Below are 57,145 nucleotides of genomic sequence, written 5' to 3'. Positions count from 1 at the left end.
GCGAACTCCGGGCCCGTCCTGATGTGCATCGCCAGACCGTAGGAGAGGGCGGAGAGCGCCGCGGCGACCACGGCGACGAAGAGCAGGCCGAGCAGGACGCCCGGCAGCGGGGCGCGCAGACCGAGGGCCAGGCCGAGGAGGACGAGCAGGACGGCCTGGGCCACCAGTTGGACGACGTCGCGGAGGGTCCGGCCGAGCAGCAGGGCGAGCGGGGTCACGGGGGTGACGCGCATCCGGTCGACCACCCCGAGGTTGCGGTCCATCAGCAGACCGAGTCCCACGTACGAGCCGCCCAGCAGGGTGAGCTGGATGAGGACGCCGGGGACCAGGGCCTGCCAGGAGGAGCCGCTGACGCCGATGTCCAGCTCGGTCAGCAGCGGACCGAAGAGCGCGAGGAAGAGCAGGGGCTGGAGCATGCCGAAGAAGAGATTGGTCTTGGAGCGGAGGGTCGCGCGCAGAGCGCGGCCGAAGACGATGCCGGTGTGGGCGAGAAGTGTCATGGGTCTCATGGGGTTGAGGTGGATGGGGTGGGGCCAGATGGTGGCGGGACTCAGATGGCCACCGGTTCAGCGGTCGCGCCGCGTCCGGTGATGGCGAGGAACGCGTCCTGGAGGCTGGCCGCCGGATCACCGGTGTAGCGGGTCTTGAGGTCGGCCGGGGTTCCCTCGGCAACGATCCGTCCGGAGTCCACGACCACCACGCGGTCGGCGAGCGCGTCGGCCTCGTCCAGGTAGTGGGTGGTCAGGAAGACGGTCGTGCCGTGTTCGGCGCGGACGCGGGCGACCAGCTCCCACAACTCGGCCCGGCTGCCGGGGTCGAGCCCCGTCGTCGGCTCGTCGAGGAAGAGCACCTCGGGCCGGTTGACCAGGCCCATCGCGATCTCCAGCCGACGGCGCTGACCACCGGAGAGCGCACCGGCCGGACGGTCCATCAGGTCCGACAGGCCGAGCTCGCGGGCGAGTTCACCCGCGCGTTCACGTGCGGCGCCGCGGGACATCAGATGCAGTCGGCACTGGGTGACCAGCTCCTCGCGGACCCCGCAGGCGGGGTCCAGCCCGCCCGACTGGGCCACGTAGCCGATGCGGCGGCGGACGCCCGCCGGGTCGCGCAGCAGGTCATGACCCGCGATCTCGGCATCACCGCCGCTGGGCGGCAGCAGGGTGGTGAGCATGCGCAGGGTGGTGGTCTTGCCCGCGCCGTTGGGGCCGAGGAAGCCGAGGATCTCACCCCGGCCGACGGTGAGGTCGATACCGCGGACGGCGTGCACCGGTCCGCTCTTGAGCGGGAAGGTCCGGGTGAGGCCCCGGATCCGGATCACGGATGAGGAGAGTGAGGACATGGCGAGGATGGAAGCACAACGGACTGCAAAACTGCAATCGACTTAATCTTTGGAGGTCGATGAGACTTTGCAGTGCGGTTAGACTTCCGCCATGGCTGAAGGACTACGGGAACGGCACAAGCGGCGTACGCGCCTGCGCATCACGGAGACGGCCGTGACCCTGTTCGTGGAGCGCGGCTTCGACCAGGTCACGGTCGCCGAGGTCGCGGAGGCGGCGGAGGTCTCGGTGAACACGCTGTACAAGTACTTCCCGGCGAAGGAGGACCTGGTCCTGCCGCCCGACCAGGCGTCCCCCGAGCGGCTCGCCGATATCGTCCGGCAGCGCGGCCCCGGCCGGACCGCCGCGCGGGCGGTCCTCGGGCGGCTGCGCGAGGAGGTGCGCCGCCGCGACCGCGCGGTGGGCCTGTCCGAGGGGTACGGCCGGTTCTTCGCGATGATGCGTGCCGCCCCGACCCTCCTCGCCCGGCTGGAGGACCTCGGCTCCCGGATGACCGACGCGCTCGCCGCGGTCCTCGCCGAGGAGACCGGCGCGGCGCCGGACGATCCGCTGCCACGGGTGATGGCCACACAGATCAGCTGCAACCACGCGCTGGTCTACGCCGAGATCGGCAAGCGCACCACGGCGGGTGAGTCGCCGGACACCATCGCCGCCGCCGTCCTCGAACTCCTCGACCTCATCGAGGAGTCCTTGGGCGAGCGGGTGCTCGGCTACGCCCCGAAGACCTCCAAGTCCCCGCAGTCCCCGCAGTCCCCGCAGTCCCCGCAGGAGGAGGACCGGCCGTGTTCAGGGTGACGATCCGGGGTGTGTTCGACGGACTGGACGACGCCCAGCGCACCGCCCTCACCGCGAGCTCCGGCCCCTTCCAGGCCGCGTTCACCGAGGCGGGCGGCTTCACCTGCGACACCGGTCTGTCGGCGTTCACCTTCCGCTGCCAGGTGGAGGTGGTGGAGCCGGACGACGGTGAACAGGGCGCCACGCGGCGGGCGCTGGCGGTCCTGGACGCGTACGGCTATCCGTACCGGGTGCTGCGGACCGGGGTCACCGATATGCGCACCATCAAGGTCCGCCGCAAGGGCCGCCGTTCCTGACGGCCCGGCGCCGGCGAACTGCGCCGCGGGGCGTGTCCCTCAGCCCTGCGCACGCTGGTGACGGGTGCGCCACAGCCACCCGATGTCACGGGTGAAGGACCAGCTCAGCAGGGCCAGGGCGAGCAGTACTTCGGCGAAGGCCGCGGTCCTGGGGAGGATCGCGGCCCCGGCCACCAGCAGGGCGATGCCCTGGAGCGCGGCCACCGTCTTGCGGGCCGTGCTCGGCGGCAGTTCACCGTGCAGCCACGGCAGGAACCGGGCCGCCAGGACGAAGGCGTAGCGCATGGCACCGATCAGCAGCACCCAGGGGCCGAGCGAGGTGGCCACGTAGACGCTGAGCACCAGGATGAGGAACGCGTCCACCTCCATGTCGAAGCGGGCGCCCAGCGGCGAGGAGGTACCGGTGCGGCGGGCCACCTTGCCGTCCACCGCGTCCAGGATCAGCGCCACCGCGGTGAGCGCGACCAGCACCGTGACCTGCGGCGGACTCTGGAAGGAGTCGGCGACCAGCGCGGTCACCCCGCCGACCAGGGTGGCCCGCGCCAGGGTGACGCGGTTGGCCGCCCCGAACGAGCGCAGCCACGAACGGGACACGGCGCGGTTGAGCACCGCCCAGGTGGCGAGGGCGAAGACCAGTCCGGTCAGCCATCCCGCCGGACCGAGGCCGAGTGCCGTGCCGAGCAGGGCGATCAGGGCGAGCTGGGCACCCGCCCCCGCCGCGGTCTCCTGTCGCAGCGGTTTGGCGTTGTATGTGTCATTCAGGGTTGCCACCGTGCACCCTCCGGCTGTGTGGCGGAGTTGATGAGCGCCGCGTACCGTGATCGCGGCTGCCCTTCCGTACGTGTGCCGCCGCCCGATTGTTCAGCTGTTCAGCGCGATCCCTCTGGAGGACACCGATGGAGCGCGTCGCCCGCGCCTTCTGGCTCCGCTCCCCCGGCCACGGCGAGATACGGGAGGTGGAGCTGCCCGAACCCGCCGATGACGAGGTGGTGGTGCGCGCCCTGTGCTCGGGTGTCAGCCGGGGTACGGAGACCCTGGTGTTCCGGGGCGGGGTGCCGGAGAGCCAGCACACCGCGATGCGGGCGCCGTTCCAGGAGGGCGCGTTCCCGGCGCCGGTGAAGTACGGCTATCTCAGTGTCGGCGAGGTGGAGCAGGGGCCCCGGGAACTGCTGGGGCGCACGGTGTTCTGTCTGTATCCGCACCAGACCCGCTATGTGGTCCCGGCGAGCGCGGTGACGGTGGTGCCCGAGGACGTGCCCGCGCGGCGGGCGGTGCTGGCCGGGACGGTGGAGACCGCGGTGAACGCGGCGTGGGACGCCGCGCCGCTGCTCGGGGACCGGATCGCGGTGGTGGGCGCCGGGATGATCGGGGCGAGTGTGGCCGCCGTACTGGCCCGCTATCCGGCCGTGCGGGTGCAGTTGGTGGACGCCGATCCGGCGCGGGCCGGTGTCGCGGCGGCGCTCGGCGTGGAGTTCGCGCTGCCGGAGGAGGCCGCGGACGGCTGTGACCTGGTGGTGCACGCCAGCGCCAGCGAGGCCGGGCTCGCCCGTTCGCTGGAACTGCTCGCCCCGGAGGGCACGGTGGTGGAGCTGAGCTGGTACGGCGACCGGCGGATCAGTCTGCCGCTGGGCGAGGCGTTCCACTCGCGCCGGCTGACCGTGCGCAGCAGCCAGGTGGGGACGGTGTCGCCGAACCGGGGCCCGCGCCGCGGCTACGGCGACCGGCTCGCGCTGGCCCTGGAGCTGCTGGCCGATCCCTCCTTCGACGCGCTGGTGACCGGGGAGTGCTCCTTCGAGGAGCTGCCGGGGGTGTTGCCGCGGCTGGCCTCGGGTGAACTCCCGGGGCTGTGCCACCGTGTGCTGTACGGCCCCTGAGGCCGCCGCGAAATCGGTCTGAACACGGAGAACGCATCGGCCGTACTAAACGGCGTGCCCCGGCAGACGGGCCCGACGCGCGCACCTGGAGGGTCATCCGTTGTTCAGCATCACCGTCCGCGACCACATCATGATCGCCCACAGCTTCCACGGCGAGGTCTTCGGACCCGCGCAGCGGTTGCACGGGGCGACGTTCCTCGTGGACGCCACGTTCCGCCGCACCGAGCTGGACGATGACAACATCGTCGTCGACATCGGACTGGCCACCCGTGAACTCGGTCAGGTGACCGGGGCGCTGAGCTATCGCAATCTCGACGACGAACCGGACTTCGCGGGGATCAACACCTCCACGGAGTTCCTGGCCAAGGTGATCGCCGACCGGCTGGTGGAGCGGGTGCACGCCGGGGCGCTGGGCGAAGGGGCCCGGGGTCTGTCGGGGGTGACGGTCACCCTGCACGAATCCCATATCGCCTGGGCGAGCTACGAGCGTGCCCTGTGAGCGGCGGTGAACCGCGGGCGGTGCACATCGTGATGCCCGGCGATGTGCACGATCCCACCGCGCCGAGCGGGGGCAACGTCTATGACCTGCGGGTGTGCCGGGATCTGCCCGGCACCGGCTGGGAGGTGCACGAGCACGCGGTGACCGGGGCGTGGCCCCAGCCGACCGCCGGTTCCCGTGCCGAACTGGCCCGGATCCTTGGGGAGCTGCCCGACGGCAGTGTGGTGCTCCTCGACGGGCTGGTGGCCTGCGCCGTGCCGTACCTCGTCGTGCCCGAGGCGGCGCGGCTGCGGCTGGCGGTGCTGGTGCATCTGCCGCTCGGTGACGAGACCGGGCTCGCCCCGGGCCGGTCGGCGGACCTCCAGTCGCTGGAGGGCCGGACGCTGCGGGCGGTGGACGCGGTGGTGGCCACCAGCGACTGGGCTGCCCGGCGGCTGGTGGAGCTGCACGGACTCGCCCCGGGGCAGGTGCATGTGGCCGCGCCCGGGGCGGATGTGGGGCCCGCCGCGGAGGGCGGCGAGGCCGGGACGCGGCTGCTGTGCGTGGCGTCGGTGACCCCGCGCAAGGGGCAGCGGGGACTGATCGAGGCACTGGCCGGGATCGGCGATCTGCCGTGGGAGTGCACGTTCGTGGGCGGTCTCGACCGGCATCCGGGCTATGTGGAGCGGGTGCGGGAGCTGATCGGCCGGTCGCGTCTGGAGGACCGGCTGCGGCTGGTCGGACCGCGCTCGGGCGCGGAGCTGGAGGCCAGTTACGCCGCCGCCGATCTGCTGGTGCTGCCCTCGCATGCGGAGACCTACGGCATGGCGGTCACCGAGGCGCTGGCCCGTGGCATTCCGGTGCTCGCCACCGAGGTGGGCGGGGTCCCGGAGGCGGTGGGCAAGGCGCCGGACGGCAGTGTGCCGGGCATGCTCATCGCCCCGGAGGACCCGGAGGCGCTCACCACCGCGCTGCGCCGCTGGCTGGGCGAGCCCGCCACGCGGCGGCGGTTGCGGGAGGCCGCGCGCGGCCGACGCACCGCCCTGGACGGGTGGGACACGACATCGCGGAGTCTGGCCACGGTGCTGGACCGGCTCCGCCGGGACACCGGGAGGGCCGCGTGACGGCGACCGACACACCGCGCTACACCCCCGACTGGCTTCAGCTGCGCGAGGGTGCCGACGCGGCGGCCCGCGCTCCCGAACTGCTGGATTCGCTGCGGGCTCATCTGGCCGCGCGGCCGGGGCCGGCCGGTCCGCTGGTGGTGCACGACCTGGGCTGTGGCACCGGGTCGATGGGCCGCTGGCTGGCGCCCCGGCTGCACGCGCCGCAGCGCTGGGTGCTGCACGACCGGGATCCCCGGCTGCTCCAGCGGGCCGCCGAACAGCCGCCGTGCGACGCCGGGGGCACACCGGTGCAGGTGGAGACCCGGCGGGGCGATCTGGGACAGCTGACCGCGGCGGATCTGGCGGGTGCCTCCCTGGTGACCGCCTCGGCGCTGCTGGACGTCCTGACGCGGGAGGAGATCGACCGGCTGGCCGCGCTGTGCGCGGAGGCCGGGTGTCCGGTGCTGCTGGCGCTGTCGGTGATGGGCCGGGTCGAGCTGACCCCGGCCGATCCGCTGGACGACGAGATCCTGGACGCCTTCAACGCCCATCAGCGGCGTGGGGTGCTGCTGGGTCCGGACGCGGTGGCGGTGGCCACCGAATCGTTCCAACGGCGGGGCGTGGTGGTGCGGACCCACAGCAGCCCGTGGCGGCTGGGCCCGGAGGAGTCCGCGCTGACGGCGGAGTGGCTGCGGGGCTGGGTCGGTGCGGCCAAGGAGCAGCGGCCGGACCTCGGGGCACGCGCGGACGCGTATCTGCGGCGCCGGCTGGCGGTGTGCGCGTCCGGTGGTCTGGGAGCGGTGGTGCACCACCGCGATCTGCTGGCGCTGCCCGTACCGGTGGGGGCGGCGGCATGAGCGGGGCGGTCCGGGCACGGCTCGGCGCGGTGGCCGGTGCGGTCATCCTCGCGGTGCTGCTGTGGCGGCTGGGCACGGGCGCGTTCGTGGACGGACTGCGCAGGATCGACGGGCCGACGCTGCTGGCGGCGCTCGGACTGGGTCTGCTCACCACGGTGTTCAGCGCATGGCGCTGGTGTCTGGTGGCGCGGGGGCTGCGGATCCGGCTGCCGCTGGGCCGGGCCGTGGCGGACTACTACCGCTCGCTGTTCCTCAACGCCGCGCTGCCCGGCGGGGTGCTGGGCGATGTGCACCGCGCGGTGCGCCATGGGCGCACCTCCGGTGATGTCGGGCGGGGTGTGCGTGCGGTGGTGCTGGAGCGGGTCGCCGGTCAGGTGGTGCTGATCGCGGTGGGGCTGGTGCTGGTGCTGGCCCATCCGGCGGTGGCACTTGAGCAGACCGGCCGGGTGGCCGGCCGTATCGCCGGGTCCCCGACCGCCGTGGCGGCGGTGGCCGTGGTGGCCGCCGGGGTGGTGGCGCTGCTGGTGCGGCGGCGCCGCGGAGCGGCCGGCCCCTCGCGGGGTCGGCGGGCGCTCCGCGGCGCGCTGGCCGAGGCGCGCCGCGGGCTGCTGGCCCGCGGCAGCTGGCCGGGGGTGGCGGTGGCCTCGGTGGTCGTCCTGGCCGGACATGTGGCCACGTTCCTGCTGGCCGCGCGGGCCGCGGGGTCAACCGCTCCGGTCGCCGTGCTGGTGCCGCTGCTGGTGCTGGCCCTGATCGCCATGGCGCTGCCGCTGAACGTCGGCGGCTGGGGTCCCCGGGAGGGGGTCACCGCCTGGGCGTTCGGCGCCGCGGGGCTCGGCGCCGGCCAGGGTCTTTCGGTGGCCGTGGTCTACGGGGTGCTCACCTTCGCGGCGAGCCTGCCCGGTGTCGCGGTGCTCATCGGCCAGTGGGCCACCGGGCTGCGGCGTCCCCAGGTCGAGTTCGAAGAGGGTGTCCTCACCGAGGACACCGCGGCGCACGGAGGGGCGCAGCGCGTCCCGCAGCACCGGGGTACCGGCGAACCGCAGTCCGGGGACGCCGTCGCCGATCAGGACCGGCGCCACGGTGACGTAGAGCCGGTGCAGTGCCCGCTCGTGCAGAAAGCGGGACACGGTCACACCGCCGCCCTCGACCAGCATCCGGCCCAGGCCGCGCCGCGCGAGCGCGTCCACCAGGCGGTGGGGGGCGAACGCGTCGCGGTCCGGCAGCGCCAGCACCTCCACGCCCTCCGGGGCGGCCGGGTGCTCGCCGCCGGCGGCCACCACCCACAGCGTGGGCGCTGAACCGTCCGTGAAGACCCGGCGAGTGAGGGGAACCCGGCCATGCGGATCGACGACAACACGCACCGGATGGTCACCGGCGCAGGCGCGGACGGTGAGTTGCGGATCGTCGGCGGCGGCGGTTCCGGCGCCGACGAGCACCGCGTCGGTGAGGGCCCGCAGCCGGTGCAGATGGAGGCGGTCCTCCTCACCGGTGACGTAGTCGGAGTCACCGGTGCGGGTGGCGATGAACCCGTCCAGGCTCTGGCCGAGCTGGGCCACCACCAGCCGGGGCCCGGCCAGGCACAGGGGGGCGTAGCGCGCGGCGAGTTCCCCGGCTTCGGGTGTGGCGGGCTGCCGCCACCGGTGCGTACCGTCCGCGTCCCGGACCAGACCGGCCGCCTCGGCCTCCGTTCCGGTCCGGACCGCGCGCAGCAGGTCCCACGCGCGCGCCGCGTCGAGTTCGGCGGTGCGGTCCGTCATCGCGTCTCCTCCCGGGCGCCGAGCATGGAGAGATACTCATGGAAGGAATCGACGAGACCGGCCAGGAGTTCCTTTCCCTTTTCGGCGGATGCCAGGGAGGGCCTCCCTATGACCCCGGACTCCGTATAGGCGGACATACCGAGGGTGAGCAGATGCTTCCGGTCATCCGCTATCCAGTCGGCCTTTTCCTGTCCGGGCCGGACGAGTTCCGGGCGGACCCGCAGGAGGATGGAAGTCTCCAGTTCTCCGGCATGCATATCGCTGTTGGACGGCGTCTGCACTCCTGCCCGCTCACGCGCGGCCGCCCAGTCGGCCGAGCCGGGGAAAAGTGCCATACGCATACCGGTGCCCGCGGATTCCTGTACCACGTTCCGCAGCACGTAATTCCCGCCGTGTCCGTTGATCACGACGAGGGCGTGGACGCCCGAGGCCCGCAGCGATACGGCGATGTCCCGGACGACGGCGTGCAGGGTGGCCGCGGAAATGCTCACCGTACCGGGCCAGTCCGCGTGCTCGTGCGAGCAGGAGACGGTGATCGGGGGCAGGGCGAGCACCGGGTGGACCGCGGCGATCTCACTGGCGATCGCGCAGGCCACGACCGTGTCCGTGATCAGCGGGAGTCCGGCGCCGTGCTGTTCGAAACTCCCCACGGGCAGGACGGCGACCCGGGCTCCCCGGGCCCGGACGTCCTCCGTCGTATCCGTCGGCAGAAGATCCGGGACCTGTGGTCGCGTTCCCGAACTGGTCATGTTTTCCGGGCCTTTCGTTCGTACACCGGGGCATCGTGTCGACACATGCCCGCCATTTTCACCTACACCGCAGGCAGTTTGCCAGATAGGATCGGGACATGACAGTAAGTGATAGCGTGTTCGACTCCAGCGCTCGCACCGCGGGTGCCAAGCGCGTGGCGAATCTCCAACTGTCCACCGTGTACGGTGAATTCCGCGCGGTCGGCTACCTCGACCTCAATCGCGGGGATGAACAAATAGCCCTGGTATACGGTGACGTCGAGGGTGAGGACGTCCTTACCCGGCTGCATTCGGAGTGCCTGACCGGAGATGCCTTCGGATCCAAGCACTGCGAGTGCGGGGATCAGCTCTCCGCCGCGCTGAACACCATCACCCGCGAGGGCCGCGGCATTCTGATCTACCTTCGCGGCCATGAGGGCCGGGGCATCGGTCTGCTCTCCAAACTGCAGGCGATGCAGCTCCAGGCCGAGGGGATGGACACCGTCGAGGCCAATCTGGCCCTCGGACTGCCCGCGGACGCGCGTGACTACCAGGTGGCGGCCGAGATGCTGCACGACCTCCAGGTGCGGTCGGTGCGGCTGCTGTCCAACAACCCGCTCAAGCGGGACGCGCTGCTGCGCCACGGCATCGGCGTCAGCGAGCAGGTGCCGCTGCTGACCCCGCCGCGCGAGGAGAACATCACGTATCTGCGCACCAAGCGGGACCGGATGGACCACTACCTGCCGCATCTGGAGGTCGCGGCCGACCGTTCGTGAGGGCGGTCCGTGACCGCCGCGGCGCGCGGCCCGCGGACCCCGCCGCGGGCGCCCCGCCGGGGCGGCGATGAGTTTCCCGGCGCCCCCCGGTCTCACCTTCCACAGGCGCGACAGCGGTACGCGGATGAGGAGCGGTGATGGACGGCTTGGCGGAGCGGGTCCGGCGGAGCATCGACCGGATGGTGGAGTCCGGGGCGGAGCGCGGTGTCCAGGTGGCGGTCTACCGGCACGGGGAGCTGGTGGTGGACACGGTGGCGGGGATCGCCGATCCGGCCACCGGACGGCCGGTGACCCCGGCGACGGTGTTCTACAACTACTCCATCGGCAAGTCGGCCGCCTCCGCGCTGGTGCACCTGCTGGCCGAGCGGGGCGCGTTCGGCTACGACACCCCGGTGGCCGCGCTGTGGCCGGAGTTCGGGGCACGCGGCAAGGAGCGGGTGACCGTACGGCAGGTGCTCACGCACTCCGCCGGGGTGCCGGGGCTGCCCCTGGACACCACCCCGGAGGAGCTGTGCGACTGGGAGCGGATGTGCGCGGTGATCGCCGACGCCGAGCCGTGGTGGGAGCCGGGCACGGCGGTCGGCTATCACGCGTACACCTTCGGCTACATCGTCGGTGAGATCGTGCGCCGGGTGACCGGCCGCCCCCTCGCCCGGGTGCTGCACGAGGAGCTGACCGGACCGCTGGGCGTGGCGGACGAGCTGTACTTCGGAATGCCGGTGTCCGAGCACGGACGGCTGGCGCGTCTGGAGGACGCGCCGGGCGCCGGGGATCTGTGGGCGGAGCTGCCCGAGGACCTGCCGATGTTCCGGGCCGGGCCGAAGGCAGCGTTCCCCACGGCCGCGCTGGGCAACCGCACGGACATCCTGGCCGCCGACATCCCGGCGGGCGGCAAGACCTCCGCCCGCGCCATGGCCCGGCTCCACGCCGCCCTGATGGGTGACGTCCCCGGTGTCCGGCTGGTCTCCCCGGAGCGGCTGCGGGAGATGACCTCGGTGGCGGCGAGCGGCACCGACCGGATCTACGGCAACGAGTCCACCTGGGGGCTCGGTTTCGCACTCGGACTGCCCGACGGCTCACCGCGGAAGGCCGGAGTGTTCGGCATGGGCGGCGCCGGTGGCAGTTTCACCTTCGGGGACGTGGCGAACGGAGTGGCCTTCGCCCTCACCAAGAACCGGCTCACCCCGGACTTCTCCGCCGCCACCGAGGTCATCGGCATCGTGACCGCCGGGGTCTAGTGCCGCGTCAGCCAAGGGCACTAGGCCGTGTCGGACGCGCCGGTCAGCCGATGCCGCCCGGGACCGCCACGGCCGTCTCCGCCCCCTCCAGATGGGCCTCGCACACCGTGAGGGCGGCGGCCATGATGGACAGCTGCGGATTGACCTCGGGGCAGCTGGGCAGCACCGAGGCGTCGGCCACCAGCACTCCGCGCACCCCGCGCAGCCGTCCCGCCGGGTCGGCCGGGGCCCGCTGCGGATCGGCGCCCGCCGCGGCCGTACCGGTGGGGTGGAACGCGGACAGATGCAGCTGCCGGCCGTTCACCTTCTCCAGGGCGGCGTCGAGTTCGCCGAGGGTGCGCACCCGGGGGGTGGCGGGGATCCCGGTGAGCACCTCCTCGGCGCCCGCCGCGAGCAGCAGTTCACCCATGGCGCGCACGGCCCGCACCAGACGGCCCGCGTCCCGGCGGTCCAGTCCGTAGCGGAGCAGGGTGCGGTCCCGGCCCAGTACCCGGCCGGACGGCCGGTCCGCGATCATGGCGCCGAAGGTGGCGAGCCGGTCGGAGGTCTCCAGTTCGCGGCGGAGCTCGCCGCCGAGGCCCGGGAGGACGAAGGAGCCCATTCCCGGCGGAGTGGCGGTGGCCTCGATGAGGACGCCGTCGGAGTGGTGTTCCTCCACCCCGACGCTCTGGAGCACCCCTTCCCACGCGGTGACGGGTTCGGCGAACCGCCCGGCCACGCTGGTCGCCGGATGCACGCTCAGGTTGCGGCCGAGCATCGGATGGCCGCCGAGTCCGGAGCGGCGCAGCAGCGGCGGTGTCTCCAGGGCGCCCGCGGCCACGACCACCAGCGGGGCGAGGATCTCCAGTTCGGCCCCGTCCTCCCGCCGCACCCGCACGCCCGCGGCGCGCGGGCCGCCGGGCCGGTCGCGTTCGACGAGGATCCGCCGCACCCGGGCGCCGGTGACGATCCGGGCTCCGGCGGCGCAGGCGTCGGGCAGGACGGACAGCTGCACGCTCTGCTTGGCGCCGGTGGGGCAGCCCACGACGCACTGGCAGGAGCCCTTGCAGCCGGGGGCGTTGCGGCGCAGCGGCGCGGCCTGCCAGCCCAGCCGTTCGGCGCCGCTGAGGGCGAGCAGCCCGTTGTTGCCGAGCACGTCCACCGGCTGGGTGGCCACCTGGAGGGTCTTCTCGGCGTCGTCCAGCGCGGCGTCGAAGCGGTCGGCCAGTTCGAACCCGAAGGCGCCGCGCCACCGGCCGAGGACATGGTCCGGAGTGCGGTAGCAGGTACCGGAGTTGACCACGGTGGTGCCGCCGACGGCCCGGCCGACCGGCAGCAGCAGCGGGGGGTTGCCGACGGCCACGGTGGCGCCGCCGTCCCGGTACAGCTCGGTGAACCGGTCCAGCGGGGTGCGCCGTCCGAAGGAGGCGGTGGAGTGGTGGTGGCCCTCCTCCAGTACGACCACGCTCAGTCCGGCGCGGGCGAGGGTGCGGGCGGCCATGGCCCCGCCCGCACCGGAGCCGATGACCACCGCGTCGGCGGTGGAGCGGGCGGGCCAGGCGTCGGCGGGAGTGCAGTCCAGCGGCGGGTCCTGGCGCGGGAGCGCCGTACCGGGCCGGCTGCCGCCGTGGTCGAGCATGCGCTCGGTTCCGGCGGCGAGCAGGACGGGGACCTTGAGCACGTCGAACAGCGGGAGCAGTGCGGAGCGGGCGCCGAGCGAGCCGAGCAGCCGTTCCCGTTCGTCCGGGCGGAGGGCGCCCAGCCTGCGGCCGGTGGTGGCGAGCGCGAATCCGTCGAGCGCGGCGGCGGCGGCGCGCACTCCGGCGCGGGCGGGCAGCGGCATCGCGGAGAGCACGGTCTCCAGCCGCCGGGGCACCCGGCCGGGCCACGGAGTGGCGCCGTCGTCCGCGAGGAGGGCGGCGACCAGGCCGTCCAGGCTGCCGCCACCGTGCGGGGCGCGCAGCCGGGTCGCGGACGCGCAGACGGCGGCGCGGGAGGTGTCGCCGTGGGGGGTGTCGGGGTTCATCGGTCGCCCACCTCCGCGTGTGCCGTGCCGTCGAGGGTCCAGACGCGTTCCGTACGCCACCTGCCCCACCAGCGTTCGAGCAGGACGTGGGCGTCGGCGCTCTCGCTGTTGCGGCAGACCGCGGGGGAACCGTCGGGATCGGCGTAGTCCAGGGCCAGCGTCCGGTCCTCGGGCTGGGTGACCTCGACGCGGATCCGGCGCAGTCCGGCGCGTCCGGTCACCGTCCAGGTGGGCAGGGCGACATCGGCGCGGAACCGGCCGAGTCCGGCCCAGCCCAGCGCGGCGCGCTCGGCCCGCCGGGGCCAGGTGCGGCCGCGGTGGCGCAGCCGCAGGAAGACCAGCGGGGGCAGCCGCCGCAGTCCGGGACGGGTGGAGACGGCGGCCACGATCTCCAGCACCCCGCCGTCGCCCAGGTCGGCGTGGAGCCAGGCCCAGCGATGGGCGTTGCCGTGACCGTAGATCCGGGCGGAGGCGCCCGGCGCGCCGTCGAGGGTGAGGGTGGTGCCGTCGTAGGTGAGGGTGCCGCTGTAGCGGGCGCGGGCGGCCGGGAGGATCTGGGCCGCGGGCAGCAGGGGGCGCCGCCAGGACCAGCGGGGGAAGGTGTACAGCGGGGTGTCGGTGGGCTGTTCGGCCAGCTTCCAGCTGAACTCCCCCGCCGTACCGCTGAGCCGGCCGGGGGCGGCCTGGACGCCGTCGCCGCTGAAACCCTCGGCGGGGCGGGTCCAGGGGGCGGGACCGAAGCGGGCGTGGCGCACCGGGCCGTCCTGGGGGAAGGCCGCGGCCCAGCCGTGGGCGAAGGCCGGGGATCCGTCGGCGGGGGCCACGAGTTCATGGTGCAGCCAGATTCCGGTGCCGGTGGCCGGGTCGGTGGCGGTGGTGTACCAGACCTCGGTGCGGCCGGGGGTGCCGTCCCACCGGGGCACGTGCAGCGCGGCCGCCTCCTCGCGGCGGGGGAAGCGGAAGCTGGCCAGGAACGGCAGGAGCTGGGTGGTCAGCGGGAACCGTACGGTGCCGGTCCCGATGGCCCTGCCGTCCTCGTACAGCGTGTACGGCAGCACGGTCATCGAGGCGAGCGGACGGCGGGGGCTGATGGACTTCCAGCCGTCGAGGCTGAGGTGGCGGCCGTCCGCGGTGAAGTCGATCCGGTAACGGATGCGGCGCCGGGCGAACGGGGAGATCTCCAGGGTGCCGGTGGCGTCGGGGTCGTCGGCCCACCCGGCGACGCGTATCCGGCCCTCCAGCCGGGCCGGTGTGGTGCCGAGCGGACGCAGCACCCGCTCGGCCGCGACCCGCAGATCGAGGCGGACCGGGCGGTCGTGGTCCTCGCCGTCGAGGCGGATCCGGCCGAGCATGGACTCCCGGAAGGTGGTGCCGCGCCGGGGCGGCCGGTGGCGTTCGGATGTGCCGGTGTCGCTCCCGGGGACGCGGTTGCCGTCCGGGGCGCTGGTGCGCGTGCTCATGCGAGGCCCTCCAGCATGATGCGTTCGGTGGCGGTCAGATACGCCTCGGCGGCCCGGTGCGCGGCGCGCGGATCGCCCCGGACCACGGCCTCGACCACCGGTTCCAGCCGGGCGTGGGCGGCGGCGGGATCGGTGAAGGGCCCGGACAGGGCGGTGCGCACGGGCAGATAGGCGTTGAAGAGGGTGTTGGTGAGCAGGGCGTAGACGCGGTTGCCGGTGGCGCGGGCGAGCGCCCGGTGCACCTCGACGTCGGCCAGCTGCACCGCGTCGGTGTCCCCGGCCTCGCCCACCTCGGCGAGCAGGGTGCGCAGTTCGTCCTTCTGCCCGTCGGTGGCGCGGGTGGCGGCCCGTTCCGCGATCAGCGCGCCCACGGAGCGCCGCACCTCGAACACCTCACCGATCCAGTCGGGGCTGTGCCGCACCAGCATGGGCAGCAGATCGGCGCCGCCGAGGCGGGCGTAGTCGCGCACCCGGGTGCCCACACCGTGCCGGGTCTCCAGCAGTCCGGCCTGGATCAGCCGTCCGAAGGCGTGTTTGAGGGTGGTGCGGGTGACCCCGTATCCCTCGGCGAGTTCGCGCTCCGGTGGCAGCAGGGTGCCCGCCGGATGACGGCCGGTGAAGATGTCCTCCCGCAGGCGGTTCTCCAGGACGTCGACGATGGTTTCGCGGGGCAGTGCCTCCACGCTCATCCTCCCCCAGTGGCTCAGTGGATGAGCCACATGGAATCACCGTGCACAGATCACGTCAAGGTGCGAGGTTACCGCCACCGGACGGGCGATCAGTGCACATTTGTCCGACACTGGGAGAGCTGCGTGACATCCCGGCGGGACGACGAGCAAGGACAGGACCATGGACGTGGAGATCACGCTGCGGGTGGACGGTACCGAGCACCGGCTGACCGTGGACACCCGTACGACGCTGCTGGACGCCCTGCGCGAACGACTGGGGAACACCAGCCCCAAGAAGGGCTGCGACCACGGACAGTGCGGCGCCTGCACCCTCCTGATCGACGGCCGGCGGGCCCTTGGCTGCCTCGCGCTGGCCGTGGCCCACCAGGGCGCGGACGTCGTCACCGCGGCCGGACTCGCCGACGGTGACGGCGGCGGGCTGCATCCGCTCCAGCGGTCGTTCATCGCCCATGACGCCTTCCAGTGCGGCTACTGCACCCCGGGCCAGATCGTCTCGGCCTGCGGGATGCTGGCGGAGGCGGAGGCGGGCTGGCCCAGCGCGGTGAGCAAGGACCCCGGCGCCACCGATGTGGTGCTGGACGACGAGGAGATCGCCGAGCGGATGAGCGGCAACCTGTGCCGCTGCGCCGCGTACGCCAGTATCGTCCCGGCCATCGCGGAGGTGGCGCACCGATGAAGCCCTTCCGCTACGAACGCGCCGATGACGTGTCCTCCGCGGTCACCGCGCTGGCCGAGGAGCCGGAGGCGGTGTTCCTGGCCGGGGGCACCAATCTGGTGGACCTGATGCGGCTGGAGGTGGCCACCCCCGAGGTGCTGGTCGACGTACGGCGGCTGACCTCGGACCGGATCGAGGAACTGCCCGACGGGGGCTTGCGGATCGGCGCGGCCGTCCCCAACAGCGACCTGGCCGCCGACGACCGGGTCCGGCGGCGCTATCCGATGCTCTCCCAGGCCCTGCTGTCCGGCGCCTCGGGTCAGTTGCGCAACGTCGCCACCACCGGCGGCAACCTGCTCCAGCGCACCCGCTGCCCGTATTTCCAGAACGTCACCACACCGTGCAACAAACGCGCACCGGGATCGGGCTGTTCGGCGCTGGAGGGACATCAGCGCGATATGGCGATCCTGGGCTCCTCCCCCGCCTGCGTGGCCACCCATCCGTCGGACATGGCGGTGGCGCTGGCCGCCCTGGACGCGGCGGTCACGGTGCGCGGTACGGACGGGGAGCGGCGGATCCCGGTGACCGGACTGCACCGGCTGCCGGGGGACACCCCCGAGCGGGACACCGTGCTGACCCGCGGTGAGCTGATCACCGGGGTCGAACTGCCCCCGCCCGCCCATCTGATCCCCTCCCGCTACCGCAAGGTGCGCGACCGGGCGTCGTTCGCCTTCGCGCTGGTCTCGGTGGCCGCCGCGCTGGACGTGGCGGACGGCACCGTACGGGAGGTGCGGATCGCGCTCGGCGGTGTGGCGCACAAGCCGTGGCGGGCCACCACCGCCGAGTCCGCGCTGCGCGGCGCGCCCGCCACCCGGGAGAGCTTCCGGGACGCGGCGGCGGCCGAACTGGCCCGGGCGACCCCGCTGCCGGGCAACGCGTTCAAGGTGCCGCTCGCCCGGAACACCATGGTGAGCGTGCTGCTCGAACTGCTGGAGGAGGGGCGATGAGCGACGTCCGCGCACGGCCCCACGCCATCGGCAGCCCGATGGACCGCATCGACGGTGCGCAGAAGGTCACCGGCACCGCCACCTACGCCTACGAGTGGCCGGTGGAACACGCCGTCCACCTGTACCCCCTCCAGTCGGCCATCGCCGCCGGACGGATCACCTCGGTGGACACCGCCGAGGCGGAGGCCGAGCCCGGGGTGCTCACCGTGCTCACCCATCTCAACGCACCCTCGCTGACCCGCCCCGACGACCCCGAGCTCGCCGTGCTCCAGACCGATGAGGTGGCCTGGCGCGGGCAGTTCACCGGTGCCGTGGTGGCCGAGACGCCGGAGGCCGCGCGCGCCGCCGCCGGGCTGGTCCGCTTCGGCTACGCGCCGCGGGAGCACGACGTGGTGCTCCGCGCGGACCGCGACGACCTCCGCACACCCGAACACGCCGCCCAGTTCGGCTCGGCCCCCGGCGACCTCCAGGACGGCTCACCCGCCGACAGCCTGCTCGGGGACGCGGACGCGGCGCTGGACTCGGCCCCGGTCCGGCTGGACGCCACCTACACCACGCCGATGTACCACAACAACCCGATGGAGCCGCACACCGCCGTGGTCAGCTGGGACGACGGCGCGCTGACGGTGTACTGCTCCACCCAGGGCTCGTCCTTCAGCCAGATGCTGATAGCCGGGGTGCTGGGGCTGCCGCCGGACCGGGTCCGGGTGATCTCGCCGCACGTCGGGGGCGGTTTCGGTTCGAAGGTCTACCCCCACTCGTACGCGGTACTGGCCGCGATGGCCGCCCGTACGGTGCGCCGCCCGGTGAAGTTCGCGCTCACCCGTCAGCAGATGTTCGCCCTGGTCGGCTACCGCCCCGCCTCGATCCAGCGGATCCGGCTGGCCGCCGACGGCGACGGCAGGCTCACCGCCGTCGCCCACGAGGTGGCCGAACAGACCGCCAAGGCCAAGGGGTACGCGGACCAGGTGGCGGTGTGCACCCGGCTGATGTACACCGCCCCGCACCGCCGCACCACCCACCGGCTGGCGCCCCTGGACATCCCGGTGCCCACCATCATGCGGGCGCCGGGCGAGGGGCAGGGGATGTTCGCGCTGGAGTCGGCCATGGACGAGATGGCCCTCGCCTGCGGGATGGATCCGGTGGAGTTCCGGATCCGCAACGAGCCGGAGGTCCACCCCGAGTCCGGACTGCCGTTCTCCAGCCGCCATCTGGTGGCCTGTCTGCGCGAGGGCGCCCGCCGGGCGGGCTGGGAGCGGCGCGACCCCGCCCCCCGGGCGCGCCGGGACGGGCGCTGGCTGCTGGGCAGCGGGGTGGCGGCCTCGACGTACCCCTCACCCCGGCTGCCGGGGAGCAGCGCCACCATCCGGGTCACCCCCGACGGCCACCACCGGGTGCTGATCGCCGCCGCCGACCTGGGCACCGGCACCTGGACCACGCTCACCCAGATCGCGGCGGACGCGCTGGGCATCCCGGTCGAGCAGGTGGAGGTGCGGATCGGGGACACCGCGCTGCCGCCGGCGTCGGTGGCCGGGTTCTCCTCCGGGATCAGCAGCTGGGGCAGCTCGATCTGCGCGGCGGCGGAACGGCTGCGCCAGGTCCTGGAGTCCGACCACGGCGGTACCGTCCCGGCACAGGGCCTGGAGGTCACCGCGGACATGCCCGCCAACCCCGACGAGGACCGCTACGCGATGCACAGCTTCGGCGCCCAGTTCGCCGAGGTGCGGGTGGACCGGGACACCGGCGAGGTGCGGGTGGACCGGCTGCTGGGGATGTTCGACGTGGGCCGGGTCATCAACCCCAAGACCGTCCGCTCCCAGCTGACCGGCGGGATGACGCAGGGGATGTCGATGGCGCTGTACGAACACAGCGTGCTGGACCCGAGGTTCGGACATGTGGTCAACCACGACTTCGGCCAGTACCACATCGCCGCCAACGCCGATGTGCACGCGGTGGAGGCGCACTGGGTGCATGAACGGGATCCGCACACCAATGCGATGGGGTCCAAGGGCGCGGGCGAGGTGGGCATCGTCGGCACGGCCGCGGCCATCGCCAACGCGGTGTACCACGCCACCGGGGTCCGGGTCCGCGACCTGCCCATCACCCTGGACAAGCTGCTGCCGTAACCGCTTGCCGTCAACTCCGCGCGTCGCACCGCCAGTTCCACCTCCGGTCGCGGCGATTGCGCTAGGGTCTGATGCGCCGCACAGACTCGGCCGCACAGACTTCGGGGGGCGCGCGTGCCGGAGACGGAACCCAGTACGACGACCGAAGATCCGGTCACGGCCGAAGATCGGTTCACGGCCGGAGAACCGGCCGTGGCGGAAGAACCGGCCGCGACCGGCGGCGGGCTGGAGCACGCCGTCGCCGGGTTCACCGCCGCGCTGGCGCGGCAGCAGGATCTCGCCGACCGGCGCGAGGAGATCATCACCCGGCTGCACACCGAACTCCAGGAGCTGCGCCGCGGCGAGCTGGACACCGCCCTGGACCTGGTGCGGCACGGCCTGATCCGGCTGTACGACCGGATCCTGCGGCAGGCCGAGCAGATCGACGCCCCGCTGGACACCGGTGAACTGCGCACGCTGCTGCGGGCGCTGGCCGATGAGGCGGCGGACACCCTCGCGGGCACCGGCACCGAGCGCTACGCCCCGCGGGAGGGCGAGCCGTTCGACGCGGCGCGCCACCGCCCGGTGGGGCGCGCCGAGGCCGCCTCACCGGAGGCGGACCGCACCGTGGCGCGGGTGGCGGCGGCCGGATTCGCCCGCGGTGAGCGGGTGGTGCGCAAGGCCGAGGTCGTGGTGGCGCGCTGGGTGCCGCCGGGCGGTGCGCCGCCGGCCGCGGGGCAGTGATCGGGGCAGGGAAGGACAGCGGAGGGGGCACGTATGGCCGTCTACGGCATCGACCTGGGAACCACGTATTCGTGCATCGCCTGCGTGGACGACGTGGGCAGACCCACTGTGCTGCGCAATCTCGAGGGTTCGGACACCACCCCCTCGGTCGTGTACTTCGAGAGCGCGGACGGCACCGTGGTGGGCCAGTCCGCCAAGGACGCCGCCGTGGTGGACCCGGAGGCGGTGGTGCAGCTGATCAAGCGGGACATGGGCGAGGCGGTGACCCGCGAGTTCCACGGCCGGTCGTTCACCCCGGAGGAGATCTCCGCCCGGGTGCTGCGCAAACTCGCCGACGACGCGCGGATCAGCGGCGGCCACGAGGTGCGGGACGTGGTGATCACCGTTCCCGCCTACTTCGGGATCGCCGAGCGCGACGCCACCCGCAAAGCGGGCGAGATCGCGGGTCTGCGGGTGCTGGACGTGGTGGCCGAACCCATCGCGGCCGCCCTCGACTACGGCACGCTGGGCGCGGGCGCGGACGGCGGTGACCGCGCGATCCTGGTGTACGACCTGGGCGGCGGCACCTTCGACACCACGGTGCTGACGCTGCGCGGCACCGAGCTGAAGGTGGTGTGCACCGACGGCGCCAAGGAGCTGGGCGGCTCCGACTGGGACGACCGGCTGGTGCTGCACCTGGTGGACGCCTTCCGGACCCGGTTCCCCGACGCGGGCGATCCGCTGGCCGATCCGCAGACCGAGACCCAGCTGCGCAAGGACGCCGAGGAGGCCAAGAAGGCACTGTCGTTCCGGGGCGCGTACACGGTCCGGGTGATGCACCAGGGGCTGGTGGAGCCGGTCGAACTGACCCAGGAGCTGGTCGAGGAGCTCACCCGGGACCTGCTGGACCGCACCGTCGACCTCACCCGGCGCACCGTGGAACTGGCCCGGGAGCGCGGGGTGGCGCACTTCGACGACGTCCTGCTGGTGGGCGGGGCCACCAAGATGCCCGCGGTGGCCCGGCGGCTGCGCGAGGAGTTCGGCTTCGAACCCCGGCTGCACAACCCGGATCTCGCGGTGGCCCGCGGCGCCTCCCTGTACGCCCTGGACCGCGCGCTGTACGTGATCAACAGCGGTGAGGTGCCCGCCGAGGAGGCGCCGCAGGTGCCCGACACCGGGCGGATCACCCACCAGCCGTACACGATCTCCACCGTCGCCTCGCGCGGCTACGGCATCCAGGTGTGGGACACCCAGCTGGAGCGGGAGTACGTGACCCATCTGGTGCACGCCAACGACGCGTTGCCGGTCGCGGTGGTCCAGGACTTCTACACCATCCGCGCGGGTCAGCGGAAGGTGGACATCAAGGTGATGGAACAGGCCGGTGCGGTCGAGTCCGACGAGCTGGGCCACAACACGGTCGTTGCCGACGGCACGTTGGACATCCCGCCGGACAAGCCCGAGCGCTGGCCCATCCAGTGCGAGTTCACCCTGGACACCTCGGGGCTGCTGACGGTCGTGGCCACCGAACGCGAGACCGGCGAACGGCTGACCCTCACGGTGCGGATCGGCGGGATGACCGAGGAGGCGGTGGAGGAGGCCAGGCTCTCCCTCACCAAGGAGCGGATCGCCTGAACCGGGACCGCCTGGACCGGCCGCTGCCGGACCGCCGTTGGGGGAGGTGAGCGATGGCATTCGACGAGGCGCGCTACCGCCGTGAGGTGCTGGACCACGGGCTGCCGCTCACGGACGACCTGCGCCGGCGCTACCAGCTGGAGGAGCCGCTGACCGCTGCCTCGGTCACCGAGGCGGTGCGGGAGACCCGGGCCTGCTGGCGGCGGAGCCGGTCGCGGCTGAAGTACCGGCCGGTGATCGAGGCGCTGGAGTCCGGACACCCCGTCCACCAGCGGGTGTTCGACGCCGCGGCGGCGGGCGACCTGGCGCCGCTGCGGGCGGCGCTGGCCGACCAGGGCCGCCGCGAGGACGACGGCCGCCGCCGGCTGGTGGCCGCGCTGGAGGAGGCCGCGGACGGGCTCGGGCTGATCGCGCCCGCCACCGTCGAGGAGGTGGCGGCGGCCCACGGGGTCCCCGGGGACCGGGTGCGCGAGGCGCTGCGCGGCGCGGGGATCGAGATCAGGGAGCCGGACGCGCTGCCCGCGGCCCCTCATCCGGCGTATCTGCGCTGCGCCCGGCAGCTGGGGCTGCTGCGGCTGCGCCATGTCGCCGACTTCCTGGCGGCGGACGGCCCCGGCGGCCGGACCGCCGCCCCGCTGGCCCCCTTCGGCCAGCCCCCGCCCGGGGAGCGGGACCTGGACCGGGCGGCCCTCCGCTGGGCCCGGCTGCCGCACAGCGCCGCCCAGACCGCCGCCCACGGTGTGGTGACCGCGCTGCGGCAGGTGCTGGGCGAGCGCGGCCCGGAGGCCCTGGGCGCGGTACTGCGGTACGAACTGGCCGCCTCGGTCCGCGAGCACCGCGCGGCCCGCTCCGGCGCCGCCACCCTGCTGGCCCACGCCGTCGGGGAGTTGTCGGTCACCGAAGCCGACGCCCGGCGGCTGGTCTTCGCCGTCCTCCACGAGCGCGCCGGGGACCCGGTCACCGGGCGGCTGCGGCGGCTGGCCGCCGACGGGCTGCTCGCCGAGGCCGCCACCGTGCTGGACCGGTTCCCGGACGGGGCGCTGCCGGAGGAGACGGCCGGGCTGGCCGCGCATGTCCGGGAGCGGCTGGCCGAGGCGGTGCGGCTGCGCGACCGGGCCGCCGGACTGCGCGGCGGCGATCCGGACCGCGGCTGGGAACTGCTGGAGCGGGCCGGGGAGATCGCCGCGGACCTGCCCGGCGCGGACGCGCTGCGCCGGGCGCTGCCCGCCCGTCCGGTACCCCGGGCCGGGGCGGTCTCCGACGACGCGGGGGTGCTGGTGGAGTGGGAGCCCTCCGCCTCCACCGCCGGGGAGCCGGAGTACGTGGTGGTGCGGCGCGCTGGCCGGCCGCCGCGCTCCGCGCTCGACGGCACCGTCCTGCGGCCGGACTCCCCCGCGGCCACCTCGCTGCGCGACACCTTCGCGCCCGACGGCGCCGCCCTGTTCGTCGGCCGTCCGCTGTACTACGGCGTGGCGGTGCGGCGCGGAGCGGGCCCGGACACCCCGGCGTCCGCGCTCACGGTGTGCGGGCCGGTGTACCACCGCCCCGAGGTGTCGCAGGTGTCGCTGCGGGCGGGTGACGCCACCGTCACCGGCGCCTGGCGGTGTCCGGCCGGGGCGGAGTCGGTGGAGGTGACCCGCGACGTGCACGGCGGGCGCGGGGTGCGGGTGGTCACCCGCCGGGACGGCTTCACCGAGGGCGGGCTGGCCAACGGCACCGTCCACCGCTACCGGATCGCCGTGGTCTACCGCGGCCCGGACGGTTCGCGGACGGTCACCGAGGGCGTCCGGCTCTCGGCCACCCCGGTCTCCCCGCCACGGCCGGTGACCGCGCTGCGGGTGGAGCCGGCGGCGGACGATCCGGCGGCGCTGGTGGCCCGGTTCCCCGCGCCGTCCGGCGGCGACGCGGCGCTCTATCTGCTGGACGGGGCGGTGCCGTGGTCCGAGGGGACTCGGCTGCCGGTGGCCGGACTGCGGCCCGCCGCCCGTCCGCTGACCGCCGCACCGGCCCCCGGCGGCCTGCGGTTCGCGGTCCCGGCGCGCAGCGCCACCGTGCTGGTGGTGACGGTGGCCGGGGACGAGGCGGTGACCGGTCCGCACCGGCGGGTCGAGGTGCTGCCGGGGCTCGGCCGGATCGAGGCGCGGCGGCTGGGCGGTGAGGTGTCGGTGGCGTTCGACTGGCCCGCCCACGGGGTGGACGCGGCCGAGGTGTCCTGGACGGTGGGCGGTGCCCCGGCGGACCGCAGGACCGTCACCCGCGCCGCGTATCTGCACGGCGCGGGCGTCCGGATCCCGGTGGCGGATGGCGCGGCGGTGGAGATCGAGGTGCGGGCGGTGGCGTCCGGCGCCGGGCCGCGGGTGGGCGGCGCCCCCTCGTCCGTCTCGCTGCCCGCGCGGGTCGAGGTCGGCTACCGGCTGCGCCGGTCCGGGCTGCCCGGACGGCGCGCCCTGCGCGCGGTGTTCACCGCGGGGTCCACGGTGCGTGCCGAACGGCTGCTGCTGGTACGGGCGTACGGCGAGAGCTGGCCGCTGACGCCCGGGGACGGCGAGACGCTCGGTGAGCTCCGGGACGTCGAACTGCCCGCCGGGCGGCCGGTGGAGCTCACCGTGCCCGCGCCGGGTGGGAAGGGGCCGGGCGGAAAGGACTGCTGGCTGCGTTGCTTCGCCGTCGGCGACGGGGTGCTGCTGCGCGATCCGCCGACACATGAACTCCAGGTGGGGCGAAGGGCATGAGGGGGACGGGCGTGCGGCGGACAGCGCGGGTCGAGCGGGCGCGACGGGTGAAGCGGGTGGACGAGTGATGAGGTTCGGCAAGGGTGGGCGCGGGCGGCGCACCTGGGTGTGTCCGCACTGCTTCCGGCGCCTCGGCCGCGACGGCTTCGGCTTCGTCTGCGTCACGGGCGGCCGGGAGTGTGCCGAGGACCGGCGGCTGGCCGCGGCCGATCCGCTGGACCGCCGCGCGACCTGCGGCACCTGCGGCCACCTCACCACCCGGCGCCGCTGCCACGCGTGCGGGGACCGGCTGCCGGAGGGCTATCTGGAGTCGCCGGGGCGGATCGTGGCGCTCGCCGGGCCGGTCAGCTCCGGCAAGAGCACCTATATCGCGGTGCTGGTGCACGAGTTGCTGCACCGTCTCGGCGATGAGCTGGGCACCTCGCTGGTGCCGTGCGACGACCGCACCACCGACGACTACCGGGAGCGCTACGAGCGCCATCTGTACGACGGCCACCGGACCGTGCCCAAGACCCAGGAGCGGGACGGCGGCCGCCCGCTGGTGTACCGGCTCGGCCGCACCCGCCGCGGCGCGTTCGGCAGGACCCGGGACACCTCGCTCACCCTGGTCTTCCTGGACACCGCGGGTGAACACTTCGGCTCCCGGGACCGGATGGAGACCCAGCTGCGGTACCTCGCGGAGGCCGACGCGGTGGTGGTGCTGGTCGACCCGGGGGACGTGGCGGGGCCCGGCGCGGCGTCGAGCCCGGCCTCCGGCGCGGCGGCGGGCGGCGCGGTCCGCACCGCGGAGCACACCGCCGGTCCGTCGGCGGACGTGCTCACCCGCGTGCTGCGCCACCTCGGCGAGGTGCACGCCCCCGGCGGGCGCCAAAAGGTACCGCTCCCGGTCGGGGTGGCGCTCACCAAGCTGGATCTGCTGTGGCCCCGGCTGCCCGACAACTCCCCGCTGCACCGCACCCGTACGCCCGGTCCGGTGTTCGACTCGGACGACCGGGCCGCCGTGCACACCGAGCTGCGGGCGCTGCTGACCGGGTGGCAGGAGGGCGGGCTCGCCCGGCGGCTGGACCAGTCCTGCGCCGACTACCAGCTGTTCGCCGTGTCGATGCTGGGCTCGTCGCCGCGCGGCGCCGAGCTGGGTCTGGGCGGGGTGCGGCCGCACCGGGTGGAGGATCCGCTGATGTGGCTGCTGCACCGGTTCGGCATGCTCGACCGGGGAACGGGGTGAACCGCCGTGGCCGGACAGGCGCACTACTCCTCCGCCCCTCCCGGCGCCGGTGATCCGCAGGGCGGTTTCCGGTTCACCGCGGTGTCGGCGGACGTCCCGCGCGCCACGCTGGACGGACTGCGGCCGCTGATGGCTTACGCCCCGCCGCCGGGAGCCGGTGCCGAACCGGCGGCCCACCCCGTGGCGTTCGCGTACGACCTGCTCGGCCCGGTGCGCGCGGTGACCCGTATCCGCAGCGTCGGCCAGGACTACACGGGCCGCTGGGGCAACTACTTCTGCCACGCCGTGCTCGCCGCACCGGAGGAGCTGACCGGGCTGCGGCCGGTGGAGCTGTGGGGTGCGCCGCTGTGGGCGGACACCCCGGCCCCCGACGACGGCCGTCCGCTGCCGGAGACCGGTGAACTGCCCCTGGGCAGCGAGGCCGGCCCCGACCGGGTCCGGCGGCTGCTCCGGGAGACCGGTCCGGCGGGCGGACGGCTGCTGGAGCGGCTGCTCGCGGCGGTGCTGGGCGCGCTGGGGCGGGTACCGCCGGACGGCGTGGCGGAGGACCCGGGGCCGGTGGTGCTGGTCTCCTCCTCCGGTGACCGGGTGCTCGACTGGCTCACCGCCGTGTCCTTCGCCCTTCCGGCGCCGCTGGCCGCCGAGTTGACGTTCATCACCTACACCGACCGGCCGGACGAGGAGCCCCGGCTGCTGGTGGGCACCGTCCCCGAGGTGTGGGAGCGCCGGGGCGACGGGCACGGCACCGTCTTCCACCTCGATGGACCACTGCCCGTGGAGGACACCGCCACCGGCAGCGCACCGCACTCCACGGCCGCCGGACTGCTCGCCCGCGCCTGGGCCGAGGACGATCTCGACGTCTTCGACACCGTCGCCGACCTCTGGTCCGCGGTGCCCGTGGCGGAAGACCCGGTGGCCCGGCTCGGCACGGTGTGCACCCTGGTCGCGCTCGCCCGGGGCGACTGGGACGCCGCGGATGCCGCGCCCGCGGAGCGGGACGCGCTCGAGGAACTGCTCGGCACCCTCGCGGGGCGCCCCGAGCTCTTACCGCCCGAGGTGCATCGCTCCCTGGCGTCCGGCCCGGCCGGTCTGGACGCGCCGCTCGCCGCCCGGCTGCTCGCCGTCTCCCCCGCGTTCCGGGACGCCGCCCGCCACACACTGGAACGGTCCCTGCTGACGGGCACGTTCCCGGAACCGTCTCCGGAGCCGGGCACGGACGGCGCGGGTTCGGCGCTCGCGCGCTTCGTGACCGGCGCGGTCCGGCTGCGGCTGGCCGAGGGGGACGTGGCACCGGAAGCCGTACGGGACGGCGCGGAGCAGTGGCTGGCGGCCCGCCCCGGTCCGTTCGGCGACACCCTCACCGCGCTGCTGCCGCCGGAACCACGGGGGTCCGTGGTTCCGGCGGGACCGCCGGACGCCACGCTCGCCGACACCCACCGCAGGGCCGTTCTGGCCGGGCTGCTGCGGGCGTTGGAGGGCTCCGCGGCGCTCCGGGACACCGCCCTCACGCCCGAGGTGTGCGCGGCGCTGACCCGCCGCCCGCCCGATCCGCTCGGGACAGCCGAGGGCGGCGAGCCGTGGGCACCGGCGCCGCGCACCGCGCTGCGGGTGTGGCTGAACGGCGCCGGGGCGCACCCCGGGCGGCGCCACGAGGCGGCGCTGCGGGTGCTGCGCCTGTACAAGCACGGTCTGCTGGGCGAGGAGGAGACCTGCGCGGCCGTATGCGAACTGGCCGTCCCCGTCCCTCCACGACCGCCCGACGTGCCGCCCGGCGAGCCGTCCGGGGGCGCCTCCCCGCCAGGGCTGCTGCGGCGCGTGCTGTGGCGCGGCGAGGGGTGAGACGGTGCCTCTCCTCATCCTGCCCGCACAGGCCATCGCGGTGGCGGTGGCACTGTGCCTCAACCTGCCCGCGATGTTGCTGTTCCTGATGGGGCGCCACCTGCTGATCCTGTGGGCGACGCTGGGACGCCCGGTGCCCGGACGGCCCGGACGGCCGTCCGGCCCCGCCGCCGCCTTCCGGCGGCTCGCCCTGGTCGATCCGGAGCTGCCGTCCGCCATCGTCCACGTGTCGTCGCCCGGTGACCGGCGGCCCGGTGGCGACGCGGTGGAACCCGCGTACCGCGCCTATCTCCACGGTCCGGCCCTCCGCGATCTGGGGCGGCTGTACCGGGACACCTGCGAGGACTGGCTCTCGGTGCTCCCGGCAGCCCGGCAGGGTGCCCGGTCGGCCTACGTCCGGAAGGAGTCCGAAGCGCACCAGGCGGTGCTGGTCGGACTCGGCTACCCGGTCTTCCTGCTCGGTCTGCTGCCGGTGCTGGTCCTCGCGGCCGCGCTGTGTCTGCTGGCCGCGGTGGTCCAGTGCGCGCTGTGGGCGGTGGCGTCCGCCGTCCGCGCGGTGGTGTGGTGGGCGCCGCTGGCGGCCGTGGACCGGGCCGGGCGGTGGCGGACGGACCGGGGCGCGGTCTGTCCGCATCTGGAGTGCGGGGAGCCGGTGGCACTGCCGGTGCACCGGTGTCCGGTCTGCGGTGCGGGCCACCGGCAGCTGGTCCCGGGGCGGTACGGGGCCCTGCGCCATGTCTGCCGCTGCGGGGCCCGGCTGCCCGCCTCGCGGGCGTTCGGGGCGCGCCGCCTGGAGATGTCCTGTCCGTCGTGTGCCCGGCCGCTGCCGCGCCGGACGGGGCGCGGGCGGGCGCGCACCCGGACCGTGGTGCTCGCGGGCGGGCCGGACTCCGGTCAGAGCGTGGTGCGTTACCGGGCTCTGGCGGAGGCGCGGGAGCGGGTGGAGGAGCTCGGCGGCGTGCTGCGCCCCGAACCGGTCGCGACGCACGCCACCACGCTGGCCGGGCTGCGCGGTGCCGATGTGCCGCTGGTCGTCTACGATCCGCCCGGCTCGGTGTACACCCGGCAGGAGTCGGTGGACGCCCTGGGCTGTCTGCGGCGCGCCGACGGGCTGGTGTTCGTGGTCGACGCGCCGGCGCTGCCGTCGGTGCGGCGGGCGCTCGCGCCCGACGAGGGCGGACCGGAGGCCGCCGGCCGGGTACCGGTCCCGCCCCGGAATCCGTCCGACACCGTGGACCGGGTGCTGCACGCCGTGGAGGCCCTCCCGGCACGGCGGCGACCCGGCCGGATCGCGGTGGTGGTCACGAAGGCCGCAGCGCTGCGGCGGACCCCGCTGGGCTCGGATCTGCCGGAGGCCGCGGTGGCGTCCGGCACGGAGGTCCGCGACTGGCTGGAGCGCTCCGGCGGCGGCAACCTGGTCCGTACGATCGAGCGGTCCGGCGCCCGGGTCCGGTACGCCGTCGCCGCGGAGGGTACGGCGGAGACCGCCGGTACGGCGCGGGACGGCGCGCCGCTCGGGGGGCTGTTGTTGTGGGCCGCCGGGGTGCGGGTCGCGCGTCGCCGCCTCCCCCGCCTCGTCCCGCGTACCGCCTCCCGGCCCACCGCCCGCGGTGTCCGTCGCCGGACCGCCGCCGAGCGGCTGGCGCTGCGGCAACGGCGGGCCCGTGCGGCGGAGTTGCGGTGGCGGCGTATGTGGTCCGTGGTGCCGGGAGCCGGATGGCGGCCGCTGGCGGCGCTGTTCGCGGCCGGTGAGCGGCGCGCGCGGGCACGCCGCAGTCTCCTGGAGGGCGCCCGTCTCTCCGCCCGGCGGCGGACCGACGGCTGGGTGCCCGGCGGGCGCGAGGGCGGGGCGGCCCGGGGCGCGGGAACGGCGCGCGGCGGACTGCTGACGGCCCATCTGGTGGGGCTGCTGTCCCTGCCACTGGCGGTGTCACTGCTGGTGGCGGGGGCGCTGCCGCCGACGTGGTTCTTCGGGCTGCCGCAGGAGTACGACCGCTGGCGGCGGCCGCTGGCGGATTCGGTCCATGACGTCGACCTGGCCGCGTACACCCCGGGCGCGGACTGGCCCCGGGCGCTGGCCACCTACTCCGCGCCGGGCAGCACCCCGGAGATGGCACGGGAGGGGCACCGCGGGGACGCCTGGTCGTCCAGGGGCAGCCCCCATGACGTGGACCAGTGGGTGCTGCACTTCGGCACACCGGTGCTGATCCACCGCGTCGACAAGGAGTGGGGCAGTGCCCTGGGGCTCGGCGCGGTGGACTACCGGATCGGCTCGCGCTGGGTCACCCCGCCGCGCGGAAGCTGGCAGTTCGATCTGGAAAGGGCCGGTTCGGAGCGCCCCAGCAAGGAGTCGATGGTCCTCAAACGCCCGGTGGAGGTGTCCGCGGTACGGGTGTGGGTGGTGCATACGCGCGACGGCAGCAACGACCGGCTGCGGTCGGTGCGGGTGTGGTCACGGTCGTCGTCGATCGTGCGGCTGCGCCCCTCCACCGACGGCGAGCGGCTGCGGGTGCGGAACACCGCGGCCCGTGACCTGGCCGTGGAGGTGCGCCCACCCGTGCTGCCCACGGGCTGGCGGGCGGTTCCGGTGGGCCGTGCACCGCGTTCGCTCGGACCGCACGGCACGGCCGGGGCCCGCTGGCGGATCGAGCCCCCCGCGGACCGGGCGGCGGCACGCCGGGGCGGCCCGGTGGCGTACGCCGTGCGGATCACGGAAGACGGCCGCACGGTGACCGCGTGGTGCCGCGGCGCGCTGAAGGCCGCGGGAGAGAACACGGCGGAGACGGGATACCGGGTGGTGACAACAACATGTTGATGACGGTGAGTTCACACCTAGGATCGGCTCCGTGACGAGCGACGCCGAACGGAACGAGCGGGACGAGCAGCGGGCGCTGGCCGCGTTCTGCGCGGTGCTGCCCCGGCTGAGGGCCATGCTGCGGGGTCCGGCCTCCCGGGCCCGGCGGGCGGCCGTGGAGCAGGTGGTGCTCGCGGCGCGGCGCGGTGAACCGGTCGGTGAACTGCTGGCCGGGCTGGGGATGGACGGCGCGGAACCCGTCCCGGCCGACGCGTCCCGCGCGACGCTGCCGACGCCCGTGGAGGAGGACCGGCCCGCGCGGGTCACCGGCGTCTACCTCTGCCCGCTGGGCCGGTGTCCACGCGCCGAGGAACGGACGGCCGCCTCGGAACTGCCCTCGTGCGGAGTGCACGACCAGGCCCTGCGCTTCGTCGCCGACCGGTGAGCGCGCGCCATGGTGAGCGGGTTCCTCTCCGAGTTCGGCAGGAAGGTCGCCGAGCGCTGGGCGACCCAGGTGGTCCTGCCCGGCCTGCTGTTCACCTCCGCCCTGGCGGTGGCGTCGGCGCTGGGCCAGCGCCGGTGGGCGGACACCGGGCTGCTGTGGCGCACCCTCGGCGCGTTCGCGGCGGTGGGCGGGGCGGAGCGGCAGGGGGCCGGATCGGCGCGGACCGTGATGCTGGTGATCGGCGTGGTGGCGGTGTCGGTGGCGGTCGCGTTGGTGGCGCGGGCGCTGGGCGGACCGGTGACCTCGCTGCTCTCCGGCCGCTGGCCGTTCTTCCTCCGCCCCCTGGACCGGCGGCTGACGGCCAGGCGGCTGACGGCCTGGCGGGGGTGCGACGCGGCGTACGAGGCGGCCCGGGAGGCGGGCGAGGACGCGTACCGGCTGGGTGAACTGGCCGCGCGGCGCAACGCGGTGGCGCTCACCGTGCCACGGCGGCCCACCTGGACCGGGGACCGGCTGGCGGCCCCGGCGGTCCGGGTGCGGGACCAGTACGCACTGGACCTGACCGCCGCCTGGCCCCGGCTGTGGCTGCTGCTGCCGGACACCACCCGGCAGCCGCTGACCGACAGCCGCCAGGGCTTCGACGAGGCGGCGGCACTGGGCGGCTGGGCGGTGCTCTACGGCGCGCTGGGCGCGCTGTGGTGGCCCTCCGCGGTGGTGGGCCTGGGGGTGGCCGTGGTCTGCCGGCGACGGGCGCGGGAGACGGCCGAGGCGTACGCGGAGCTGGTGGAGGCCGCGGTCGACGTCCATCTGGACGAGCTGCTGGACCGGTTCGACGACGAGTTCCGGCCCGTCCGGCCGGCGCGCGGGGCAGCGGTCACCGAGCGGTTCCGCAAGGGCGTTTGAACCGCGGGTGGGCGGGGGCCGTCCCCGCGGACCCGCGGCGCACCACTGGGCCATCGAAAGGGGGCACCATGCGTGACCGGCTGCTCGCTGCCGTGCAGTCCCGGCTGGACCTGGCGGTCCGTACCGGCGATCTCTCGGGCGCGCAGGCCCCGCTGGCGGGGGAGGAGGCCGACGGACTGTTGGCGTATCTGGCCACCCCGCGTGGGGTGGACGCCCAAGTGCTGTACGCGACGGGGCTGTTGCACTGGTTCCGCGCCACCCTGCCCGGTGAGGAGGGGCAGGAGTCCTGGGCGCTGTCGGTGGTCCTGCTGTGGCCGTTCTATCTGAGCCGGGCGGAGGCGCTGCCCGCACCGGTGCGCGCCTCCTTCACCCGGGCGCTGTCCCCGTCGGTGCGGCCCGCCGGGGAGGAGCTGGTCCGCGCGCACGCGGAGGCCATGGGCAACCTGGCCATGCTGCTGGTGACGCGGCTGGTGCGGGAGCGTACGGACCTGACGGGCGGGCGGGTGGCGGTGCGGCTGCTGCGGGACGCGGAGCGCGTCCTGCCGCCGGGCCATCCGTCCCGTCCGCTGGTGCTGTGCAACCTCGGCTACGCCCTGGTGCTGACCGACCTGTTCGCGCACCGGGGCGAGGGGCCGCTGCCGATGCCGGAGCTGGACGCGGCGGTGACGGTGCTGCGGGAGGCGTTCACCACCACCCCGCGCGCCCATCTCAACCACGCGCGCTGCGCCAACGGGCTGGCACTGGCCCTGCGGTGCAAGGCGACGCTGACCCGGGACCGGCCGCTGCTCGGGGAGTCCGTCGAACTGCTGCGGACGGCGGTGGCGACCGCCACCGAGGTGGACCAGAACCTCCCGCAGATGCGCGCCGACCTCGGAGCCGGGCTGTTGCTGTGGGCGGAGTCCGGGGCGGAGCGTCCCGGCGACGTGGACACCGCCGTGCTCGACGAGGCCCTCGGGTTCCTGGAGCAGGCGATCCCCCAACTGCCCGCGGACAGCGCGGAACTGGAGAACGCGAAGGAGGTGTTCACCCGCGCGACCATGCTGCGCGCCCCGAGCCGGGTCCGGGAGCGGCGCGATCCGCGGACCCGGGAACACCTGAGGGCGCTGGACGGCCTCACGGCGTCGATGGTCCCCCGCCAGGGCGCGGAGGGCTCCGGGGAGAGCGGCCATCCGCTGGCATTCGTGGCCAAGATACTGAACATGGTGTCCGGCGGCGGCACCAGCCGCCACGCGCAGCTCATGGACCTCAGCGCGGCCCTGATGCGCTACCCCGACGAGGTGGGGATGGCGGAGCTGACCGCGAAGGCGCTGGAGACGCTGGCGGCGCAGTTCAGCCATCTGCCCCCGGGGGAGCGCGAGGAGGCGATGCGCGCGTTCCTGGACCGGTCCGAGGACAAGCCGCCCCGGCCGGTGGACACCACCGAGCTCGACGCGCTGCTGGCGGTCCACGACCGGGTACTGCGGGAGATGCCCGAGGACCACCGGGACCGGGTGCTGGTGACGTTCAACCGCCATGGGCTGCTGCTGGTCCGGCACCAGCACGATCCGGAGATGATGTCGCGGGAGAACTGGACGGAGGGGCTGGCCGAGCTGATGCCGCTGTTCCGGGAGGCGGAGGGCGGTTTCCCTGCGGTCCTGGCCAGGATGGGGCTGTCGCCCGACCATGTGGAGGCCCAGGTGATGCTGGGCCACGCCCAGCAGTCGCCCTTCGAGATGCTGGCCCGCACCACCGCCGCCGTCCGGCAGGGACGGCGGCGGCTGGCCACCCTGCCGCATGACGACCCGGCGTACCTCCCGGCGCAGAAGGCCCTGGCCCACGCGCTGTTCGACCACTATCAGCTGGACCACGACGAGGCGGACTTCCAGGAGGCGGCCGGACTGGCCCGCCAGGTGCTGGACGCCCTCCCCGCCACCGATCCGTATGTGCCGTACCTGCTGATGGCCTGGTCCTCCGCGGTGACCAGCCGGATGCAGCACGAGGCGCTCGACGAGCCACGGGTGGCGGACGGGCCGGACCGGCCGAGCAGTGCCGCCGCCCGGCTCGCCTCCAACAGCGCCGCCGACTCCCTGGGGTACCGGGACGCGCCCGGCGCGCTGGAGGCGCTGGAGGACGGACGGGCCTTTCTGCTGTCCACGGCGGTCAACGCCCGCCGGGAACTGAACCAGTTGCGCCGGACCGACGCCGGACTGGCGGCACGGCTGGTGGAGCTGCGCGAGCGGGTGCGGGCGCTCCACGCGCGGGGCGCCTACGGACAGGTGCCGCGCCAGGAGGACTTGGCCGAGTACCGGGAGCTGGCGGTGCAGTGGAAGGAACTGATGGACCGGCTGCAACGGCTGCCCGGTTTCGAGCGCTTCCTGCTGCCCCTGCCGCTGGGGCTGCCGGATCTGCTCCCGGCCGCCGCCGAGGGCCCGGTGGTCAGCGTGAACGTCAATCCGCGCCGCTGTGACGCCCTGGTGCTCCGCCCGGACGGGCTGGTGCCGGTGGCGCTGCCGGGACTGCGCGCCGGGGAGCTGATCGAACAGGCGGAGGCGTTCCACGAGGCGATCGGGGTGCTCACCGGCGGCGGGGGCGGGCTGCTGGCCGGTCCGGCGCGTCAGGTGGTCGGCGAGACGCTGGGCTGGCTGTGGGACGTCCTGGCCGAACCGGTGCTGAACTCCCTGGGGCTGACCGGTCCCCCGCCGGAGGGCGAGCCCTGGACCCGGCTGTGGTGGTCGCCCACCGGACCCCTCAACTCGCTGCCGCTGCACGCCGCGGGCCATCACGGCCGGCCCGGGGACGCGGTGCTGGACCGGGTGGTCTCCTCGTACACCCCGACCCTGCGGAGTCTGATGCACAGCCGGGCCCAGCCGGTGGCGGCCCGGCGCGCCGCGCTGGCGGTGGCGATGCCGGACACGCCCGGCCACGCCCCGCTGCCGCGCACGGTGGACGAGGCGGGTGTGCTGGCCGCGCGGGCCGGGGGCACGGCGCCGCTGGTGGGGGCGGCGGCCACCCGGGAGGCGGTGCTCGCGGCGCTGCCCGGGGCGGCGGTGGCGCACTTCGCGTGTCACGCGGGCAGTGATCCGGCCGATCCGGCCGCCAGCCATCTGCTGCTGCACGACGGGCCGTTGAGCCTGTCCGCCATCAGCGCGCTGCATCTGGACGGGGCGGAACTGGCGTATCTGTCGGCCTGCGGTACGGCGCGCGGCGGCGCGCGGCTGGCGGACGAGGCGATCCATGTGGCCTCCGCCTTCCACCTGGCCGGATACGCGCAGGCGGTAGCGACGCTGTGGGAGATCGGCGATGAGGTGGCGGCCGAGGTGGCCGCCGGTTTCCACGGCGCCCTGGAGGGTGCCCTGACCGCGCCGGACCGGCTGCCCGGGGCGCGGGCGCTGCACACGGTGACCCGGCGGATGCGGAACGCCAGACCGGATGAGCCGTGGACCTGGGCGGCGCTGCTGCACGCCGGGGCATGAGGCCCAGGGGCATGAGGGGGGCCGGTCGGCCGGGCCGTATGGGCCGCATGGGCCGATATCGATCCGACACCGATCCGAAGCGATATTTCATCTTTCATCTACCGATAAACTGGGAAAGACGGAAGGAGTGAGGCACAACGCGGGCATGCGCCGGACGGCCCCGCGCACCCGCGGCCGGAGGTGAGTGCATGGCCGGGCAGATCTCCGTGGACGAGGCCGTCGCCGCCCGGCTGCGTCTGATCGTCAAGGCCGGTGAGGAGCTGCGCGGCGCCGACCTGCTGAGCTTTGTGCTCGAGCATGCGGTGACGGAGTGCGGCGGTCTCGGCGGGATGGTGCATCTGCGCGGCCCCGGGGGCCCGGAGCTGCTGCTCACCACGGCCCACGGCCTGGTGCGCACCATCGCCGGGGGCTGGACGGAGATCGGGGTCGGGAACGGCACCGCCCCGGCCCTCGCGGTGACCCGCGGACTGCCGGTGTGGCTGCCCGCGCGGCCCGGCGAGGACGGCACCGGCGCGGTGCTGCCCGCCGGGACGGGGCTGCTGGCGGTACCGCTGACCGGCGCGGACGGCACGGTGGCCGGGGCGCTGTCGGTGCTGGCCACCGCCGAGGAGCCGGGTCCGGGGTGCCGGGCGGCCCTGGCGGAGCTGGCCGGATGGACCGGCCCGCGGCTGCCGGACCCGCGGGAGTCCCCGCCGGAGCCCTGGCGGGCCGGGGGCGGCCCCGAGCACCGGATCGCCCCGGACTCGGTCAGCCGGGCGCTGTGGCATATGAGCGACGCGTTCTTCGCGGTCGACGCCCAGTGGCGGATCACCTTCGTCAACGTGGAGGCGGAGCGGCTGCTCGGCGCCTCGCACGCACTGCTGGGCCACACGCTGTGGGAGGCGTTCACCCGGCTGGGCGTGGACATCGCGGAACCGGGTCTCCCGGCGCGCTACCGCCGGGCGGCCGAGGCCGGCGCCCCGTCCGGTTTCGAGGTGCGCTGGCCCACCAACCAGCGGTGGTACTACATGCGGCTGGTCCCGGTGCCGGACGGGCTCGCGGTCTACGCGGCCGACATCACCGAGAGCCGGGCGCGGGAGGAGGAGCGCGCCGCCGCCGAGCGGTCGGCGGCCGAGCGCGGTGCCCGGATCGGCGAGCTGACCGACGCGCTCGCCCAGGCGCTGACGATGCGCGAGGTGGTGACCGCGATCGCCGACCGGGTGCTGCCCCCGTTCGGGGCGTCGGGCTTCGTCGTCCAGCTGATCGAGGGGAGCCAGATCCAGGTGGCGGGCGGCGTCGGCTATCCGCAGTCGTTCCTGGAGGCGATCGACGGCTCCCCCATCAGTGATCTCTCGGCGGTCTCGGAGGTCTACCACACCGGGGCACCGGTCTTCATCGACTCGGTCGAGGAGTTCGTCCGGCGCTATCCGACGCAGGCGGACCGTCCGTTCTCCGCCCGCAAGGCGGCGTGGGCGTTCCTGCCGCTGGTCGTCTCCGGCCGGGACATCGGCTGTTCGGTGATCTCCTTCGCCGAGCCGCGCCATCTCACCGGTGAGGAACGCGCCCTGCTCAACGCGCTCAGCGGGCTGATGGCGCAGGCCATCGAGCGGGCCCGGCTGTACGACATGGAGCACACCCGGGCCAAGGAGCTCCAGCGCGGACTGCTGCCACGCACCTTGCCGGCGGTGCACGCGGTCACCACCGCCGCCCGCTATCTGCCCGCGAGCGAGGGGGTCGAGGTCGGCGGTGACTGGTACGACGTGATCCCGCTGTCCGGGGCCCGGGTGGCGCTGGTGATCGGCGACGTGATGGGCCACGGGCTGTCCGAGGCGGCCACCATGGGACGGCTGCGCACGGCCGTGCACACCCTGGCGGACCTGGAGTTCCCGCCCGCCGAGCTGCTCACCCGGCTCAATGACCTGGTGAGCGATTTCGGCGACAGCCTCTACGCCACCTGTCTGTACGCGGTGTACGACCCGGTGACCGCCACCTGCTCCTACGCCCGCGCCGGACATCCGCCGCCGGCCGTGGTCCGGCCCGGTGAGCCGGTGCGGTTCCCCGGCCACGCGCCGGACCCGCCGCTGGGCGCGGCCCGGCCGCCGTTCGAGACCACCGAGGTCTCACTGCCCGAGGGCAGTCTGCTGGTGCTGTACACCGACGGGCTGGTGGAGTCCGCCGCGCGGGACATCGACCGCGGGATGGAGCACCTGGCGCGGACGCTGACCGCCGCGGCGTCCGGCCCCGGCTCCGGACCGGGGGCGCTGCACATCTGGCGGAAGGAGGCGCGCGGCGAGAGCGCGTCCCTGGAGCGGCTGTGCGATGACCTGCTGACCGAGCTGGTGCCCGAGAAGCAGGGCACGGCGGACGACGCGGCGCTGCTGATCGCCCGTACCCATGCCATCGCCCCGGACGACATCGCCACCTGGCCGCTGTCCCCGGGACCGGTGGCGGCGGGCGAGGCGCGCGACCACGTCCGGGAGCAGCTGCTGCGCTGGGAGTTGGCACCGCTGACCACCACCGCGGAGCTGCTGGTCAGCGAGTTGGTGGGGAACGCGGTCCGGCACGGCAAGGGCCCGGTGGAGCTGCGGCTGCTGCGCGGCGAGGGGCTGATCTGCGAGGTGTCCGACGGCAGTCTGACCACCCCGCGGATCCGCCACGCCTCGGAGACCGACGAGGGCGGGCGCGGGCTCCAGCTGGTCTCGGCACTCTCCCACCGCTGGGGCACCCGCTACACGGCGGCGGGCAAGTGCATCTGGACCGAGCAGCGGGTGCCGTGACGCCCCGCCCGCGGGCTCCTCACACCGCGCGGGCGGCCGGGCCGATCTCGTCGAGGTGCGTCTCCACCCAGCCGCGCAGCTGCCCCAGCGGTTCGGAGACGCTGCGCCCCAGGGCGGTCAGCTCGTACTCGACGTGCGGCGGGACGGCCGGATAGACGGTACGGTCCACGAAGCCGCTGTCCTCCAGCCGGCGCAGCGTCTGGGTGAGCACCTTGGGGCTCACCCCCTGCAACCGCCGCTGGAGCACTCCGAACCGCTGCGGTCCGTCCTCCATCGCGCCGATCGCCAGTGCCGACCACTTGTTGGCGAGCAGGTCCAGCACTTCGCGGCAGGGGCACTGGGCGGCGTAGACATCGTGCAGATCATGACGGCCCGAGTCACAGTTGGTGGTCATGGGAACGCTCCTGGCGCGGCTCTGACGAGGATACTTCCCCAAGGGTAGCAGTAGCCCTTGCAGGTAACTACGGCCCATTGGGTAGCTTCGGCCCCCAGTCCAGGACATGCGTTCAAGGCATACGACATGTCCGTGATCCACGAGGAGGACCCGTGTCCGCATCACCGTCCATGCGAGCCATCAGCCAGGACGCGTTCGGCGGCCCGGAGGTGCTGCGTCCGGTGGAGGTGCCCCGTCCCGAACCGCTGCCCACCGAGGTGCTGGTGCGCGTCGTCGCCGCGGGGGTGAACCCGGTGGACCACAAGACCCGCGAGGGCGGCGGGATGGCCGGAGTCCTGGGCGAGCCGCCGTTCATCCTCGGCTGGGACGTCTCCGGTGTGGTGGAGGCGACCGGTTTCGGGGTGCACACCCTGGAGCCCGGGGACGAGGTGTACGGCATGCCGTGGTTCCCGCGCGCCGCGGGCGGCTACGCCGAGTACGTCACCGCCCCGTCCCGGCAGTTCGCCCGCAAGCCGAAGAGCCTCAGCCATGAGCAGGCCGCCGCGGTGCCGCTGGCCGCGCTGACCGCGTGGCAGATCCTCACCGACTCGGCCGGGGTGCGGTCCGGTGAGCGGGTGCTGATCCACGCGGCGGCGGGCGGCGTCGGCCACTTCGCGGTGCAGTTCGCCAAGCACCTGGGGGCCCAGGTGATCGGCACCGCGCGCGCCGCCAAGCACGACTGGCTGCGCGGACTGGGCGCCGACGAACTGGTCGACTACACCGCCGTCCGGTTCGAGGACGCGGTGCGCGACGTCGATGTGGTGGTGGATCTGATCGGCGACGGGGTGGACGACACCAGCACCCGTTCGCTGGAGACCCTGCGCCCCGGCGGCCGTCTGGTGGCGGTGCCCTCGGGCGTCTCCCCCGAACTGATCGAGCGCGCCGCGGCCCGGGGCTTCCACGTCTCCCCCTACCTGGTGGAGCCGGACGGCCCCGCGCTCACCCGGATCGCCGAACTGATCGACGCCGGTGAGGTGGCCGTCGAGGTCGAGGACGTCCTGCCGCTGGACCGGGCCGCCGAGGCGCACCGCCGGCTGGCGGAGGGCCGCACCCGGGGCAAGCTGGTGCTGCGGGTGGCGGACTGACCTCCTGACACGATGAGTGGCGGAGGACCGGCACGGCTGGGGGGAGAATGCCGGACCTCCGCCATCGGACGTCCCATCAGGGGCACGGAACGCCACCGGAACCGCCTTCCGGTGTGTCCGGGAAGCGGCTCCGGCCCCTGTCTATCCGGCCCCGGCACACCCCGGCAATGATCGTTTCAGGAAGCTGCCACGGCGGCCCCGGACCCGGCCGGGGCGATGGCCTCATACGGCCCAGGCACCGCGGGCCGCGCCCTCGCGGGCGAAGTCGGTGAAGTCACGCGGCGCCCGGCCCAGTACCCGCTGGACCCCGTCGGCCAGTTGGGCGTTGCGCCCGTCCAGCAGGGTGGTGAACAGCTCGGTCAGGAACGCCACCAGCTCCGGCGGCAGCCCGTGTCCGGCGAGGACCGCGCCGTACTCCGCCGCGGAGACCGGCAGATAGCGCACCGGACGGCCGGTGACGGCGGTGAGTTCGGCCGCCGCCTCGGCGAAGGTCAGCAGCCGCGGGCCGGTCAGCTCGTGGACACGGCCCGCGTGGCCCTCCCCGGTCAGCGCGGCGACGGCCACCTCGGCGATGTCCTCGGCGTCCACGAACGGCTCCTTGACGTCCCCGGCGGGGAAGACGACCTCACCGCCGAGCACCCCGTCCCGCAGGAGCCCCTCGTCGAAGTTCTGGAAGAACCAGCCGGCCCGGATGACGGTCCACTCGGCGCCGGGCACCGCCACCGCCCGCTCGGCGGGCAGCGCCGCGTCCGCACCGCGGGCCGACAGCAGCACCAGCCGCCGCACGCCGTGCGCCACCGCCTGCTCGGCGAAGGCCCGGATGACGGCCGCGGCGCCGGGGTCGGTGATGTCGGGGTAGTAGGCGAGGTAGGCGGCGGCCGCGCCGCGCAGCGCGGGCGCCCAGGTGTCCCGTTCCTCCCAGTCGAAACGCGTCCCGCCGGAGCGGGAGCCGATCCGCACCGGCACTCCGGCGCGGGTCAGCGCCGCGGCCACCCGGCGGCCGGTCTTGCCGGTGCCGCCGGTGACGAGGACGGGCCGGGCTCCGGTCGCGGCGGCCACGGTGCTGGTATCGCTGTGCTGTGTCATACGGACAGTCAACTGCCCTGCGGTGAGACGGGCCATGGCTCAGCGGCTCACCTCCATACGCGTGCGTCTACGCTGTCGCCATGGACGCTCTGGCGAGTCTGCTCGACGGGCCGCGGGCCCGGGGCGCGTTTCTGCTCCGCGCGGTGATGGAACCGCCCTGGTCGGTGCGGATCGAGGACCGGGCCCCGCTGTGTGTGATGACCATGGCGCGCGGTGAGGCGTGGGTGGTCCCGGACACGGGGCCGGGCTCGCGGCTGCGTCCGGGGGACGTGGCGATCGCCCGCGGCCCGGATCCGTACACGGTCGCCGACGATCCGGCCACCGCGCCACGGGCGTGGATCCTGCCCGGCGAGGTGTGCCGTACGGCCGAGGGCGAGGACCTGGCCGAGACGATGGCGCTGGGCGTCCGCACCTGGGGCAACAGCCCCGACGGCGCGGCCGTCATGCTCATCGGCACCTATCTGCTGGAGGGCGAGATCAGCGGACGGCTGCTGGACGCGCTGCCACCGCTGCTGGTGGTGGCCGGGGAACAGGCGTGCGCCCCGCTGATGCCCCTGCTGGCCGAGGAGATCGTCAGGGACCGGCCGGGACAGGAGGCGGTGCTCGACCGCATGCTGGACCTGCTGCTGATCTCGACGCTGCGGTCCTGGTTCTCCCGGCCGGACGCCGACGCCCCGGCCTGGTTCCGGGCGTTGGGAGATCCGGTGGTGGGCCCGGCGCTGCGGCTGTTGCAGGGCCATCCGGCGCACCCCTGGACGGTGGCCGCCCTCGCCGCGAGGACCGGCGTCTCCCGCGCGGCGCTGGCCCGCCGCTTCACCGCCCTCGTCGGTGAGCCGCCGATGGCGTATCTGACGGGCTGGCGGCTGTCGCTCGCCGCCGATCTGCTGCGGGAGCCGGACGCCACCCTGGCGTCGGTGGCCCGGCGGGTCGGCTACGGCGGCGCCTTCGCGCTCAGCGCCGCCTTCAAACGCGAACGGGGTGTCAGCCCGCGGGAGCACCGCGCTCACCACGCTGTGGCATCCGCAGGCTGACCGGCGCCCCGCGCAGACAGCCGTCCGGACCGCAGCTGGTGGCTCGGTCGTAGAGGTCCATCAGCCGCCGGGCGGACCGGGCGATGTCATAGCGGTCCACCACATCCGGCACCGGGAATCTGCGCGGGCCCGCGGCCGCCTGCTCGCGCAGGGCCCCGGTGAGCGCGGCGGCGCCGGGGCCGATCCGGCGGGCGCCGGGGGCCGCGCCGTCCGGCAGTTCCTCCAGCGCCGGACAGACGGTGTGCAGCACCGGCAGCCCGGCCGCCAGCCCCTCCAGGGCCGCGAGGCCGAACGTCTCCTCGGTGGACGGGGAGACCAGGACGTCCATGGCGGCCAGCAGACCGGGCAGTCCCGCGGGACGGTCGTCGGCGGGGGCCACCGCACCGTCGCGCTCGCCCAGCAGCCGGACCCGTCCGGCCACCCCGAGCCGGACCGCCAGGTCCTCCAGCGCCGCCCGTTCGGGCCCTTCGCCGACCAGCAGCAGCCGGGCCCCGGGCAGTCCGGCGACGGCCCGCAGCGCGGTGTCGAACCGCTTGTCCGCGACCAGCCGCCCCACCCCGCCGACCACGAAGTCCCGTTCGGGGATGCCGAGCCGGGCGCGGGCCGCGGTGCGGGCGGCGGGTGTGAACCGGAAGTGGCGGGCGTCGATCCCGTTGGGCACCAGGTGGATGCGCCGGCTGGAGACGCCCCAGTCGCGCAGCCGGTCGGCGACGGCGGCCGACACCGCGACGGTCGCCGCGCCCAGCCGCTCGGTCGCCAGATAGCGGGCGCGCACCCCTGCGGTCAGCGGACGGCCGTCGATCCGGCGCTCCCCCAGGGCGTGCTCGGTGGCGATCACCGCACGGACCCCCGCGAGACGGGCCGCGGTCCGGCCCAGGACACAGGCCCGGTAGAGATGGGTGTGCACCACGTCGTAGCCGCCGGAGCGGACGGCGCGCACCAGCGACGGCAGGGCGCTCCACCCGGATTCGCCGCCGCCGCGGGTCAGATGGGTGACGGGGGTGCCGTCCGCGCGGATGCCCTGCGCGGTCAGACCCGGGCCGGTGAGGGCCAGGACGTCACAGCGCACCGGCAAGTGGCGCAGCAGCAGTCGCAGTTGCTGCTCGGCGCCACCCGCGCCGAGGCGGGAGATGATGTGCAGAACTCTCATCGGGCGGCCGCGCCCCATCCTCAGTATTCCGCGGACTCCATTCCCGGACTCCATTCCGGGACGACCCTGCCAGAGAGCGGAATGTAAATCACGTAAGACGCGCGCCGATAGGCCACCGGGGTGACGGCCCTTCGTACCGCCAACGGGGCGCGCCGAAAATACGATGTCCACAGTTCCGCTCCATGGGATTGTTACCTTCTCATCTCGCGCGATGACCTGAATAATGTGGTACGTCCGGGTCATCGCGGCGCGACATTCCCTTCCACACGGCCCCGCGGGAGTGCCCCAGATGCCTGCACAGATCCCCGTCAGACCTCAGCGTCATCAGGCCGGTGCGCCCGCCGCGGCGCATCGTGCGCATCCCGCGCCCCCCGCCGCGCGCGCAGCCTCCGGCGGCATCCACCACCGCCCCGCGGCGATGTACGAGTACAAGCGCTACAGCGAACTGGCGGGGCCGCTGACGGAACCCCGTGCCGACCGTCCCTACCGGGTGCGCACCCGCAGTCTGCTGGCCCAGGAGCCGCACCGGTACCGGGCGGCGCTGCTGCTGTGCGCGGCGCCGGTCTGCTCGGCGCTGCTGCTGCTGTGGCTGCTGCGCCCGGACCACTGGGTGCGGCGGGAGCACGTGGCGGGCTGGGAGACGGCGGCGGACCTGACCATGCTGGTCTCGATCGCGCTGATCGAGAGCTTCCGGCTGTTCACCGTGGTCTCCAACGCCCATGCCACGCTGGTGGCCCGGGATCCGGTGCCGGTGGTCGCCGAACCCGGTACCAAGGTGGCGTTCCTGACCAGCTTCGTGCCCGGCAAGGAGCCGCTGGCGATGGTCCGGGCGACGCTCGAGGGCGCGGTGCGGCTGCGGCACACCGGACCGCTGGACGTCTGGCTGCTCGACGAGGGCGACGACCCGGAGGTCAAGGAGCTGTGCGCACGGCTGGGTGTGCACCACTTCTCACGCAAGGGCATCGAGAAATGGAACCAGCCCAAGGGGAGTTTCCGGGCGAAGACCAAGCACGGGAATTACAACGCCTGGCTGGACGCGCACGGCGAAGCCTATGAATTCATGGCGTGCGTGGATACCGACCATGTTCCGCTGCCCAACTTCCTGGAGCGGATGCTCGGTTACTTCCGCGATCCCGATATCGCCTTCGTCGTCGGTCCGCAGGTCTACGGGAACTACGACACGGCGGTCACCAAGGCCGCCGAGAGCCAGCAGTTCCTCTTCCACGCGCTGATCCAGCGGGCCGGTAACGCCTACGGCGGCCCGATGTTCGTGGGCACCAACAACGCCGTGCGGATCAGCGCGCTGCGCGGCATCGGCGGACTGTACGACTCGATCACCGAGGACATGGCCACCGGCTTCGAACTGCACCGCCACCGCAACCCGGTGACGCGGAAGAAGTGGCGCTCGGTCTACACCCCGGACGTCCTGGCCGTAGGCGAGGGCCCGAGCACCTGGACCGACTTCTTCACCCAGCAGATGCGGTGGAGCCGGGGCACCTACGAGACGGTGCTCAAGCAGTTCTGGAAGGGCCCGTTCACCCTGTCGCCGGGCAAACTGCTCAACTACACGCTGATGATCGCCTACTACCCGATGACCGCGCTCAACTGGGTGCTCTCCGCACTGTCCTGTGCTCTGTTCCTGATGCTGGGCGCCTCCGGACTGCACATCCCCGCCGAGATCTGGATGATGCTCTACAGCGACGCGGCGATGCTCCAGATCGGGCTCTACATCTGGAACCGCCGCCACAACGTCTCCCCGCACGAGCCGGAGGGCTCCGGCGGGCTGGCCGGGATGCTGCTGTCCGCGCTGTCCGCGCCGATCTACGCCAAGTCGCTGTGTGACGCGGTACTGCGGCGCACCAGCCGGTTCGTGGTCACGCCCAAGGGCGACTCCTCCAGCCCGGACCGGCTGTCCACCTTCCGGATCCATCTGCTGTGGGCGGGGGTCTTCGGCTCCTCCCTGGTCGCCTCGTTCTTCTTCGGGCACGAGCACGCGGCGATGCGCACCTGGGCGTCGCTGGCGCTGGCGCTGTGTCTGGCGCCGGTGGCGATCTGGTGCGGCGGGGTGCTGCTGCGGCGGCGCGGACGGCCCGCCGCCCCGGCCGTGCCCACCGCGCGTTCGGACAGCCGCTGTACGTCCGCCAAGGTGAGCATCGTGAAGGAGGGCGCGCGGGAGTCCGCGCCGGAGGAGGCGGTCTGCGCGCTCTGACCGCACCTCGGACGCCCGGCTCCCCCCAGCGGAGCCGGGCGTCTCTCATGGCCGCGGCTCTCCGGCGGGCCCGGAGTGTCCGGTGTCGTCGGCCCGCTGGGGGCTCCGGGGGCCCTCCGGACGCCACAGCGGATGCTCCCGGGCCACCCACCGCGGGTCCACCCGCCCGGTGCGCATCCCGCGCCGGGCCTCGGGGTCGGCGAGCGCCTTCCCGATGTGTCCGAGCAGGACGAGGCCCAGGAAGAGCGCCAGCCAGTCATGGACGAAGGTGGCACTGGTGCGCCACACCAGCGGGGCCAGACCCGTGAACCACATCAGCACCCCGGTGCCCGTCATCACCAGCACCGCCCCGGCCAGATACGCCGCCCACAGCTTCTGCCCGGCGTTGAACTTGCCCGCCGGACGCGACTCCGGCCGGTGGTCGCGCCGCAGCACGGCCCGCAGCCAGCGGCGGTCATGCGGTCCGAACCGGTTGAGCCGGCCCAGGTCGGCCCGGAAGGCCCGGGAGGCCAGGCCCAGCAGCACCGGGGCCGGGGTGAGGATCCCGGACCAGGTGTGGACGGTGACGACCAGCGCCCGGCGGCCGACCAGTTCGGCCAGTTCGGGCACGTACAGACAGGCCGCGCTGACCACGCACAGCCCCATCAGGACCGCGGTGACCCGGTGGACCCAGCGCTCGGCCGGGGTGAAGCGGAGCAGCCGCGGCCGGGCCGCGGTCCCGGCGGCGGTCCGCGGCGCGGTGTCAGACGGTGGGGTCATCGTCGCGTCCGTTCGACCGGCCGACCCAGGCGTCGACGTCATAGCCCCGGTCCTCCCAGTACCCGGGCCGCACCCCGTCGGTGAGGGTGATCCCGGAGAGCCACTTCGCGGACTTGTAGAAGTACATGGGCGCCACGTACAGCCGCACCGGGCCACCATGGGCGTGTGCGAGCGGTTTGTCGCGCATCCGCAGGGCCACCAGGACGTCCGCGCGGCGGGCCTGGCCGAGCGTCAGGCTCTCGCTGTACGCGCCGTCGAAACAGGTGAAGCGGACCGCGGTGGCCTCGCTGCGGACCCCGGCCGCCTCCAGCAGATCCGCGAGGCGCACCCCTTCGAACGGGGTCCGCCGCACCCGCCAGCCGGTCACGCACTGGACGTCGCGCACCAGCCGGTGCTGCGGCAGCGCGCGCAGTTCGTCCAGCCGGTAGCTGGTGGGCCGGTCCACCAGCCCGCCGACGGTGAGCCGGTAGTTCCCGGCGTCCTTGTGCGGTACGGAGGAGGTGACGGAGTAGTAGCGGAACCCGCCGCCGTTGGGGAGGTAGCCGGTGACACCGGTGGGGTCCTTCTCCGCCACCGCGGCGAGGCCGCTCTCCAGCCGTGCCTGGAGCCAGGGCGCGGCGGCCATCGCGCCCGCGCCGAGGCCGAGCATGCCGAGGACGAGACGGCGGCCGACGGGGGCGCCGGTGCGGTCGGCGTCGGTCACGGCGTCCGCGTCGGCTCCGGTCTCCGGGTCCGCTCCGGCTTCGGCTTCGGCTTCGGCTTCGGCTTCGGCTTCGACGGGGTCGGCGTCGCCGGTACGCCCGGCGTCGCCGCTGTGGTGGTCCATGTCCCCGATGAGAGCACCGGACCGGGTCCCGCGCCATCTCCTGCGCGGATTCGTCAGACTTCCGTCAGATCCGGGACGTCCGCCGGATCCCGTGGGCGGGATGCCCGCGCGGGCGTCACCCCACCGCCTGGGCCGCCGCCCGGCCCGCGGTGCGTCCGGAGAACAGACAGCCGCCGAGGAAGGTGCCCTCCAGCGCGCGGTAGCCGTGCACGCCCCCGCCGCCGAAGCCCGCCACCTCGCCCGCCGCGTAGACCCCGGGCAGCGGATCGCCGCCCTCGGTCAGCACCCGCGAGGACAGGTCCGTCTCCAGACCGCCGAGTGTCTTGCGGGTCAGGATGTTCAGCCGTACGGCGATCAGCGGGCCCGCCTTGGGGTCGAGCAGCCGGTGTGGTGCGGCGGTCCTGATGACCCGGTCGACGAGATAGCGGCGGGCCCCGCGGACCGCGGTGACCTGGGCGTCCTTGGTGTAGGGGTTGGCGATCTCCCGGTCCCGGGCGGTGATCTCGCGGCGCAGCTCCGCCTCGTCGATCAGCGGTTCCTTCGTCAGCTCGTTCATCCGCCGCACCAGCGCGGTCAGCGAGCGTTCGACCACGAAGTCGGCGCCGTGGTCCATGAACGCCTGCACCGGGCCCGGGGCCCCGCCCCCGGCGCGGCCGAACACCCCGCGGACGCTCTTGCCCGTCAGATCCGGGTTCTGCTCGGAGCCGGAGAGGGTGAACTCCTTCTCGATGATCTTCTGGGTGAGCACGAACCAGGTGTGGTCATGGCCGGTGCGCATGATGTGTTCGAGGGTGCCGAGGGTGTCGAACCCGGGGAAGAGCGGCACCGGGAGCCGTTTGCCGCGGGCGTCCAGCCACAGCGGGGAGGGGCCGGAGAGGATCCTGATGCCGTGCCGGGGCCAGATCGGGTTCCAGTTCTCGATGCCCTCGGTGTAGTGCCACATCCGGTCGGGGTTGATGATGCGGCCGCCCGCCGACTCGGTGATGCCGAGCATCCTGCCGTCCACGTGCGCGGGGACGCCGGAGATCATCCGCTCGGGCGGACTGCCCAGCCGCTCGGGCCAGTTCTCCCGCACCAGGTCGTGGTTGCCGCCGATCCCGCCGGAGGTGACGATCACGGCCTGGGCACGCAGTTCGAAGGCGCCGACGACCTCGCGGCTGCTGGCGGTGCCGCGCTCGGTGCCGCTGGGCTCCAGGATGTCGCCGGTGACGGTGTCGACGGCGCCCGCGCTGCGCGCGAGGCCGGTGACCCGGTGCCGGAAGCGCAGATCGACCAGTCCACGGTCGGCCGCGGCCCGTACCCGGCGCTCGAAGGGGGCGACCACACCGGGGCCGGTGCCCCAGGTGATGTGGAAGCGGGGGACGGAGTTGCCGTGTCCGGTGGCGTCGTAGCCGCCGCGCTCGGCCCAGCCGACGAGCGGGAACAGCCGCAGCCCCTGCGCGTGCAGCCAGGACCGCTTCTCCCCGGCCGCGAAGTCCACATACGCCTCGGCCCAGCGGCGCGGCCAGTGGTCCTCCTCGCGGTCGAAGCCGGCCGTACCCAGCCAGTCCTGCCAGGCCAGCTCCCGGCTGTCGCGGATGCGCAGCCGCCGCTGCTCGGGCGAGTCCACCAGGAAGAGACCGCCGAAGGACCAGTGGGCCTGGCCGCCGAGGGACTGCGCGGGCTCCTGGTCGAGCAGGATCACCTTGCGGCCCGCGTCGGCCAGTTCCGCGGTGGCCGCGAGACCCGCGAGCCCCGCACCGACCACGATCACATCCGCGTCGTACGCCATGGTGGTGTTCCGTTCTGGTCGGCCCGCCGACGGTGTCGTCGCTGTGATCCTCCCTACCGGCCGGTATGCCGTCAACCCGCCGTGGGAGCGCTTTCCGGCCTGCCAACTCCCGGACGGCATCGCCTTGTACAACAAAAGGTGACAATCGTTCACCGAGATTGGACAGCATTCGGCCAACGGTGCATCATCAACGCCCATGGCTGACCGCCCCTTTGAGCATTCCGGGCCGCCGAACCAGGCGGAACGTCGTGTGGTGAACCCGACCCTGGTCACACCCGGGCCGCAGCCCGTCGAAGCCGCCGGGCCCGGCGCCGATGACGTGCCGCAGGTGCTCCGGGGTGAGGTGGTGGGCCCCCGGCACGCCCGCCGCCGGCCGGCGGACCACCGGCGCAAGGCCGCGGCCGGGGCCGTGCTGCTGTCCGCGACGGGCGCCGCCACCGCGCTCTTCCTGCTCATGGGCAAGGACGCGCGCCAGCCCACCGCCGCGCCCGACACCTCCTCCTCCGCCCCCGACCGGCCCGACGCCCACACCGCCGCGTTCGGTGACTCGGCGGTCGGCGACTCCCCGCTGCGCGGTTCGCGCGCCGAGCGCCCCGCACCGGCCGCTCCTGCCGCCGCGGACCGGGTCGCGCCCGCGTCCGGTGCCCTGGACGCCCGGCAGGAGCACTCCGCCGCGTCCCGGCAGGACCGGCCGTCCGCACGGCCCGGCGGGGTCTCCGGCGACTGGGAGGCCAAGGCCGACCAGCTGCGCCGCTGGGCCCGCGGCTACGCCGAGCGCCACGGCGACGGCTCGGGCGGACCGTCCGCGGGCGACGGCCGCGGCACACCCCGCCACGGGGACGCCCCCGGCACCGCGACCGGCCAGGGGCAGGGACAGGGGCACGGGCAGGACCGCGCGCCCGGCAACGGCCAGGGCGGATCCGGTCACTGGGGCGGCGGCCACCGGCGCTGACCGCCCGCGATCTGCTTGTATGGCGGCATGCCTGATCAGGAGCCGCTTCCCGACGACGGGCCGCCACCGGCCGACGAGCGCCCATCCGCCGCCGCATCCCTGTCCTCGGACCCGCCGCTGTCCGCGGACGAGCTGCTGGACATCGTGGACGAGCGGGACCGGGTGGTGGGCCAGGCCCGGCGCGCCGACGCCATGGTCAAACGGCTGCGCCACCGCTGCGTCTTCATCCTGGCACGGGACCCCCGGGGCCGGATCTTCGTCCACCGCCGCACCCCGCAGAAGATCGTCTTCCCGTCGCACTACGACATGTTCGTCGGCGGGGTGGTCGGCGCGGGTGAGAGCTACGACGACGCGGCGCTGCGCGAGGCGCAGGAGGAACTGGGCGTCACCGCGCTGCCGATGCCCGAGCCGCTGTTCTCCTTCCTCTACGAGACGCCCGAGCACACCTGGTGGAGCCGGGTCTACCAGGTGCGCTGCGAACAGCCCGTCGCGCCGCAGGCCGAGGAGATCGCCTGGCACGCCTTCCTCACCGAGGAGGAGCTGACCCGGCGGCTGCCGGAGTGGGAGTGGGTACCGGACGGCAAGGAGGCGTACCGGCGGCTGCTGGAGTGGCGCCGGGAGGGGCTCGCCCCGTGAGCGGCCCCCGTCCGTCGCGGGGCGCGCTGTCGGAGGTCCGCCTCTGGTTCGCGCCGGACCGCCTCCGCGCGGAGGGCCGGACCCCCGACTACCGCTTCTCGCTCGCCAACGAACGCACCTTCCTGGCCTGGCTGCGGACCGCGATGGCGCTGGTGGGCGGGGGTTTCGCGGTGGACCAGTTCCTGACCGACACCACCCGGCCGCTGCGGATCGCGCTCGCCCTGGTCCTGCTCGCGGGCGGTGCGCTGTGCGCGCTGCGGGCGATCAATCACTGGATCCGCTGTGAACGCGCCATGCGCCGCGGCGAGGATCTGCCCAGCTCGCGCTTTCCGGTGGTGCTGGGGCTGGCCGTCGGGGTGGTCGCGCTGGGCATGGTGCTGGTGGTCGCCTTCGGCTGGGGTGTGTGAGCGGGTGCCGGAGGGGAACGCGCCGCACGGGAGCGGAACCCGGGACCCGGGGCTCCAGCCGGAGCGCACCCGGCTGGCCTGGCGGCGGACGACACTGACCTGTGCGGTGGCCGCCTCGCTCGCCGGGCGCCAGACCCTGTCCTCCGGCACCGGCCCGCTCCCCCTGCTCGGCCTGGCCCTGGTCGTCCTGGCCTGGCTGGCCTTCCTGGGCGCGGCACACCGCCGCATCCGGACCATGGACGCGCCACGACCGCCCGCACTGTCCCCGCGGGCGGCCGTGGTCGCCGTGGCCTGCGTCCTGGCCATGACCCTCTTCGGCGCGGCGACCCTGCGCTGACCGCCCCGGACACCCGGCCGGCACCGGGGCAGCCGGTACGCCACCGTGCGGGCGGGCGCGGCGACGGGCTCGGGCCGCACGGCGGGCGGGACCGGCCCTCGGCGCGAAGGGACCGCGCACCGAGCGCGTATGGCGGCCTTCTCGTGGCCGGGCCGCCGACGTCCGCGGCCGCGGGGCCGCACCGCCTGTCGCCGCGCGCCCGCGGACGCCGCGTCCGCTGGGACCCCACGCCCGGACGCCGCGTCCCGGACGGCGCCCGGCGAGCGCTCGGCCCGGCTCCGCCGCGGCGGCCAGCGCCACCCGCGGGCGCGCCCGCGCGGCGCCGTGAACCACCCGCACGAGCCCCGGGGACCGCTCCCGCCGCGGGGACGAAGGACGACACGCCCGCCCGAGCACGGAACCCCGCGGGCCGACGCGCACGAAAACCGCCGAGGAGACGCCGCGGCACCCGACATCCGGGGCGCCCCGCACGCCGGCGGGCTCCTGGACGACACAGCCGCGACCACGACGGCGTCTCGCTGCGCTTCCCGCGGAGCGCTCAGTCGACCGTGACGGCGATCTTGCCCCGGGTGTGGCCCTCCGCGCTGAGGCGCTGGGCCTCGGCGGTTCTCGGGAGCGGGAGGACCGCGGCCAGTTCCACGCCCAGGGCGCCGCGCTCGGCCAGATCGGTGAGGTCCTGGAGGTCGCTGGGGTCGGGGCGGACGAAGACGTAGTGGCCGCCGAGGCCCAGCACCTCCGGATCGGCGATGGAGGCAAGCCGTCCGCCGCGGGCGAGGAGCTCCGCGGAGGCGGTGAGCGCCTGGCCTCCGACCAGGTCCAGTGCCGCGTCCACCCCGCGGGGCGCCAGCTCGCGCAGCCGGTCCGCGAGCCCGTCCCCGTAGGCGACGGGCTCCGCGCCCAGCGTGCGCAGATAGTCGTGGTTGCGTTCGCTCGCGGTGCCGATGACCCGCGCGCCCATGTGCCGCGCCAGCTGGACCGCCATCGAGCCGACGCCGCCCGCCGCCGCGTGCACCAGCACGGTGTCGCCCTCGGTGACCCGCAGCGCCCCGGTCAGCGCCTGGTACGCCGTCAGTCCGGCCAGCGGGATGCCCGCGGCCTGGGCGAAGGAGAGGTTGCGCGGTTTGCGGGCGAGGGTGCGCAGGGGCGCGGCCACGTACTCGGCGAAGGTGCCCCGGCAGAGGAAGTCCTCCCGGACGTACCCGATCACCTCGTCACCGGGCCGGAACCCGGTCACCGCGGGGCCCGGCCGCTCCACCACCCCGGCCACGTCCCATCCGGGGATGACGGGGAAGACGGCGTCCAGGACCGGGTCCAGATATCCGGCCTGGGCCTTCCAGTCGACGGGGTTCACGGCGGCGGCCCGGACCCGGACCAGTACGGAGTCGGGGCCGACCTTGGGATCCGGGACCTCGCCGTAGTCGAGGACCTCGGGGCCGCCGTAGCGGCGGTAGCTGATGGCCTTCATGGTGGCGCTCCTTGCGGTTCCCTGAGGTGCCCCGCGGCCACGCTCCGGTGCGCGGTGCGCGGACGGTGCCGCGGGACGGGGCCGTACGGCACGGCCGCGTCGCGGTGGTCTCCCTTCGACGCTCCGCCGCCCGCCGCCCGCGCGCAAACCGACGCCGGTACGGGTACCGGCGCAGCGCTCCGGTACCGGGCGCGCGGCACCCCGCACGGGCTCCGTCACGGCCCCCGCACTGGACTACATACCGACTGGTCGGCATCATGAGTCGGAACCGTTCGCCCCTTCTCCACCGGAGGAAGAGATTCGATGAACGCAGGCAACCCCCCAGGGCTCGACCTCGAGCGGCTGCGCGCCCATCTCGACCGTGAGCGGGCGGGGCTGGTGCGCGGGCCGCTGAGCGCCGGGCTGATCGAAGGAGGCCGGTCGAATCTCACCTACACCGTCACCGACGGCGTCTCCCGCTGGGTGGTCCGCCGCCCGCCGCTGGGTCATGTGCTGGCCACCGCCCACGACATGGCGCGCGAGCACCGGGTGATCAGCGCACTGCATCCGACCAGTGTGCCGGTTCCGGAGCCGGTGCTGCTCTGCGAGGACGACTCGGTCATCGGATCGCCGTTCTACGTCATGGAGTTCGTCGAGGGCACCCCCTACCGCACCGCGGACCAGCTGACCGCGCTCGGCCCGGAGCGCACCCGGGGCGTGGTGCTGTCACTGGTGGACACCCTGGTGGCGCTGCACTCGGTGGACCCGGCCGCGGTGGGGCTCGGGGACTTCGGACGGCCGGAGGGCTTCCTGGAGCGGCAGCTGCGCCGGTGGGGCAAGCAGCTGACCGCCTCGCGCAACCGCGACCTGCCCGGGATCGACGAGCTGCACACCCGGCTGGGCAAGGCGCTCCCCGCCTCCCCCGCGCCCACCGTGGTGCACGGCGACTACCGGCTGGACAACGTCCTGGTCGGTGCCGACGACCGGATCAAGGCGATCCTCGACTGGGAGATGTCCACGCTCGGCGATCCGCTGACCGATCTCGGTCTGATCGTGATGTACAGCAATCACCCGACCCTCCCCGACTCCCCGATCTCCAGCACCTCGGGCGCCCCGGGCCACCCCGGCACCGACGAACTGGTCCAGCGGTACGCCGAGGGCTCGGGCCGGGACGTCAGCGGCGTCGCCTGGTACACCGCCTTCGCCTACTTCAAGCTCGCGGTGATCCTCGAGGGCATCCACTACCGCTTCACCCTCGGACAGACCGTCGGCGCGGGCTTCGACCGCATCGGCGACATCGTCCCGGGCTTCATCGACCACGGCCTGACCACCCTCCAGGAGAGCTGAGACGTCATGGACTTCGCATTCGACGCCCGTACCGAAGAGCTGCGGACCCGGCTGCTCGCCTTCATGGCCGAGCACGTCCACCCGGCCGAGGCGGTCGCCGAGGAGCAGCGCGCCGCGCTCGCGTCCCCGTGGGACACCCCGCCCGTGGTCGAGGAGCTGAAGGCCGAGGCCCGCGAGCAGGGGCTGTGGAACCTCTTCCTGCCCGACGAGGAGTACGGCGCGGGGCTGACCAACCTCCAGTACGCCCCGCTCGCCGAGATCACCGGTCACAGCCCCCAACTGGCGCCCACCGCCCTGAACTGCGCCGCCCCGGACACCGGCAACATGGAGGTGCTGGCCCAGTTCGGCAGCGAGGCACAGCGCAAGCAGTGGCTGGAGCCGCTGCTCGCGGGCGAGATCCGGTCGGCCTTCGCGATGACCGAGCCGAAGGTCGCCTCCTCCGACGCGACGAACATCGAGACCCGGATCGAGCGCGACGGTGACGACTACGTCATCAGCGGCCGCAAGTGGTACATCTCCGGGGCGATGAACCCGGACTGCGCGATCTTCATCGTGATGGGCAAGACCGATCCGGACGGCGCCGATGTGCGCCGCCAGCAGTCGATGGTGCTGGTGCCCCGGGACACCCCGGGCGTGGAGATCCGCCGTGCGATGCGGGTCTACGGCTACGAGGACCACTACCACGGCGGCCACGCCGAGGTGGTCTTCGACCGCGTACGGGTCCCGGCGGCGAACCTCATCGGTGAGGAGGGCGGCGGTTTCGCCATCGCCCAGGCCCGGCTCGGCCCCGGCCGTATCCACCACTGCATGCGGCTGATCGGGATGGCCGAGCGCGGTATCGAGCTGATGTGCCGCCGGGCGCTGGGCCGTACCGCGTTCGGGACGGCGCTGGCCCGGCAGGGCCAGGTCCACGAGTGGATCGCGGACGCGCGGGTGGCGGTGGAGCAGCTGCGGCTGCTGGTGCTGAAGACCGCGTGGCTGATGGACACCGTCGGCAACCGCGAGGCGCACACCGAGATCCAGGCCATCAAGATCGCCACCCCCCGGACGGTGGTGGACATCCTGGACCGCGCGGTGCAGCTGCACGGCGCCGGCGGGGTCAGCCAGGACTTCCCGCTGGCCGAGCTGTGGGCGGCGGCGCGCACGCTGCGGCTGGCCGACGGGCCGGACGAGGTGCACCAGCGGTCGCTGGCCCGGCGTGAGCTGAAGAAGTACGCATAGGCCGGGGCGGGCGGGGTCGTGCCCGGCCCCGCCCCTTCCCGTCACCGGGTTCCTTACGGCCGCAGGGCGCGCAGCAGCAGGTCCGCCAGGTGGTCGGCGACCTGCTGGGGGCTGAGCGGTCCGCCGGGGCGGTACCAGGTGCCCAGGTGGTGGACCGAGCCGAAGTGGTAGTCCACCACCAGATCGGCCGGGGTCTCGGAGCTGAACACCCCGGACCGCTGCCCCTCCTCGATCAGCGCGCGGAACCGCTCGTGGTAGCGGCGGCGCTCGGCGCGCACCTGCTTGTGCTTCTCCGGGCTGAGGTGGTGCATCGACCGGAAGAAGATGGTGGCGTCGTCCAGGTTCTCGATGGTGGTGACCACCACGTCCGCCGCCGCGTCCCGCAGCCGCCGCTCCACCGGCGCGTCGGCGTCCGCGAAGGCGTCCAGCCGCTCCTGCTGGAGCCGCAGCACCCGGCCGTAGATCTCATGGAGCAGATCGTCCTTGGAGCCGAAGTAGTGGTAGAGGGCGCCCTTGGTGACACCCGCCGCCTCGACGATCTCCTGGACGGACGTACGGTCGAAGCCGCGCTCCGCGAAGAGCCGGGTGGCAGCGGCCAGCAGCCGCTGCGGCACCGGCTGTCCCTCGCCGTCCGTCGCTCTCGCCATGGTCGCCACCCCGATCTCTCTCATCCTCGCAGTTCCCGTCGGAGGATCTTGCCACTCGTCGTCTTCGGCAGCTCGGGCAGGATGTCCACCTCACGGGGGTACTTGTACGCCGCGAGCCGTTCCGCACAGTAGGCGGAGAGCTCCTGCGGCGTGGCGGCGGCCCCCGGCCGCAGGCTCACATACGCCTTGACGGTCTCCCCCCGGTAGGCGTCGGGCTTGCCCACGACGGCCGCCTCGCGCACGGCGGGGTGAGTGTAGAGCACGTCCTCGACCTCGCGCGGCCACACCTTGAAGCCGGATGCGTTGATCATGTCCTTCTTGCGGTCGACGACGAAGAGCCAGCCGTCGGCGTTCATGAAGCCGATGTCGCCGGTGCGCAGTTCGCCGTCGGGGAGGGCGGCCGCGGTCGCCTCGGGGCGGCGCCAGTAGCCGGGCACCACCATGGGGCCGCGCACGACGATCTCGCCGGGTTCGCCGAAGGGCAGGTCCCTGCCCCCGTCATCCACGATACGGACGATGGTCTCCGCACCGGGCACGCCGACCGCGAGGGTGCCGGAGACCGGGTCGACCGGAGCCCGGGTGCCGGGTGGGACGCTGGCGCACGGGGCGGTGCACTCGGTGAGGCCGTAGCCGTTGTGCAGATACGGGCCCAGGGTGGACTGGAACCGCTCGACCAGCGCGGGCGGCAGCGGCGCGCCGCCGGAGGAGATGATCCGGAACGACGAGAAGTGGTCCCGGCTGGCCTGGGGGTGGGCCATCAGCGCCATGAAGGCGGTGGACGGACCGACGGTGTAGCGGGGGCGGTGCTCGGTGAAGGCGTCGAGGACCACACCGGTCTCGAAGCGGTAGGCGAGCGCGAGGGTTCCGGCGCCGGAGATACAGGCGGAGAGCTGGCAGACCATTCCGGTGATGTGGAACAGCGGCGCCATGGCGAAGATCGTCGAGCCCGGGGGCAGCTCGTGCAGGATGTGCTGCCGGTCGGCGTTGTAGGCGATGTTGCCGTGGGTGTTGACCGCACCCTTGGGGGCTCCGCTGGTCCCCGAGGTGTAGCTGATCAGCGCGGTGTCGTCGCGGCCCGGGGCGGGGACGGCCGGCGGGGCGGCACCCTCGCGCGCGATCTCCAGCAGGTCGCGGGTGTCCTCGGGCACGGCCGTCCGCGGTTCGCGCAGCACCCGCTCGTCGTCGCGCGACTGGAGGTCATGGGCGTCGGCGGTGAGCGCGATGCGCACCGGGGAGGCGGCGGCGGTGTCCCGGGCGTAGTCCTCCCACGCATGGCGGGAACAGACCAACGCGGTCACCTCGGCGTCGGTCAGCACATGCCGCAGTTCACCGCCCTTGTACATCGGGTTGACCGGTACCACGGCGCCGCCCGCCTTCCAGGCGCCGAGCAGCGCCAGGACGAACTGCGGGGTGTTCTGGAGCATGATCGCGAGCCGGTCGCCGGGGCGGAAGCCGCGTGCGGCGAGATGGCCCGCGATGCCGTCGGAGAGCTCATCGGCCTCCCGGTAGCTCACCCGTCCGTCGAAGTAGGCGAGCGCGGGGTGGTCGGGGGCGGTCCGCACGGCGTCCCGGAAGGCGTGCAGCACGCTCGGCCGGGGCGTTATCGACTCGCGCTGTTTCGGGGTGAGCTGGGACAGCCAGGGCTGGTCCTGGTAAGTGGTCATGGGGAAGCGGCCCCTGTCGTGGATGAGGGTGGGGTGCGGGTCCTGGTGCGGGAGCGGGAGGGACGGAGCGGAGCGGGGGATTCCGGGGGACGGAAAGGGCGTATCAGGCTGAATGGGATGAAGTGCTGCGGGAAACGGGTCAGTCGGCGGCCCGACCGGGCGCACGCTGTTCCTCGAGCGTGCGCTGCACCCGGTTCATCCCGTCGAGCCACTTGTCGGTCTCGGTGGCCCGAGCAGCGTAGTAGCGCGCCACCTCGGGGTGCGGAAGGACCAGGAACCGTTCGTCCTCGATGCCCTTGAGGACGGCCTCGGCGACCTGCTCCGGCTCGATCGCGGTGGGCACCAGCACCAGGTCGCCCGCGGCGCCGGTGGCGTCCAGCATGTCGGTGCGCACCCCTTGCGGGCAGACCGCGTGGACGGCGACACCGCGGTGGCGGTAGGTGGCCGAGAGCCATTCGGCGAAGGAGAGCGCG

General features: G+C 74.2%; 47 protein-coding genes and 2 pseudogenes (2 of these 49 only partly in view). 31 read left to right on the top strand and 18 right to left on the bottom strand.

From position 1 onward, the window contains the following. On the bottom strand, positions 1-500 hold the 5' portion of the coding sequence (locus tag AC07FT_RS25915) for an ABC transporter permease (RefSeq protein ID WP_471206057.1). Its footprint begins 253 nt before the window's first position; the window shows 500 of its 753 coding nt (coding positions 1-500); the start codon lies at positions 498-500; its stop codon lies beyond the left edge, outside the window. A 50-nt stretch (positions 501-550) separates the two neighbouring features. Continuing rightward, positions 551-1,339: an ABC transporter ATP-binding protein gene (locus tag AC07FT_RS25910; protein ID WP_479178282.1), complete on the bottom strand. Its 789-nt coding sequence runs from the start codon at positions 1,337-1,339 to the stop codon at positions 551-553. Positions 1,340-1,430: 91 nt separating this feature from the next. On the opposite strand from AC07FT_RS25910, the gene AC07FT_RS25905 reads away from it, so the two are divergent. Then, positions 1,431-2,132 (top strand): TetR/AcrR family transcriptional regulator, encoded by a 702-nt coding sequence (locus tag AC07FT_RS25905; RefSeq protein ID WP_479178281.1) that lies wholly within the window; start codon positions 1,431-1,433, stop codon positions 2,130-2,132. Further along, the gene (locus tag AC07FT_RS25900; protein WP_471206048.1) at positions 2,120-2,428 is read left to right on the top strand and encodes a DUF6204 family protein; all 309 of its coding nucleotides are present in this window, start codon (positions 2,120-2,122) and stop codon (positions 2,426-2,428) included. The genes AC07FT_RS25905 and AC07FT_RS25900 overlap by 13 nt, the downstream gene beginning before the upstream one ends. Before the next feature lie 39 nt (positions 2,429-2,467). Here the strand turns inward: AC07FT_RS25900 and AC07FT_RS25895 are convergent, their stop codons facing one another. After that, positions 2,468-3,199, bottom strand: coding sequence for a CDP-alcohol phosphatidyltransferase family protein (locus AC07FT_RS25895; protein ID WP_471206045.1), 732 nt, complete (start codon positions 3,197-3,199; stop codon positions 2,468-2,470). Positions 3,200-3,324: 125 nt separating this feature from the next. Here AC07FT_RS25895 and AC07FT_RS25890 point away from each other — a divergent pair, with 125 nt between their 5' ends. The 5 genes and pseudogenes from AC07FT_RS25890 to AC07FT_RS25870 all read left to right on the top strand — a co-directional run. Continuing rightward, positions 3,325-4,302 (top strand): zinc-dependent alcohol dehydrogenase, encoded by a 978-nt coding sequence (locus AC07FT_RS25890; protein ID WP_431773455.1) that lies wholly within the window; start codon positions 3,325-3,327, stop codon positions 4,300-4,302. Positions 4,303-4,402: 100 nt separating this feature from the next. Next, entirely contained in the window at positions 4,403-4,801 is a 399-nt protein-coding gene (locus tag AC07FT_RS25885) for a 6-pyruvoyl trahydropterin synthase family protein (RefSeq protein WP_471206042.1), read from the top strand. Next, positions 4,798-5,904 (top strand): glycosyltransferase family 4 protein, encoded by a 1,107-nt coding sequence (locus AC07FT_RS25880; RefSeq protein ID WP_479178280.1) that lies wholly within the window; start codon positions 4,798-4,800, stop codon positions 5,902-5,904. Before AC07FT_RS25885 ends, AC07FT_RS25880 begins: the two co-directional genes overlap by 4 nt. Next, positions 5,832-6,743 carry a class I SAM-dependent methyltransferase gene (locus AC07FT_RS25875; protein WP_479178279.1) on the top strand — a complete coding sequence of 304 codons (912 nt, stop codon included), beginning with the start codon at positions 5,832-5,834 and terminating at the stop codon, positions 6,741-6,743. The genes AC07FT_RS25880 and AC07FT_RS25875 overlap by 73 nt, the downstream gene beginning before the upstream one ends. Continuing rightward, positions 6,740-7,579 (top strand): annotated as a pseudogene (locus AC07FT_RS25870) (lysylphosphatidylglycerol synthase transmembrane domain-containing protein); the annotation flags it as partial. The gene AC07FT_RS25875 and the pseudogene AC07FT_RS25870, both read left to right, overlap by 4 nt. Positions 7,580-7,855: 276 nt before the next feature. Here the strand turns inward: AC07FT_RS25870 and AC07FT_RS25865 are convergent. Continuing rightward, positions 7,856-8,503 (bottom strand): annotated as a pseudogene (locus AC07FT_RS25865) (RibD family protein); the annotation flags it as partial. Further along, positions 8,500-9,252, bottom strand: a complete 753-nt coding sequence (locus AC07FT_RS25860; protein ID WP_479178278.1) for a creatininase family protein — start codon at positions 9,250-9,252, stop codon at positions 8,500-8,502. The gene AC07FT_RS25860 and the pseudogene AC07FT_RS25865, both read right to left, overlap by 4 nt. Positions 9,253-9,350: 98 nt before the next feature. Between AC07FT_RS25860 and ribA the strand changes: the two genes are divergently transcribed. Together ribA and AC07FT_RS25850 are read left to right on the top strand one after the other, a co-directional pair. Further along, a complete protein-coding gene (gene ribA, locus AC07FT_RS25855) occupies positions 9,351-10,007 on the top strand; it encodes a GTP cyclohydrolase II (protein WP_471206031.1) in 657 nt (218 codons plus the stop codon). Positions 10,008-10,144: 137 nt separating this feature from the next. Next, positions 10,145-11,245: a serine hydrolase domain-containing protein gene (locus AC07FT_RS25850; protein WP_479178277.1), complete on the top strand. Its 1,101-nt coding sequence runs from the start codon at positions 10,145-10,147 to the stop codon at positions 11,243-11,245. 43 nt (positions 11,246-11,288) lie between these two features. On the opposite strand, the gene AC07FT_RS25845 is transcribed toward AC07FT_RS25850, so the two are convergent. Genes AC07FT_RS25845 through AC07FT_RS25835 form a run of 3 tightly spaced genes read right to left on the bottom strand, consistent with a single transcriptional unit; the run spans position 11,289 to position 15,399 of the window. Further along, positions 11,289-13,250 carry a GMC family oxidoreductase gene (locus tag AC07FT_RS25845; RefSeq protein ID WP_479178276.1) on the bottom strand — a complete coding sequence of 654 codons (1,962 nt, stop codon included), beginning with the start codon at positions 13,248-13,250 and terminating at the stop codon, positions 11,289-11,291. After that, complete coding sequence (locus tag AC07FT_RS25840) at positions 13,247-14,710, bottom strand: hypothetical protein (RefSeq protein ID WP_479178275.1); 1,464 nt, start codon at positions 14,708-14,710, stop codon at positions 13,247-13,249. Before AC07FT_RS25840 ends, AC07FT_RS25845 begins: the two co-directional genes overlap by 4 nt. Further along, positions 14,707-15,399, bottom strand: a complete 693-nt coding sequence (locus tag AC07FT_RS25835; RefSeq protein WP_432010305.1) for a FadR/GntR family transcriptional regulator — start codon at positions 15,397-15,399, stop codon at positions 14,707-14,709. Before AC07FT_RS25835 ends, AC07FT_RS25840 begins: the two co-directional genes overlap by 4 nt. A gap of 160 nt (positions 15,400-15,559) precedes the next feature. On the opposite strand from AC07FT_RS25835, the gene AC07FT_RS25830 reads away from it, so the two are divergent. From AC07FT_RS25830 to AC07FT_RS25770, 13 genes are all read left to right on the top strand, one after another. Further along, positions 15,560-16,075, top strand: coding sequence for a 2Fe-2S iron-sulfur cluster-binding protein (locus tag AC07FT_RS25830; RefSeq protein WP_479178274.1), 516 nt, complete (start codon positions 15,560-15,562; stop codon positions 16,073-16,075). Continuing rightward, positions 16,072-17,061, top strand: a complete 990-nt coding sequence (locus AC07FT_RS25825) for an FAD binding domain-containing protein (protein ID WP_479178273.1) — start codon at positions 16,072-16,074, stop codon at positions 17,059-17,061. The genes AC07FT_RS25830 and AC07FT_RS25825 overlap by 4 nt, the downstream gene beginning before the upstream one ends. Continuing rightward, positions 17,058-19,187 carry a xanthine dehydrogenase family protein molybdopterin-binding subunit gene (locus AC07FT_RS25820; RefSeq protein ID WP_479178272.1) on the top strand — a complete coding sequence of 710 codons (2,130 nt, stop codon included), beginning with the start codon at positions 17,058-17,060 and terminating at the stop codon, positions 19,185-19,187. Before AC07FT_RS25825 ends, AC07FT_RS25820 begins: the two co-directional genes overlap by 4 nt. A 192-nt stretch (positions 19,188-19,379) precedes the next feature. Next, a complete protein-coding gene (locus tag AC07FT_RS25815) occupies positions 19,380-19,910 on the top strand; it encodes a nucleotide exchange factor GrpE (RefSeq protein WP_479178271.1) in 531 nt (176 codons plus the stop codon). A 33-nt stretch (positions 19,911-19,943) separates the two neighbouring features. After that, the gene (locus AC07FT_RS25810) at positions 19,944-21,521 is read left to right on the top strand and encodes an Hsp70 family protein (protein WP_479178270.1); all 1,578 of its coding nucleotides are present in this window, start codon (positions 19,944-19,946) and stop codon (positions 21,519-21,521) included. Positions 21,522-21,574: 53 nt separating this feature from the next. After that, the gene (locus AC07FT_RS25805) at positions 21,575-24,253 is read left to right on the top strand and encodes a hypothetical protein (RefSeq protein ID WP_479178269.1); all 2,679 of its coding nucleotides are present in this window, start codon (positions 21,575-21,577) and stop codon (positions 24,251-24,253) included. Positions 24,254-24,320: 67 nt separating this feature from the next. Then, entirely contained in the window at positions 24,321-25,478 is a 1,158-nt protein-coding gene (locus AC07FT_RS25800; RefSeq protein ID WP_479178268.1) for a TRAFAC clade GTPase domain-containing protein, read from the top strand. Positions 25,479-25,484: 6 nt separating this feature from the next. Next, complete coding sequence (locus tag AC07FT_RS25795; RefSeq protein WP_479178267.1) at positions 25,485-27,317, top strand: GAP1-N2 domain-containing protein; 1,833 nt, start codon at positions 25,485-25,487, stop codon at positions 27,315-27,317. A gap of 4 nt (positions 27,318-27,321) precedes the next feature. Then, positions 27,322-30,132, top strand: a complete 2,811-nt coding sequence (locus AC07FT_RS25790; protein WP_479178266.1) for a hypothetical protein — start codon at positions 27,322-27,324, stop codon at positions 30,130-30,132. A 31-nt stretch (positions 30,133-30,163) separates the two neighbouring features. Beyond that, positions 30,164-30,556 carry a hypothetical protein gene (locus AC07FT_RS25785; RefSeq protein ID WP_479178265.1) on the top strand — a complete coding sequence of 131 codons (393 nt, stop codon included), beginning with the start codon at positions 30,164-30,166 and terminating at the stop codon, positions 30,554-30,556. 9 nt (positions 30,557-30,565) lie between these two features. After that, complete coding sequence (locus AC07FT_RS25780; RefSeq protein ID WP_479178264.1) at positions 30,566-31,459, top strand: hypothetical protein; 894 nt, start codon at positions 30,566-30,568, stop codon at positions 31,457-31,459. Between the two features lie 68 nt (positions 31,460-31,527). After that, positions 31,528-34,911, top strand: coding sequence for a CHAT domain-containing protein (locus tag AC07FT_RS25775; protein ID WP_479178263.1), 3,384 nt, complete (start codon positions 31,528-31,530; stop codon positions 34,909-34,911). A gap of 188 nt (positions 34,912-35,099) precedes the next feature. Then, entirely contained in the window at positions 35,100-37,667 is a 2,568-nt protein-coding gene (locus tag AC07FT_RS25770; RefSeq protein ID WP_479178262.1) for an ATP-binding SpoIIE family protein phosphatase, read from the top strand. A 19-nt stretch (positions 37,668-37,686) separates the two neighbouring features. Here AC07FT_RS25770 and AC07FT_RS25765 read toward each other — a convergent pair whose 3' ends face one another. Further along, complete coding sequence (locus tag AC07FT_RS25765; protein ID WP_471202488.1) at positions 37,687-38,061, bottom strand: winged helix-turn-helix transcriptional regulator; 375 nt, start codon at positions 38,059-38,061, stop codon at positions 37,687-37,689. A gap of 170 nt (positions 38,062-38,231) precedes the next feature. Here AC07FT_RS25765 and AC07FT_RS25760 point away from each other — a divergent pair, with 170 nt between their 5' ends. Continuing rightward, positions 38,232-39,185, top strand: a complete 954-nt coding sequence (locus tag AC07FT_RS25760) for an NADP-dependent oxidoreductase (RefSeq protein ID WP_471202699.1) — start codon at positions 38,232-38,234, stop codon at positions 39,183-39,185. A 222-nt stretch (positions 39,186-39,407) separates the two neighbouring features. On the opposite strand, the gene AC07FT_RS25755 is transcribed toward AC07FT_RS25760, so the two are convergent. Then, a complete protein-coding gene (locus AC07FT_RS25755; RefSeq protein WP_479178261.1) occupies positions 39,408-40,271 on the bottom strand; it encodes an NAD(P)H-binding protein in 864 nt (287 codons plus the stop codon). 80 nt (positions 40,272-40,351) lie between these two features. Between AC07FT_RS25755 and AC07FT_RS25750 the strand changes: the two genes are divergently transcribed. Further along, positions 40,352-41,302 carry an AraC family transcriptional regulator gene (locus AC07FT_RS25750; RefSeq protein WP_479178260.1) on the top strand — a complete coding sequence of 317 codons (951 nt, stop codon included), beginning with the start codon at positions 40,352-40,354 and terminating at the stop codon, positions 41,300-41,302. Here AC07FT_RS25750 and AC07FT_RS25745 read toward each other — a convergent pair. Then, on the bottom strand, positions 41,253-42,452 hold the full coding sequence (locus AC07FT_RS25745) for a glycosyltransferase (RefSeq protein WP_479178259.1): 1,200 nt from the start codon (positions 42,450-42,452) through the stop codon (positions 41,253-41,255). The genes AC07FT_RS25750 and AC07FT_RS25745 overlap by 50 nt on opposite strands. A 289-nt stretch (positions 42,453-42,741) precedes the next feature. Here AC07FT_RS25745 and AC07FT_RS25740 point away from each other — a divergent pair, with 289 nt between their 5' ends. Further along, the gene (locus AC07FT_RS25740; protein WP_479178258.1) at positions 42,742-44,661 is read left to right on the top strand and encodes a glycosyltransferase family 2 protein; all 1,920 of its coding nucleotides are present in this window, start codon (positions 42,742-42,744) and stop codon (positions 44,659-44,661) included. A gap of 45 nt (positions 44,662-44,706) precedes the next feature. Here the strand turns inward: AC07FT_RS25740 and AC07FT_RS25735 are convergent, their stop codons facing one another. The 3 genes from AC07FT_RS25735 to AC07FT_RS25725 all read right to left on the bottom strand — a co-directional run bounded on the left by AC07FT_RS25735 (position 44,707) and on the right by AC07FT_RS25725 (position 48,017). Next, the gene (locus AC07FT_RS25735) at positions 44,707-45,420 is read right to left on the bottom strand and encodes a cytochrome b/b6 domain-containing protein (RefSeq protein WP_479178257.1); all 714 of its coding nucleotides are present in this window, start codon (positions 45,418-45,420) and stop codon (positions 44,707-44,709) included. Beyond that, a complete protein-coding gene (locus AC07FT_RS25730; RefSeq protein ID WP_479178256.1) occupies positions 45,404-46,246 on the bottom strand; it encodes a molybdopterin-dependent oxidoreductase in 843 nt (280 codons plus the stop codon). The genes AC07FT_RS25735 and AC07FT_RS25730 overlap by 17 nt, the downstream gene beginning before the upstream one ends. A 115-nt stretch (positions 46,247-46,361) precedes the next feature. After that, positions 46,362-48,017, bottom strand: a complete 1,656-nt coding sequence (locus tag AC07FT_RS25725; RefSeq protein ID WP_479178255.1) for an FAD-binding dehydrogenase — start codon at positions 48,015-48,017, stop codon at positions 46,362-46,364. Positions 48,018-48,267: 250 nt separating this feature from the next. On the opposite strand from AC07FT_RS25725, the gene AC07FT_RS25720 reads away from it, so the two are divergent. The 4 genes from AC07FT_RS25720 to AC07FT_RS25705 are packed head-to-tail and all read left to right on the top strand — an operon-like array spanning position 48,268 to position 50,349. Continuing rightward, positions 48,268-48,969 carry a hypothetical protein gene (locus AC07FT_RS25720; RefSeq protein WP_479178254.1) on the top strand — a complete coding sequence of 234 codons (702 nt, stop codon included), beginning with the start codon at positions 48,268-48,270 and terminating at the stop codon, positions 48,967-48,969. A gap of 27 nt (positions 48,970-48,996) precedes the next feature. Continuing rightward, positions 48,997-49,605, top strand: coding sequence for an NUDIX hydrolase (locus AC07FT_RS25715; RefSeq protein ID WP_471202504.1), 609 nt, complete (start codon positions 48,997-48,999; stop codon positions 49,603-49,605). Further along, entirely contained in the window at positions 49,602-50,012 is a 411-nt protein-coding gene (locus AC07FT_RS25710) for a YidH family protein (RefSeq protein ID WP_254744045.1), read from the top strand. Before AC07FT_RS25715 ends, AC07FT_RS25710 begins: the two co-directional genes overlap by 4 nt. A 4-nt stretch (positions 50,013-50,016) precedes the next feature. Next, the gene (locus tag AC07FT_RS25705; protein ID WP_471202505.1) at positions 50,017-50,349 is read left to right on the top strand and encodes a DUF202 domain-containing protein; all 333 of its coding nucleotides are present in this window, start codon (positions 50,017-50,019) and stop codon (positions 50,347-50,349) included. Between the two features lie 538 nt (positions 50,350-50,887). Here the strand turns inward: AC07FT_RS25705 and AC07FT_RS25700 are convergent. Further along, a complete protein-coding gene (locus tag AC07FT_RS25700; protein ID WP_479178253.1) occupies positions 50,888-51,814 on the bottom strand; it encodes an NADP-dependent oxidoreductase in 927 nt (308 codons plus the stop codon). Positions 51,815-52,117: 303 nt separating this feature from the next. Here AC07FT_RS25700 and AC07FT_RS25695 point away from each other — a divergent pair, with 303 nt between their 5' ends. Further along, positions 52,118-53,140, top strand: a complete 1,023-nt coding sequence (locus tag AC07FT_RS25695; RefSeq protein WP_479178252.1) for a phosphotransferase family protein — start codon at positions 52,118-52,120, stop codon at positions 53,138-53,140. A gap of 6 nt (positions 53,141-53,146) precedes the next feature. Continuing rightward, positions 53,147-54,361, top strand: coding sequence for an acyl-CoA dehydrogenase family protein (locus AC07FT_RS25690; RefSeq protein WP_479178251.1), 1,215 nt, complete (start codon positions 53,147-53,149; stop codon positions 54,359-54,361). A 53-nt stretch (positions 54,362-54,414) separates the two neighbouring features. On the opposite strand, the gene AC07FT_RS25685 is transcribed toward AC07FT_RS25690, so the two are convergent. From AC07FT_RS25685 to AC07FT_RS25675, 3 genes are all read right to left on the bottom strand, one after another. After that, positions 54,415-55,008, bottom strand: coding sequence for a TetR/AcrR family transcriptional regulator (locus AC07FT_RS25685; protein WP_431773487.1), 594 nt, complete (start codon positions 55,006-55,008; stop codon positions 54,415-54,417). Between the two features lie 20 nt (positions 55,009-55,028). After that, complete coding sequence (locus AC07FT_RS25680) at positions 55,029-56,672, bottom strand: class I adenylate-forming enzyme family protein (RefSeq protein WP_479178250.1); 1,644 nt, start codon at positions 56,670-56,672, stop codon at positions 55,029-55,031. A 139-nt stretch (positions 56,673-56,811) separates the two neighbouring features. Next, positions 56,812-57,145, bottom strand: the 3' end of a protein-coding gene (locus AC07FT_RS25675) for an SDR family oxidoreductase (RefSeq protein WP_479178249.1). 449 nt of this gene lie beyond the right edge of the window; the window shows 334 of its 783 coding nt (coding positions 450-783); the start codon falls outside the window, past its right edge — the gene reads right to left on this strand; its stop codon occupies positions 56,812-56,814.

The sequence above is a fragment of the Streptomyces sp. NPDC045899 genome (genome assembly GCF_056431485.1).
This window is presented reverse-complemented; position numbering and strand designations above follow the sequence as displayed.

Coding starts and splice junctions, on each gene's coding strand:
- AC07FT_RS25910 (WP_479178282.1), bottom strand. CDS start 1,339: ATGTCCTCACTCTCCTCATCCGTGATCCGGATCCGGGGCCTCACCCGG.
- AC07FT_RS25905 (WP_479178281.1), top strand. CDS start 1,431: ATGGCTGAAGGACTACGGGAACGGCACAAGCGGCGTACGCGCCTGCGC.
- AC07FT_RS25890 (WP_431773455.1), top strand. CDS start 3,325: ATGGAGCGCGTCGCCCGCGCCTTCTGGCTCCGCTCCCCCGGCCACGGC.
- AC07FT_RS25860 (WP_479178278.1), bottom strand. CDS start 9,252: ATGACCAGTTCGGGAACGCGACCACAGGTCCCGGATCTTCTGCCGACG.
- ribA (WP_471206031.1), top strand. CDS start 9,351: ATGACAGTAAGTGATAGCGTGTTCGACTCCAGCGCTCGCACCGCGGGT.
- AC07FT_RS25850 (WP_479178277.1), top strand. CDS start 10,145: ATGGACGGCTTGGCGGAGCGGGTCCGGCGGAGCATCGACCGGATGGTG.
- AC07FT_RS25845 (WP_479178276.1), bottom strand. CDS start 13,250: ATGAACCCCGACACCCCCCACGGCGACACCTCCCGCGCCGCCGTCTGC.
- AC07FT_RS25840 (WP_479178275.1), bottom strand. CDS start 14,710: ATGAGCACGCGCACCAGCGCCCCGGACGGCAACCGCGTCCCCGGGAGC.
- AC07FT_RS25835 (WP_432010305.1), bottom strand. CDS start 15,399: ATGAGCGTGGAGGCACTGCCCCGCGAAACCATCGTCGACGTCCTGGAG.
- AC07FT_RS25830 (WP_479178274.1), top strand. CDS start 15,560: ATGGACGTGGAGATCACGCTGCGGGTGGACGGTACCGAGCACCGGCTG.
- AC07FT_RS25825 (WP_479178273.1), top strand. CDS start 16,072: ATGAAGCCCTTCCGCTACGAACGCGCCGATGACGTGTCCTCCGCGGTC.
- AC07FT_RS25820 (WP_479178272.1), top strand. CDS start 17,058: ATGAGCGACGTCCGCGCACGGCCCCACGCCATCGGCAGCCCGATGGAC.
- AC07FT_RS25810 (WP_479178270.1), top strand. CDS start 19,944: ATGGCCGTCTACGGCATCGACCTGGGAACCACGTATTCGTGCATCGCC.
- AC07FT_RS25805 (WP_479178269.1), top strand. CDS start 21,575: ATGGCATTCGACGAGGCGCGCTACCGCCGTGAGGTGCTGGACCACGGG.
- AC07FT_RS25800 (WP_479178268.1), top strand. CDS start 24,321: ATGAGGTTCGGCAAGGGTGGGCGCGGGCGGCGCACCTGGGTGTGTCCG.
- AC07FT_RS25780 (WP_479178264.1), top strand. CDS start 30,566: ATGGTGAGCGGGTTCCTCTCCGAGTTCGGCAGGAAGGTCGCCGAGCGC.
- AC07FT_RS25775 (WP_479178263.1), top strand. CDS start 31,528: ATGCGTGACCGGCTGCTCGCTGCCGTGCAGTCCCGGCTGGACCTGGCG.
- AC07FT_RS25770 (WP_479178262.1), top strand. CDS start 35,100: ATGGCCGGGCAGATCTCCGTGGACGAGGCCGTCGCCGCCCGGCTGCGT.
- AC07FT_RS25765 (WP_471202488.1), bottom strand. CDS start 38,061: ATGACCACCAACTGTGACTCGGGCCGTCATGATCTGCACGATGTCTAC.
- AC07FT_RS25760 (WP_471202699.1), top strand. CDS start 38,232: ATGCGAGCCATCAGCCAGGACGCGTTCGGCGGCCCGGAGGTGCTGCGT.
- AC07FT_RS25755 (WP_479178261.1), bottom strand. CDS start 40,271: ATGACACAGCACAGCGATACCAGCACCGTGGCCGCCGCGACCGGAGCC.
- AC07FT_RS25750 (WP_479178260.1), top strand. CDS start 40,352: ATGGACGCTCTGGCGAGTCTGCTCGACGGGCCGCGGGCCCGGGGCGCG.
- AC07FT_RS25745 (WP_479178259.1), bottom strand. CDS start 42,452: ATGAGAGTTCTGCACATCATCTCCCGCCTCGGCGCGGGTGGCGCCGAG.
- AC07FT_RS25740 (WP_479178258.1), top strand. CDS start 42,742: ATGCCTGCACAGATCCCCGTCAGACCTCAGCGTCATCAGGCCGGTGCG.
- AC07FT_RS25735 (WP_479178257.1), bottom strand. CDS start 45,420: ATGACCCCACCGTCTGACACCGCGCCGCGGACCGCCGCCGGGACCGCG.
- AC07FT_RS25730 (WP_479178256.1), bottom strand. CDS start 46,246: ATGGACCACCACAGCGGCGACGCCGGGCGTACCGGCGACGCCGACCCC.
- AC07FT_RS25725 (WP_479178255.1), bottom strand. CDS start 48,017: ATGGCGTACGACGCGGATGTGATCGTGGTCGGTGCGGGGCTCGCGGGT.
- AC07FT_RS25715 (WP_471202504.1), top strand. CDS start 48,997: ATGCCTGATCAGGAGCCGCTTCCCGACGACGGGCCGCCACCGGCCGAC.
- AC07FT_RS25700 (WP_479178253.1), bottom strand. CDS start 51,814: ATGAAGGCCATCAGCTACCGCCGCTACGGCGGCCCCGAGGTCCTCGAC.
- AC07FT_RS25695 (WP_479178252.1), top strand. CDS start 52,118: ATGAACGCAGGCAACCCCCCAGGGCTCGACCTCGAGCGGCTGCGCGCC.
- AC07FT_RS25690 (WP_479178251.1), top strand. CDS start 53,147: ATGGACTTCGCATTCGACGCCCGTACCGAAGAGCTGCGGACCCGGCTG.
- AC07FT_RS25685 (WP_431773487.1), bottom strand. CDS start 55,008: ATGGCGAGAGCGACGGACGGCGAGGGACAGCCGGTGCCGCAGCGGCTG.
- AC07FT_RS25680 (WP_479178250.1), bottom strand. CDS start 56,672: ATGACCACTTACCAGGACCAGCCCTGGCTGTCCCAGCTCACCCCGAAA.